Genomic DNA, 57,671 nt, shown 5'->3' on the forward strand with positions numbered 1-57,671 from the left:
CCGCCGTTATCTTTCCTGTGCCCAAAGATATTTTTTTTACCCTGATGCAACCATTATTATGTAAAAACCGTCTATCCTTTCAAAACCAATACCTACCAATAACCAACAAACCATGCACAAATTTATTACCACCCTTTTCCTCTTGTTCGGATTAGCATCTTTTGCGCAGATAAAAGGAAAGATCACTACAACGAATGGCGAGGCGATACCGTTCGTAAGCATCACTATCGAAAACACTTATACGGGTACTACGGCTAATGAAGCCGGACAGTTTGACCTCCCGTTCAAAACCACGGGGAAACACACTATCATTTTCCAGTCGATCGGCTACAAGACAAAGAAGATCCCTGTAAACATTGTCTCTTTCCCGCATATGCTGGATGTCGTGATGGAAGATGAAAGCTACGAGATGAAGGAGCTTACCATATCTAAAGGGGAAGATCCGGCTTACGCCATTATCAGGCAGGCCATTGCACACAAAAAAGAAAATTCGGAAAAGACAGGCCGCTTTGAAGCCGACTTTTATTCGAAAGGTATTTTCCGCGTAAAGAATGTACCGAAGCGTATTATGGGAATGAATGTGCGAGTAGAGGCTAATAATGCCGGAACCATACTCGATTCTACCGGCAGCGGCATTATTTACCTGAGCGAAACCGTATCGCACATCACCTTCGAGCAGCCAAACAACCTTAAGGAAAAAATAATTGCTTCCAAAATAAGCGGCGACAACAACGGTTTTAGCTACAATACGGCAAACGGGACTTTTTACAACTTCTACGAGGATTATGTGGATATGGAAGATGTGAGCATGATATCGCCTATTGCCAAAGGTGCTTTTGGTTACTACCGCTATAAATTTGAAGGCAACTTTTATGACGAGAACAACAACCAGATAAGCAAAATAAAGGTAATACCGCGCCGCGATAAAGAGCCGGTGTTCGAAGGCTACATTTATATTGTGGACGACAGCTGGGCGATCTACGCTATCGACCTCGACATTAAAGGATACCGTATACGCCAGAACATACTGGATGTGCTTACGCTGCAGCAGAACTTCAGCTACAACTCGACCAACGGCATCTGGGCCAAAAACTCACAGACCTTCGATATCAAGGCCGGGATGTTCGGCGTGGGCTTTACAGGAAAGATGACCCATGTGTACAGCAATTATGTATTTCACGACAAATTTGAGAAAGGTACCTTTACGAAAGAGCTGGTGTCGTTCGAGAAGGATTCCAACAAAAAAGATTCGATCTACTGGACGGGCGTTCGCCCCGTACCGCTTACCGGCGAGGAGTATACCGATTACATAAAAAAGGACAGCCTTGCCGAAGTGCGCAAGGTCTCTAAGGATTCGCTAAACAGCAAGCGAAACCGCTTTAAGGTATTCGATGTATTGTCGGGCTACGACTACAATACCGCCGACCATAAAACGCGTTTTAGCTATGACGGTGTACTCCAGATACCGAAATACAATACTGTGCAGGGCTGGAACTTCGATACGAAATTTTCGTTCTACACTTTCGACAATGAAAAGAAACGCAATATATCCCTGTGGACGGAAATGAACTATGGCTTTGCCGAAGACCGTTTCCGGGCACATGGCGGCTTCAGTACCAGGATATGGAAGCTGGGAACTTTCAGTTTCGCAGGGGGTAATACGATAAACCAGTTTAATCCCGCCGAGCCGATATCGCCATTACTGAACAGCATCAGCACACTGTTTTTTAAGGACAACTACATGAAGTTGTACGACAGGACCTATGCGAAAGTATCGCAGAGCCGCTGGATATTCAACGGGCTTACCATGACAGGTACCGTGGAATATGACCGACGCAGGCCGGTTTTCAACAATACTGATTATGTACTGATAAAGAACGATCATAATTATACTTCCAACAACCCATTTGACCCGACAAATAATACCACCGCACCGTTCGTAAAACACGAATTGTATAAGGTAAACATCGGTGGTAACATACGCTTCGGGCAAAAGTACATCAGCCGCCCGGACGGGAAGATACCGGTAACGGAAGTGAACTATCCCGGCATATCGTTCATGTATGAAAAAGCGTTCTCATCGAGCGTGAAAGATTATGAATATGACTTTATTGCCGCAAGGGTATCGTACAGCGAAACATTTGCCAACAAAGGGACATTCGGGTTTAATGTAAAAGGCGGTAAATTCTTCAATGCCGATAATATCGCCTTTATGGATTACAAGCACTTTAACGGCAACCAGACCCATGTAGGGACACAGGAAGCTTACCTGAACGTTTTTAACCTCCTGCCCTACTACAGCCGCAGCACCAATGATTCTTACCTGGAAGCGCACATTGAGCACAACGACAAAGGCTACCTGATGAACAAGATACCGCTTCTTGCCGACCTGCAATGGAACCTGGTTGTGGGCTACCATGGCATCGCTACACCTGATAACAAACCGTACCAGGAGTTTACTGCCGGGTTTGATAACGTGGGCTTCGGGAAGTTCAGGGTGCTGCGTATCGACTATGTACGTGCCTACAACGGCAGCGGCTTTGTTACCGACGGGGTGATATTCGGATTGAAATTCCTTGATATTTTATAAAAAGCTATTGCGTTTTTAAATACTTTTTACAGATTTCATTGTGTTTTCATTTTGATTATTCCCGACTGCGCCCGAACTGACAGACGTAAAATTATTAACGTTTGTAAATCGGCATCCGTTGTCACATCGAGTGCAGTCGGGATGCTTTTCACAGATCAAATCCAGCGTTTCAAAATTGATTAACAGCGTCCAACGAAAAAACTAAATTACTATGAGGAAATTTCTTTTACTACTGTCAGTACTGATAATGCAGGCCGCACTGGCAAATATGCCTGTAACTGAAACCCAAAAACTGGAAGCCACAGCACGCATCTGGGGCTTCCTGAAATATTACCACCCACAGGTAGCCGCAGGAAAATTCAACTGGGACCAGAAGCTCATTGATATCCTGCCCGAAGTGGAAAAGGTACAAACCAAAGAAGCGCTGAGCGAGGTTTACATAAAATGGATCGACGGGCTGGGTGAAGTGCCTGTATGCAAAAAATGCGGGAAGCCATCGAAAGAAGAATTATTCGAAAAGAACTTTAGTATGGCGTGGATGCAGGATACCCATGTTTTTACTGATGCGCTTACCGCAAAACTTAAATATATCGAGGCCAACAGGCATTTGGGTGTAAGCTATTATGCCGGTATGGGCAAAGCCGATAACATTGAAATAAAGAATGAGCCGGTGTACAAGGATTTTGAATATCCTGAAAAGAACTACAGGCTGCTGAGCCTTTTCAGGTATTGGAATATCATAGAGTATTTCTTCCCTTACAAATATGTGACCGACCAGAAATGGGATGACGTACTCACCGAAATGATACCTAAATTTAAAGATGCCCCTGATGCGCAGCACTACCATCTTGCCATGCTGGAGCTCGTAGCAAAGATAAACGACAGCCACGGCTACCTTGTTACGCAGCTTACAAACCAGTATTTCGGATTTTACTGGGCTCCGGTTACCTTCAGCATTATTGACGGAAAGGCAGTTATAACCGGTTTCTACGACGAGGAAAAAGCGAAACAGGACGACCTGAGGATAGGCGATGCCATAACCCATGTGAACGGTGTGGCGATAAATGACATCCTGAAAGAAAAAAGCCGGTACATACCTGCCTCTAATCCCGCAGTACAGAAAAGGGATGCGTACTTTAGCATCTTTAACGGCAGTAGCGATAAAGCGGAGGTGACCTTTGAAAGGGATGGAAAAAGCGCCCGCAAAGAGATAACCCGCTACATGAGGAAAGAGTTTAAAGGGAAGGAAAAAAAGCCTGCAGACAAATACAAGGTGCTGGAGGGTAATATAGGATATGTGAATATGGGCATCATTGAAACATCGGATGTTGCTGCCGCCATAAAAAAGCTGTCAGGCTGTAAAGCTGTGATTTTTGACATACGAAATTACCCACAGGGCACAATGTATGCATTCGGCCAATGGCTGCTTCCCGAATCGAGGAATTTTGTTAGCTTCATTAAGCCCGATGTAAACTATCCCGGCAAATATATATGGGTGAACTCCTATAATGTTGGTCCGAGAGGAAAAAACAAGAGATCTTATAAAGGTAAAGTGATTGTGCTTGTAAACGAGACTACGCAAAGCCACGCGGAATTCACCGCTATGTCGTTACAGGTGGGTGATAATGTGACCACTATCGGCAGCCAGACTGCAGGGGCTGATGGCAATGTAACCCCATTTTCATTTCCTGGCGGTTATGAGACGTGGATGACCGGGCTTGGTGTATTTTATCCTGACCGGACCGAAACGCAGCGCCGCGGGGTAAAAGTAGATGTACAGGTGCTGCCCACTATTGCCGGAATAAAGGCCGGTAAAGATGAAGTGCTGGAGAAAGCTATAGAGCTGGCGAATGAATAAATATAATATGAGGCCCGCGGTTGCGGGCCTTACTATTTCTCCACACTAATAACTTTCCAATCGTTATCAGGCTCTTTTTCTAATTCCATATAAACGTCGATGTTATTGCTTTTCCCTTCAACTGTTATATCGAATGTGGCTTCACCGCGGCCATTCTCGGTTTTGATATTGAAAGACGATACGCTGTAATCGTTTATTCCTCCTGTAGCTGCCTGTATCTCCGGATCGTTGCCCAGATGCTCAACAGCTGCCTTATAGGCATCGGTATTTTTCACAAATGAGGCTATCATAAAAATTCCTGTGACCACTAAAGCAATAACAGCTACAACTATTGGTATAACGATCATCGCCGTTTTCCGCTTCCTGCGCTTGTTGGCTTCTAAAATCTGATCATAAGAGGTTATTTTATTTTCCATCTGAAGATTTTTACTAAAAGTATAAAATATATTTCAGCACCAGGAAAATTATAAATGAAAAAGACCCACAAAACTGCGGGTCCCGATTTTGAGAAATACCGGTTATTTTATAGAATACTTCACGTAATATGAAAACTTGATCTTGATTTTCTTAAAGTCGGTTTCCGTATTGCTTTCCTGCAATCGATAGGTTACATTTGACATCCTATTTTGTGGTAAATAGGAATTATCCGGCTCTTCTGTTATGACCAATGGCTTACCCGGTTGCTCCCCTATCGCCTGCAATAAATAGGTTGCCTTATCTTTTGCGGCTTTTATAGCATCGATACGGACCTCTTTACGAAGTGCATCCATCTGTGTATGGTCAACTTTAGCGATCGATGCTTCTTTAATATCGTTATCGTGCAGGGCTTCAAATACCTTGCGTACTTCTGTAGCTGTACTGACTTTCAATGAATATTCCTGGCGCTCCTCGACTCCTTTATCTTTTCTTTTGTAACTGATTATCTCTGAACTTGCGTCGGCAAGTGAAAGGTTTTTAAGGTCAATACCTAGTGCCTGAAGCGACTTTTTTAATTTCTCCTCCTGTGCTGCTATGGTATAACTGGCTTTATTCACGACTTTTTCCTGCAACGTGATGGAGATATAAATTATATCCGGCACGACTTCTTTTTCGGCTGTTCCTGTAACAGTAATATAAGGAGTAGTATCCTTATCATTTTCGATCGTTTGGGCATTGGCCGACAAACAGATGGCGAATGACAATGCAGCGATGAATTTTTTCATAATAAACTGGTTTGGTTATTGATTTATTGAGTACAGCAATTAACGCAAAAAAGCCCACAAAATTGCGGGCTTTCCTGTATATAAAATCTCTTAGTCTATCCTCTCTATTTTCGCACCGATGGCCCTTAGCCTTTCGTCGATCCTTTCGTAACCGCGGTCTATCTGGTCGCCGTTCTGGATGGTGCTGGTACCTTTGGCAGAAAGCGCCGCGATCAGCATTGATATACCGGCCCTGATATCAGGGGACGACATTACAATACCTTTCAGCTGGAATTTGAAGTCATGTCCTATAACTACAGCCCTGTGCGGGTCGCACAGCATGATCTTCGCACCCATGTCTATCAGCCTGTCCACAAAGAAAAGGCGGCTTTCGAACATCTTCTGGTGTATCAGTACGCTGCCTCTCGCCTGGGTGGCCACTACAAGGACGATACTTAGCAAGTCGGGAGTAAAGCCCGGCCATGGCGCATCGGCCACGGTAAGGATAGAACCGTCGATGTAGTTCTGTATCTCATAGCCATCTTTATGTGCAGGAATATAAATATCATCTCCCCTGCGCTCCAGGGTAATCCCCAGCTTGCGGAACGTTCCCGGTATTACGCCAAGGTTGTCCCAGCTTACGTCTTTTATCGTTATCTCGCTTTGTGTCATGGCGGCAAGCCCTATCCATGAGCCTATCTCGATCATATCGGGCAGGATACGGTGCTCACATCCGCCAAGGCTTTCCACGCCTTCTATCTCAAGCATGTTAGATCCTACGCCTGTTATTTTAGCGCCCATGCTGTTCAGCATTTTGCAAAGCTGCTGCAGGTAAGGCTCACAGGCTGCGTTGTATATTGTTGTTTTGCCTTCGGCAAGAACGGCTGCCATAACGATGTTCGCCGTCCCGGTTACCGATGCTTCGTCAAGCAGCATGTATGTACCTTTCAGCTTTTCGGCTTCAACACCATAAAACGCTTCTTCTTCGTTATACCTGAATTTCGCACCAAGGTTTATAAAGCCCTCAAAGTGTGTATCCAGCCTCCTGCGGCCAATTTTGTCACCGCCGGGTTTTGGGATATACCCTTTTCCGAAACGGGCCAGCAGCGGGCCAACGATCATAATAGATCCCCTGAGCGCCGCGCCTTCTTTTTTAAATGCTTCACTTTCCAGGTAGCTGAGGTTCACCTCATCGGCCTGGAAAGAATAGGTACCATGAGCCAGCTTTTCTACTTTTACGCCAAGGCTTCGCAGCAGGTTGATCAGCTTGTTTACGTCGATAATGTCGGGTATATTGCTAATCGTTACTTTTTCGGGTGTGAGCAATACGGTACACAGTACCTGTAGTGCTTCGTTCTTTGCGCCCTGGGGCGTGATCTCTCCTTTTAGTTGTGCGCCTCCTTCGATTTTAAATGTTCCCATGCAGCGGTCCGGAATTATTGTTTTCTGTTTTTGTTATTATTTTGGTTGCTTTTGCCGTTCATGGCCGGCCTTTGCATTTTTTGTTTCGGGTTCCCAAACTGGGTCTTGTTGCTTAGCTTCTTGTTCACCTTCATCAGGTCGGTCACGTTGGAAAGCTCATCCTCCCCCGGCCTTAGGTTTATTTTTCCGCCTGAAAGCTCATAAAGGTGCTCGAATATTACGGCATCTACTACCGTATCCTTGTTCCAGCTCAGGTATGATTTTTTCATGTGGTTGGCGATCACAATGATGAGCGCATCTTTCATTTCGCCATCATCCCATTTGTTCGCCACATCAATCATGTACTTTATGTTATTACCATAAAAACGGTACTTGGGAAAATTTTGCGGGTACTCCAGCCTCTCGGGCTTTTGCTGCAGCATTTCCCTCGATGGTATTGGGTAGGGCGAATCGACATCCAGCTTAAAATCGGACATGATGAATATCTGGTCCCAAAGCTTGTGCTGGAAATCGGGCACATCGCGCAGGTGCGGATTAAGGGTTCCCATAACCGATATGATATATTTCGCTGCCTTGTTGCGCTCGTCCCTGTCCTCAAGCGCTACTGCCTGCTGTATGAGCTTTTGCAGGTGGCGGCCATATTCGGGGATAATGAGGTGCTCCCTTTCGGAATTGTACTCAAGGTTATTGGTTGCCTCTATAGAATTATATTGCATTTAGCGTAGGGTTTCTTTATAATGAAATAATGCCTTCAATATTTGAAAGCTCAATGTATTTGTCTATCACCTCTTGCGCACCCGCCATTTTTACATTAATGGAAACGCTTGTATATTTTCCGGTTTTAGATTGTGTAGTTTCTATAACTGCGCCCATGTTGTTAAAGGCGTCTTCTATTTCCTGGATCTTATTGGCTTCAGAAGGCACAATAAATTTGAACAGGTATTCGGCAGGCCAGTCGGCAGAGCCAGCAAGCTCTTCTTTCAGCCTTGCATAAAATTCTTCGGTTTTCTTATCCATTCGTAATAAAATAAACGCAAATATACATCATCCGCTTTTAACTTCGCCAAAAAACACCGTATTGCATTATAAAAAATTAAGCCACGAATTACACAAATTATCACAAATTCTATCCTACCTAATCGAAGCAATCTTCCCTAATTTCATAAAATTGCTCTTTACATCGAAAATGACGGCATCTGAAAATACAGTAATTAAATAGTGCATCTATTCAATTGAATTGCCTATTTAAAAATTTGTGATAATCCGTGTAATTCGTGGCAAAAAAATAAACAAAAATAAATGTAAGGCATTACGCAACCTTTTCTTTTTTACGTATCTATAGTATATAGGTTTAGGTTATAAATTTGGTTATTTTTTTAAAACCGCTGTTCTTCATTCAGCGGTTTTTTTATGCTTTTATCCCCACAAACAGCATGATGCCTATAGCGCCCGCGGCCAGCGCAATGTAAGAGTACCTCACCGCTTTGCCGATAATTTCCTTACTCCGGAAAAGCCGTATCACGATAAAGAGCGCAGACCCCGTTACGAGGTTCACAAGTATCCAGAGGGGAAATATACTATTCAATGCAGGGTTGTGTGCATTAAGCGTATTGCTGATGGCCATTGCCAGTAATACGGCAAACACAAAAGCCCAGATAAAATACAATGCAACTAATATATGAAAAACTGTATGTTTGAGATCGAATGGTTTCATTGGTTAGTAATTGCTTTTAAAATTGATATCCTAAATTTAACACACCCCTAACCCCTCTCAAGAGGGGAACACCCGGACGTACTTACTCCCCTAATTAGGAATTATTGTCGGCGAGAGTGAAGCTCTTCACCTCTTGAGAGGGGCCAGGGGTGTGTTCTTAGATAATTTAATTTCTTTTATATTTATTTTCTATAACGCAGGTGTTTTATTTTTATTGAAGATACCACTGGTAGCAAACATAGCAAGTATCGGGTTGAACGCGCAAATTTACCTTTTTAGATTTGTACTGTAATTAAAGGAACAAATTATGGACCATCAGGATAATATCAATTTCCAAAGGATCTCCGAGGCTATCGGCTATCTTAAAAACAACTTCAGAGAACAACCCGACCTCGATGAAATTGCCGAAAAAGTGCACCTGAGCCCGTTTCATTTCCAAAAGCTCTTTACCGACTGGGCCGGAGTAAGCCCTAAAAAATTCGTGCAATATCTCTCTGTAGAACATGCCAAAAAAGTACTGGGCGGCAAAGCTTCCCTTTTTGAAGCGGCGCACGAAACAGGCCTTTCAGGCACCGGGCGGCTGCACGACCTTTTTGTAAACCTCGAAGGCATGACACCCGGCGAATATAAGAATGGCGGCGAAAACCTTGCCATAAATTTCAGCTTTGCCAAAACGCCTTTTGGCACCGTACTTTCTGCAGCTACCCCAAAAGGAATATGCCACCTTGCCTTTGCCGATGACAGGGATGAAGCGATTGGGACATTGATGCGAAAATTCCCGAATGCAGTTTACAACGAAACAACAGATGAAATGCAGCAGCAGGCATTGCAGGCTTTTAGCAACAGCTCATCTTCAAAAGCAATACGGCTGCACCTAAAGGGAACGCCTTTCCAATTAAAAGTATGGGAAGCACTATTGCGCATACCCTCCGGCCAACTGGTTACATACGGCAGCCTGGCTGGGACAATAGGGTCGCCCAAAGCATCTCGGGCGGTAGGATCGGCTGTGGGCGATAATCCTGCAGCGTATATCATACCTTGCCACAGGGTAATACAATCAAGCGGAATTTTGGGCAACTACCACTGGGGCGCCAACCGCAAAGGGGCAATGATTGGCTGGGAAGCCGCAAAAGCACAATTATAATCATGGATTTAGCAGACAGGATATACCAACAGGACTGGGACGAAATTACCCAAAGCCTGAACAACAAAGGCTACGCGATTATACCGCGGCTCATGACTGCACAGGAATGCACGGATATCGCGGGTCTTTACAGTGACCACTCCCTATACCGCAAAACCGTTGTCATGGAGCGGCACCAGTACGGCCTGGGCGAATACCGGTACTTTAATTACCCGTTGCCGGAAATCATAGTTACACTAAGGGAGTCATTATACAAAAAACTTTCGCCGGTGGCCAACCTGTGGATGCAGGCGCTGGGCATGCCCACAGTGTTTCCCCACACTATAGCAGCACTTCACGAGCAATGCCGGGACAACAACCAACTGAAGCCAACCCCACTGATATTAAAGTACGGTAAAGGAGGTTTCAACACCCTGCACCAGGATATTTATGGCGATGTTTATTTCCCGATGCAGGCGGTCATAATGCTAACTGAACCGGATGACGAGTATATAGGCGGGGAATTTGTACTTACAGAGCAGGTGCCGAGGGCGCAGTCGAAAGCTATCGTGCTGAAGCCTAAAAAGGGAGACCTGCTTATCTTTACGACCAGCTTCAGGCGGGCGAAAGGCAGTAAGGGTTACCGGCGCGTAAACATGAGGCACGGTGTAAGTGAAGTGCATGACGGCAAAAGGATGGCGCTTGGCATTATTTTCCATGATGCGATCTCCTAACATGCTACAGCATTTGCACGTAACAGATATCGCGCTACGTGCGATGATACGGAAGAAACAAATTACCTTTGCAGGCAACAGCAAAGCCGGGATCTATGGGAAGCTCAATTGCCGTTCCGGAAAAAAGCTGCTCCGGAAAAACCGGGTTTTCTTTACCGATGAAGCCGAAGCCCTGTACCACAATTACAGGCCCTGCGGACATTGTATGAAGCAGGAATATAGTATCTTTAAAACCGTCTAAAATTATTTAACCACATAGATACATAGACTTTCATAGTATTGAGGCATGCATAAAGTCCACAATAGTATGAAGCTACGCTTCATTCCTATGTTTGACTATATTGAGAACAGTTTTCTAAGCTCAGAAGCAATTTTAAGCTATGTGCCTATGTGGTAAAATGCTTTTAAAAATTAGAACCTTACTAAGAATGGACTTATTTAGCAATAACGACACCCCGAACATCCTGCCCTATGATGGCGAAGCGATATACTATGGCCCCGTGCTCACCGCTGATGCCGCAAGAGCATATTGCGCCCTGTTGCTGGAAACCATTCCGTGGCAGCATGATGAGGCCATTATTTATGGCAAAAGGATCATTACAAAAAGGAAAGTGGCATGGTATGGGGACGAGGATTATGCCTACACTTACTCCAACACCACAAAGCAGGCTTTACCCTGGACGACAGCGTTGCTGGAACTGAAAAAAGAAGTTGAAAAAGTTTCGGAAACAATATTCAATTCCTGCCTAATCAATTTGTACCACGATGGCAATGAAGGGATGTCCTGGCACAGCGATGATGAAAAAGCGCTCGGAAAAAACACCGTGATCGCTTCTTTGAGCCTTGGGGCTGAAAGGAAATTCAGCTTCAAACACAGGCAAACGAAAGAAAAAAGAGACATATTATTACAAAACGGAAGCCTTTTGGTAATGAAAGGGAGCACCCAAACACACTGGATCCACAGCCTGCCAAAGTCAGTAAAAATAAAGCATCCACGCATTAATCTCACCTTCAGGACTATTGTTTATCAATAGGGAATGTGCTGCTTTATAAAAATTTACTGTTAAAACAATGTTAACAATAAATTTTTATATATATTTATATCCATAATTCTTTGCCCCACAAAGTATTGATACCGGCCCCCGGAAATATTTAATAATTAATTACTCTTGCAAAATGAAACTGAAAGACCTAAAAACCTGGCTGGATGCCCTTTCTGATGAAGAATTGGAAAAAGAGCTTTTGTACAATTCAATGGACTACGGCATCTCCGGCCCTATCACCGAGATAAACAGGACAGACGATAACCTTTATTACGTAGGCGACGAGCCCGTGCTGCTACATACAAAAAAAGAGCTTGAGCAAAGAGGCTTCACCGATAAGCAGATATCCGGCTTTGACGTGGAGATACCTCAGGGCTGTTATTACATTGAACTTAGCAATGAATACAGCATCCTGGAAAGGTTCGTGAGCTAAGGACATTTATTTACCGGACACATACACTCCATTTAACACATCATTATTGTGGGAATGCCTTTATATTTGTTATATTAGCTTACAACAAATGTACAGGCATTTACCATGATAAAACACGTCCTTACTATAACGCTCAACCCGACAGTAGATAAAAGCTGTGAGGCCGAAGGCATAAAACCCGAAAAGAAAGTGCGCTGCTCACAGCCAAAATATGAGCCCGGCGGTGGTGGCATCAATGTATCCCGCGGCCTGGCGCGGCTTGGCGTCAGCTCTACAGCACTATTCCCTTCAGGAGGGCGCACGGGGGAACTTTTGGAGAAACTTTTGGAAAAAGAAAAAGTTGCCATACAGCCTGTGCCCGTTTCGGCTGAAACACGTGAAAATTTTATCGTGGTCGATACCGCCAGCAACGACCAGTACCGCTTTGGCATGCCCGGTGAAGCCATTGTTGAAGAAGAAGCTGAAAAAATCCATGCTGCGATTTTAGGGGTCTCCCCTTTCCCTGAGATCGTAGTAATCAGCGGGAGCCTGCCACCAGGCATTGAACCCCAATTTTTGAGCAGGCTGGTGAAAGAGCTGAAGGCAAAAAATGTAAAGGTCGTTGCCGATACTTCGGGCGATGCGCTTACGGAAATCCTTAAAGAAGGCGTTTTCCTGCTGAAGCCTAACCTGGGCGAGCTAAGCAAACTTACAGGAAAAGAAGAACTCGACAACGAAAGCGCCGATGAAGCCGCAAAACAACTGATAGACGAAGGCAAAGCCGAGATCGTTGTGGTTTCGATGGGGCCGCAGGGCGCTTACCTGGTAACCAAAGATGAAAATCTGCATGTACCGGCACCTTCGGTTAAAAAGCTGAGCACCGTTGGCGCAGGCGACAGCATGGTAGCGGGAATGGTTTCTGTCCTGGCAAAGGGCGGCAGCATGAGCGAGATGGCAAAGATGGGTGTGGCATGCGGATCGGCAGCTACGATGAGCAAAGGAACTGGCCTGTTTACAAAGGAGAATGCCGAGCGGCTGTACCAGTGGCTCTCAAGGTGATTTCAGATTTCAGATTGTAGAATTGCCTCGCCAGTTCGGGCTTTGCCCTCGGGTCAGATTGAGCTTCACTCGGATGTAATCTCAGTAACTGTCATTTAAAAAATAATATTTAACCACATAGGCACATAGCTTTTAAAAGGAAATCATAAAACTCAATTAAGTGACACAGAGCATGAAGCTACGCTTAACTATGTGTAAATATGTCCCCATTTAACAACAATTAGCTACTATGAAAACTATGTATCTATGTAGTTAATTAAAATACAGACATTTATTAAGCATCGCAAGGCCAATAAAATAGAAAATAATCAATAAAAAATTTAAAGATGGATTACCAATACGCTAAAGATGCCTTTGAGGAACTGAAAAACTTTGAAGGCAAAGCCGATTTTAAAGGCGCTGATACCGTGATTGATTATTTTGTGCTGCTTCCAAAAAAAGAAGTCGAAGATATTGACATCAATGCCTTCCTTGAAACCCACCAAGCGAGCGGCAGCTTTGAAATTGAAGGCGGCCACGAAGATGAAAAATATACGATCATTGGAATTAATGTAGCTAAAGCGGCCTACTCTAATGACGTGGACTATTTTATGAAGCTATTAGTGTGGTAGTTCTTTAGTTTCGGGTTTTTTGGTCAGGGTTTCGGGGGTTCGCGCTACTAGGTAAGATTGGGATTTGGAATTTGTGATTTGTTTATTGGAATTTACTTTCAATCGTAATAGCTTAAGTATTTTCTTAAAACATTTAATCTTTTATTGGCATTCCGTTACCAAAACTTTAAAGGTTTATGAGCCATCTTTGCAATACTAAACCTTCAAACACTATCACTATGAACAAGAACATCGACTTAGCCACAATCAAGAATTTTATACTTACCAATGCCTTAAGCGAGAATGTAATGCTAATGCTGCATCCTTCCAATTTCGATAAGCTTGTTACTTCCGGAAAGAAAAAAGTAAAATCGCTTTGTGTTTCGGGCATCAACATCATTGCCGATGATAACGATGAAGTGAAAGAAGACGAAATCGACGTACTTGAAGTAAAATTCAATTAGTTCCCGATGCGTTACCCAATAAGCTATGAGACGGTGCATGAATTTGTACTTGATAACAATCTCACAGAAAACGATACCATCCTGCTGCATCCTGAAGATTATAGTGTTGTTGCAGCCGAATACCTGAGTGAAAATAACTTTACGTTGTACAGGCCTGTAGAAGTGCTGGGCATAAAAGTGCTGGAAGACACCGACGGCGAAGTAAAACGAAAACATATTTATGTAATGCCACTGGCAGCTTCATAAAAAATATAGGGTTAATTGATTTTTATGCCATCTTTCGGGATGGCATTTTTTGTGGATTTATTTATTATGCTTCTTCTTTTGTCTTGAAACAAAAGAAGCAATCCCGATAGCTATCGGGACAAAGCGCCAAATATTTCACTTAAAATCTACGTCAGGATTTTTGCATCGCGACCCAAGCCGCGGCCTGCTGCGCGCCGCTCGTGGATCGCTCTCCTTCTCCCAAAGCTGAATCCTTCCTTGATTTTTACGTGAAATATTTGATGCCGAGCTTCACCCGAAACTACTTACTCTTGCATTATTATCAATCTCAGCGTGAGGGACAGGCTCTGCCTGCCGGCAGGCAGGGCAGCATCCCCGGAGTTTGCGGAGGGATATAGCGACCCGAGGCTGCAAGCCGGACTGGCGAAGCAATGGCCCGACGGCAGAGGAATGGCACGCCCAAACACTTTGCATTATGATACTTCTTTTTGAAATTTCTACACTTCGGTGCGCTCCGGTTGGAAATGACAGAACGGGAATGGCATATATAAGAAAACTCCCGAACTTTCGTCCGGGAGCTTTCCAACCAATTTATTTATCTTATAGCAATTGTTTTAGTTTGCGGTAATGGCACCTGAGCTTGTTATGATCGTGCCAGAAAAGACACCGCTCAGGAATTCATCAAGATATTGAAGGTTGCCCTGGGTAATCGGGGTAGGCCTTATTTTCCTGTTATCCATAAAGTATTTCTCCCAGCTGCTCACCATGGTCCGCATTTGTAAGGGACCTATCTTTTCAAGAAATTTCAGGTTGGTCACCCTTACGATATAGTGGTCGCCTTCCAGGGCAACAGCAAAGTCGAAGTTGCAGTTGTTTTTCATAAGGGCTGTACCGCCTTCACCTTCGATCTTCAGTTCTTTTGCAATCCCTGTAATCTGGTTATCTATAGCAATGTCTACTTTAATAGCAGACTGGCTCTCTAAAAGCGCTGCGACATCAGTACTACCTGCAGGAAAAGATTTTTCCCAGATTATAGCTCCATTCTCAGCCCTGAAATTTTGCTGCGCCAGCACCGGGAGAGAAAATAATAGTGTGAGGATAAGTGTTTTCATAGCTCATAAATTTTAAGGTTCAACTTGCATCAAAATCGTTTTCCTATCATTTCTGTTGTAAAATTACCCACTAAAAAAGTCAGAGAAAAACTTATCGGGACATTTACAATTACTTTGTGATTAACCCTTAATGTATGGTTAATAAAGTATGCCTGCATATAATTTTTTAATAAGAAAAATACGAGTCTGTTTTATAAGAACATTAAGAATACTTTATCATATAATTACAAGAGGCATAGCGGTTTAATGACTAATTTTATTAAAAACCTAATTCAAAAAATATAGTCATGGAACCTACAAAAAATCCTGCTGCCACGGGCGCAAAACAGAACTTTTCCAAATACGATCCATCGGGAACCGACCCTAACCGTTATGCTTCGGTTTCCAATACTGCAGAAGCAGACAGCTACCTGCACAAACATAAAAAAAGCATCATCCCGGGGCTTAGGGTTAACGTAAGCACCACAGAGCGAATCCTGATGGTTGCCGCAGGTTCTTACCTGCTATACCGCGCCCTGAAAAAGAAAGACAACAAAAAAGTGATGGAAGGCGTTGCCGGGGGGACAATGCTTTTCAGGGGTATCAGCGGCTATTGCCCTGCTTACGACCTTATTGAAAAAACAGGAAAGCTGCAGGGGAACAATATTTCCATTACTACTTCAATGACCGTAAACAAGCCGGTATCTGAAGTATATAACGCCTGGAGGAAACTGGAAAACCTGCCATTATTCATGAGCCACCTCCACAGTGTTGCCGTGATCGACAACTACAAATCCGAATGGAAAGCCCGCATACCCGGGGGCCTTGGCACCATCAGCTGGAAAGCCGAGATACTTATGGATGAACCCAATCAATTACTGAGCTGGCACTCCATGCCGGGGTCGACTGTAAATAATTCGGGGAAGGTAAGGTTTACTGACAATGGCAGCAGCACCGATGTAGAGGTTACAATATCCTATCATGCGCCGCTGGGGAAAGCCGGGGAGCTGGCTGCCGGGCTGCTGACTCCTGTATTTGAAAGGATGGTGCACAGCGACATTGAGAACTTCAAGAAATATATCGAAGTGGGCACAGCGCCGGAACATTGATATTTTATTTATAGCGAAAAATTTAAACCCCGAAGATTCTTTTGAATCTTTGGGGTTTTATTATTTACCAGGCTATTTGGCCTCACCCCCCGCCCCTCTCCAAAGGAGAGGGGAGCAGCTACACTCATGCCGATTGAGAGCTACATCTATTCATGGCCTTAGATAGGCAAACTATAAGCATTAAACAACTAATGATGTTAATTCCTGCAATTCATAGCGAAACATTTTTTATAATCGGTATTGTTTGAGTAAATTTGCCGCTTATTTAAAAAATAGTGGGCAAGGAAATTGTTGTGATCATAGGCGGGCCGGGCTCTGGCAAGACCACCCTGATAGAGAAGCTGACCGAAAAAGGATACACCTGTTATCCCGAGATCTCGCGCGAGGTGACCCTTGAAGCACGCAAGCAGGGCATCGAGCAGCTTTTTCTTGAAAAACCCCTACTGTTTAGCGAATTGCTGCTGGAAGGCCGCAAGAAACAATACCACAATGCCCTTACTGAAGAATCTGACATTGTATTTATAGACCGCGGGCTGCCCGATGTACTTGCTTATATGCACTATATAGGCGACTCCTACCCTGCTTTTTTTGACCATGCCTGCCGCGAGCACAAATATAGCCGCGTATTCTTTTTGCCTGCATGGGAAGAAATCTATACCGCAGACGATGCCCGCTATGAGAACTACGAACAGGCAAAACTGATATCGGGACATTTGGCAGAAACCTATAAAAATTACGGCTACGACCTGATTGAAGTGCCGAAAGACACCCCTGATAACAGAATTCTTTTTATCTTGGGGCAACTTTCAAAATAATTACTGGTGCAGGCACTCGAGATCCTGAAAAAATACTGGCAGCACGATACCTTCAGGGACCCGCAGGATAAAATCATCCAAACGGTTCTTGAGGGCAGGGATACTTTTGCGCTCATGCCTACGGGCGGTGGCAAGTCGGTGTGCTTCCAGGTGCCTGCCATGATGAAGGATGGCCTATGCCTTGTGATTTCCCCGCTCATCGCATTGATGAAAGACCAGGTGCAAAACCTGGCCAAACGCGGCATCAGGGCAATCGCGCTTACCGGCGGCATTGCTTCGGATGAGCTGAGCGACCTTCTGGATAACTGTAAATTCGGTAATTATAAATTCCTGTACCTTTCACCGGAACGCCTCGAATCGGACTGGGTTATCGAGCGCATAAAACAGCTGCCCATTAATCTTGTGGCGGTAGATGAGGCGCACTGCGTATCGCAATGGGGGCACGATTTCCGTCCTGCGTACCTCAAGATAATCAACCTGCGAAAACAGCTTCCCGACGTTCCTTTTCTTGCCCTTACAGCTTCGGCGACAAAAAGGGTTGAGGAAGATATTATTGTGCAATTAGGGCTGAAACGTCCAGTGGTTTTCAAAAAATCGTTTGTAAGGGAAAATATTGCCTACATGGTTTTTGAAACTGAAGACAAGCTGCACCGCATCCGCCAGATACTGACTAAAAACCCGGAGCCTTCCATAATATACGTGCGTAACCGCAAGGCCTGCCATGATGTTTCGCAGCAATTGCAGTCGCTGGGATTTAAAGCCACTTATTACCATGGCGGCCTGAAAGAAAAAGAGAAAGAGGCTAACATGGAACTTTGGATAAAGGAAAAAGCGCAGGTTATCGTAGCTACCAACGCCTTTGGGATGGGTATCGACAAGCCGAACGTGCGCACCGTTATCCATATACAGCTGCCGGAAAACCTTGAAAATTATTACCAGGAAGCAGGACGTGCGGGACGTGACGGAAAAAAGTCGTTTGCCGTATTGCTTGTCAGCCCCTCGGATATAAAATCGGCGCAAAGCCAGTTTATTGCAGTATTGCCCGACCGGAATTTCCTGAAGGAAACCTACCAAAGGCTGAACAGCTATTTGCAGATAGCCTATGGCGAAGGCATTGACGAAACCTTTGCCTTCAACTTTAATGATTTTTGCAAACGGTACGACCTTCCGGTTACCAAGGCCTACAATGCCTTGCAGTTTTTGGACAGGCAGGGGATACTCACATTGTCCAAGCATTTTTCGGAAAAAATAAGCCTGCAATTCCTAATGCCAAGTAAGGAAGTGATGCGCTACATCAGCATGAATCCTGCCGATGAGGAGTTGCTGCTGGCTATCCTGCGCAACTATCCGGGGATTTTTGATATGGAAACATCCATCAACAGCAGCCTCATTACCAAAAAGGCAAAAGCTACAGAAGATGAATTGCTGAAGATGCTGCAACGGCTTCAACAGAAAGAGATCGTTTCTTACAAAAGCTCGGGGAGCGACAGCAGCATTACCTTTAATGAGATACGCGAGGATGAGCTGACCATCAACCGTGTGGCAAAATTCCTTGAAAAACAGAACGGGATAAAGGTGGAGCAATTTGTATCGGTGATTGATTACATTACCAACACTACAACCTGCAAAAGCCGCCTGATCCTGGAGTATTTCGATGAAAAAGAAACCAAGGATTGCGGCATCTGCTCGTATTGCATTACAAAAGAACGAAAGCCCAAGAGCCCGGTGGATTCGGCGAATGCCATATTAGGGATACTGAAAGCGCAGCCGCTTGGGTCGCGCGATATAGAAAAGCAACTGGAGCTTACACCGGATGAAACCATATTTGCCCTGAAGCTGCTGCTGGACAGCAACCGCATAAAAATGAATACCAATAACCAATATATACTGAAGTAAATGGAACGCTTACGAATTGTTTTTATGGGAACCCCGGAATTTGCCGTAGGCATACTGGATACTATTTACCAGCACAACTATGATATTGCGGGCGTGATTACCGCTGCCGACAAACCTGCCGGACGTGGGCAGAAGGTAAAGTATTCGGCGGTGAAAGAATATGCACTTGAAAAAGGGCTTACGCTGCTGCAGCCAACCAATCTTAAAGACGAAAGTTTCCTTGCGGAACTGAAAGCCCTTGATGCCAACCTGAACGTTGTGGTCGCATTCAGGATGCTGCCGGAAGCGGTATGGAAGATGCCAAAATTCGGCACCTTTAACCTGCACGCTTCCCTCCTGCCGCAATACCGCGGTGCGGCACCTATAAACTGGGCCATAATCAACGGGGAGCGCCGCACCGGGGTAACAACATTTTTCATCGACGAAAAGATTGACACCGGCGCAATGATATTAAAAGAAGAACTGGAAATAGGCGCCGATGAAAATGCCGGCGAGCTCCATGACCGCCTGATGCATTTAGGAAAAGATACCGTCATTAAGACGCTGACCTTAATTGCAAGTGGAAAAGCCGAAACCACGATACAGCCAATGGATAGCGATGTAAAAACCGCTTACAAGCTCAATCGGGAGAACTGCAAAATAGACTGGACAAAACCGGGCGGGGAGATACACAACCTGGTTCGCGGACTGAGCCCCTACCCTGCCGCGTGGTGCACTTTTCTTGATAATGGAAAGGAATGGGACGTTAAGATATATGAAACAGCCTTTATAAAAGGCACCACCACTATGGAAACGGCAACTATCACGGTCTATAAAAAGGAAATTAACGTGGCTGTGAAAGATGGCCATATCCAAATTAAAAGCCTCCAGTTTCCGGGGAAGAAAAAAATGAATGCAAAAGAGTTTTTGAACGGCATGACATTTTCGGCAGAAGCAAGGGCTGAATAGCCAATAAACACTGATAGTTTAGCGATTTTTGATAAAACAAGCCCTCTTGTCAACATTTTGAGAAAAGTTATCAACAATTAAATTGAAATATACCCAAAATACTTGCGTGGTATGGATTTCCTACTAAATTTGTAGAACAGGAGTAAAAACAAATTAATTTTAACCAAACAATTAATAACATTATTATGAACAAATCAGAATTAATTGACGCAATGGCTGCCGATGCAGGAATCTCTAAAGGTGCAGCAAAAAAAGCACTTGAATCATTTGTATCTAATGTAAGCGGCGCTCTTAATAAAGGCGGAAGGGTTTCATTGGTAGGTTTCGGATCTTGGTCAGTATCAAACAGGGCTGCAAGGGAAGGAAGGAATCCTCAAACAGGTAAGTCGATAAGCATTGCTGCTAAAAATGTGGTTAAATTCAAACCGGGTGCAGAGCTTGACGGCCATGTAAACTCTAAATAATTACCATTACGTAAAAAGCATTAAAGCCTTCCAATCGGAAGGCTTTTTCTTTAATTTTTTGTGAATTTGTTTGCCAGTATGCTTTTTTTCGTTAAATTTATTTCAAATTGCAAAAGATGATTTCACACAAACCAAAAAAAGGACACCTGCTGATAGCAGAACCTTCGACCATTGGAGATCTATCTTTCAACAGGTCAGTACTTTTGCTAGCAGACCATAATTCGGAAGGCTCCATAGGCTTTATCCTGAACAAACCCCTGGGTTATACAATCCAGGATCTTATTCCTGAAATAAAGGGAAATTTCAAAATTTATAATGGCGGCCCTGTTGAGCAGGACAATCTTTATTTTATTCATAATATTCCCGAACTGATACCGGGCAGCATTGAAATTTCTAACGGCATTTACTGGGGTGGTGATTTTGAATCGACAAAAGAACTCATTAATAAAGGTATGATCAGGAAAAACAACATACGGTTTTTCCTTGGCTATACCGGATGGGACGCGCAGCAACTGGAAGACGAGCTGGAAGACAACTCGTGGATCGTTACCGAAAACAGTTATGCAAACAAGATCATAGGGAAATCGAGCACCTCCTTCTGGAAGGAAAAAATAATGGAACTGGGCGGCGACTATCTTATTTGGTCTAACGCACCGGAAAACCCATCGCTGAACTAACTCAGGCGCACTTTTGCGTTAAGCCTTTTCACCAGATCTGAAGCCACGGTACTGCCGAATTCTTTCTTGCGGTATTTTGTTACCGGCCTTATCCCCATTATTACATTTGTAATAAACAGCTCATCAGCCTTTTGCAGGTCAAATGGCGACACAGACGCTTCTGCAACCTCAAGCCCTTCTACTTTTTTTGCCAGTTCCAAAACCTGTTTACGCATGATTCCGTTAAGGCAGCCATCGCTTACCGGGGGGGTAACGAGTTTATTACCCGTGAGCATAAACAAATTGCCCTGAAGCGCCTCTGCAACGTTTTTCTCGTCATTAAGAAGCAGGCAGTTGTCCAGCCCGTTTTCGTGCGCGAAAATGCTTCCTGTTATCTGTACCATCTTGTTGGTGGTCTTCAGCGTAGAAAGCAACTGCTTCGAAACGTAATAATCCCGGAACAGGTCGACTTCATACGTCCCTTCAGCAAAAGAATAGACCGATTCCTGAAGCGGGGCGGCAGTTATAATAAACTCCACATTATTATCCACGGGGAGGTATGTTCCTCCCGGTTTCCTGAAAAAGGAAATGCGTGCACGGTGTGCGGGAGCGGCTTCTATCGAAGCGACAAGGCGTAGTACCTGCTCTTCCATATATTCCATAGTAAAAAGCATCGGTATTTCCATGCGTACGATGCGCAGCGAGGCCATAAGCCTGAAATAATGGTCTTCAAGGAAAAGTACTTTCCCATCGAGCACCCTGAGGGTCTCGAAAACAGCATCACCATAAAGAAAGCCCCTGTTTTCGTGTATGGATATATTGGAGTCGGCAACCAGAGCGCCGTTGTAGTTGATCATAAAAAAAGCCCTGAAAAATTCAGGGCAAATATACTTTATATTACATCGAATTCCTAAATGGAACCTAAAACATGCTTAAGATCGGACACCTGGTTCTCCCAAAGCTGCTTGGATTCGGCCACATCTTCTTCTTCGGCAAAATCGACCACCATCAGGGAAACGTCTTTTGTTATCTCATCTACCAGGATACGGAGCTCAAAATAGTACTCGCTGTCGTTATTTTCCTCATCTACCCACCGGAACTTTACTTTTTCACCTGTTTTTTTAGAAGACATCCTGGCTTTCTCTTCGGAATCGTCCCAGATGAATGTAAAGAATTCGCCCCTTGAATTCACATTGTCGGCAAACCACTCAGAAAGGCCCGAAGGCGTAGAGATATATTGGTATAGGAGCTGCGGGGAAGAGGTTATAGGAAACTCGAGCTCGTATTTTATTTTTTCGTCCATTTGTTTAGTAAATTTCGGGAAATATATAATATTTAACATTCATAAAAAAGCCTTTTCGGAAATAATTTTTTTTAGTAAAAATATATTTGGAACGATTAAATAAATTTCTATATTTGCACCCGCATTCAAGGGATGCACAACCGAATAAATGGCGAGGTAGCTCAGTCGGTTAGAGCGCAGGATTCATAACCCTGAGGTCACGGGTTCAACTCCCGTCTTCGCTACGAAAAAAGCAAAAACCTGTAAGTGATACACTTACAGGTTTTTTTTATTTATGCAAGCATTCTCTTGTTGAAATCTATAATCATAACAAAAAGGGGCTACCTCTTCAGATAGCCCCCTGCCCAACTAAATTAACTACACTAAACATTATAAATAGCGAGCCAATCAATCTTTATTTTGTATATACAATAACACATCCCGCATCAGCGGCACTATTGTTTGCTGCGGGATTAATGCCTGTTCCGCTGCCATCTTCGCGGTTGGCGGCAATCACTACAGAATTTCCGGCATTATCCAGAGACACGCTGTGCCCCAAGAAATCGGATATATTAATCCCTACCACAGTTGGCATTTTAAATTTAAAAGAAGTCTGCCATGACGAACCTACATAATTGAAGGAATATGCCGCACCAGCATCTGTCACAGATGCATTATCTGCACCATTTACACAGCCCAGACTACCATCTTCAAACTGTGCACCAACTAATACAGTATTCCCATCGCCGGAAATGGCTACAGAAAAACCGAAACTATCACCGGAGGTTGTGTTAGAAGCTTTCAACATTGCTATTGACGACCATGTGGAACCTGACCTGCTATAAACATACGCCGCGCCGGAGTTGGCGGCACTTGTATTTACACCGGAATTGACACCTGTTCCGTTACTATCCTGTCCGGATGCTCCTACTACCAGCCTGTTACCGGTATTATCAACGTCTACAGATATACCGAAGAGGTCTGATGCCGTTATACCCGTGGTTTTTATATAGGCTTGTTGCGACCATGCAGAGCCGGAGTTGGTAAACACATATACCGCGCCGGCGTTAGTAGCGGAATTGTTAACCAAAGGATTTATGCCTGTATTACTTCCGTCTTCGTATATTGCCCCTACAGCAAGGGTTGTTCCGTCAGAATTAAGGCTTACAGCATTGCCAAACCAGTCGCCCGCATCAGGAACATGCGCTTTCAGACAGGCATTGTAACTCCATGTACTGCCACTTCTCTTATAAACATATACTGCTCCCGAGGCCGACTTCGTTTCTGTCTCAACGGGGTTTATACCGGCATTGCCGCCATCTTCATAAGTAGCGCCAACAGCTACCGTATTTCCATCACCGCTTATTGAAACTGATGCACCAAACTGGTCTGCAGCTTTGGTAACAGCGTTCGCCTTAAGATAAGCCTGTTGTGTCCAAGTTGTTCCCGACCTTACAAATACGTAAGCCGCACCCGAATTTGCAGCCGAATTGTTATGAGCAGGATTTATGCCGGAACCACTGCCATCTTCCAGCATACTTCCAACAACAACTGTGTTTCCGTCAGCGCTTATGTCTACGGCATTACCAAAAACATCGCTGGCTTCAAGCTGTGTTGGTTTTAGCTTGGCCTGGAATGCCCAGGTGGCGGAGGCAGAAGCCCTTGTATAAATATATACCGCGCCGGCGTTTGCGAGGTTGTTGTTGTTTGTGGCATTGATATTTCCTCCTGCAAGGCTGCCGTCCTCATACGGAGCTCCAACTACGAGGGTAAGTCCGTCTTTAGATATTTTCGTACCCTGGGCATAGTACTGGTTTGCATAGTCGTTATAACCTCCAAAATAATCGGAGGCGCCGGCATTATTGGCTTTTATATAAGTAGCAGAATTGCTCAGGGCTGCGCACGTTACGGTATTGAATGCCGGTACTGATGCCGGAGTAGCTATAGTAACGTTAAAAGTACAGTTAGTGAATGCTGTGGCGCTGCTGCTTACAGAAACCGTATAGGCAGAAGTGGTCACATCGGTAGGTGTACCGTTTGCCGTTAACGTAACGTTTAATGCGCCCGCCGCGCTGGCAGTGGCCGAGCCGGAAAAATAAATGCCGCTAACAGTATTTGTCCTCAGGTAAAAAGTTCCCGGGGTAGTAACAGTAAGCGTTACCACTTTGGTGTTTGTACTGCCCATAACGGTACCCAGCTGGTACACCCCGTTGAGTGTCCCGCCACAGTTCACAGCAGATGCGCGGCCGGTGCCGCTCTGCACGGGTACTATAAAGGAGCAGGCAAATCCGTTTACGGAATAGCTGAGCGTAGTATTTTGAGGAATCAGAGGTGTTCCTGTAATTACATAATCTATTGGCTGTCCTGACGATGTAAAGGTGCCATTGGCAGGCGATGATATCTTTATTCCATTATTAGCAGCCGATGTAATACCATATACGCTGCCACCGGTATAAGCAGGTCCTGCTGTATAGGACTTGTATACCGTACCCGCGTCTATGGCTGTATTTGCATAAATATTCCCGGTTAACGCGCCTTCTGTACCACATGCCGAAACCACGGCTACACCATTCTGCACACTGATTACAGTAGAACATAGTGTTGACCCGAAATTAAAAGTTGCAAAGTTCGCACCCGATATTAAGGGAAACCCTGATCCCGCAAGCTTAATGCTTTGTGTTCCGGTGCTGGTGAACGTTCCTGAGTCGGCAAAATACATACCGGCGGAATTAACCATAATTTCGTAGGTACCAACCTCAGTTACATCCACATTAACAGTAATATAATTGGCATCAGGGTCAAGCTCTACGCCTGTATAATAAGTACCTGACACGATGAGAGACGAACAATCGGTCACATACTCGGCGCTTCCGTCTGCAGAATCGCCACATATAGATTTCCATTTCGTCTGCGAGGTATTATAAATATTAATGCAGTTTTCGGTAGTATTATAAATAAGCATACTATTAGTCGGTGTGGCAATAGCATCGCGCTGCGCGGATGTCATGCGGGGAAGTAGCATACCTTTTGCAGTACTCTCCATTTCGAATACTGCGTTATCATCTACATCGGTAACGTTATCTCCCACTTTTACCTGCGCTGAGGCCGTATAGGCCGTCAGGGCAAAAACGGATAATAAAAGAAGTTTTATTTTATTCATGGTGAATGTTTTACGGTTAATTGTTTGGATTGGAATTATTTTATATTGATAAGTTTAGCCCCTGCAACAGAGCCATTGGAGAGTGTTATTTTGGCCATGTACACTGCTTCTTCATGGTTGAAAGCCTTTGTAAGCTCTGTCCCTTCGAGGTGGTGGTACAGCTCTATCAGTCTTCCGGCAAGGTCATATACAGCTACGCTTTGAAGATCAGTATTGGCTTTCACGCTCAGCTGACCGTTCTTTATATAAGCCATGGCAGCGGTACGGCTCAGATCATCATTCCCAAGCGGTTGTTGGTATACCACAAAAAACCTGTCGTTTACGGCAGCATCTGTCACAGAGAATGTGTAAGGCTGAACAGAAAGGTCATGATAAATGCCATACGCGCTGTCATACAGGTAAACTATGATATTGCCTTCATTAAATATCCCCTCCTTCTGGCTTATCGAAATAGTGAATTCTCCCCCGTCTTCGGTTCCTTTAGATACACCAAGAGGCACTACATCGGTAATCTCAAAAGCAGGGCGCGTATTGATAGATAGCTTTTGTGTATCAATAAAGCTGTACAATTGCGATGTGCTTACACTATTACGGCCGGCATCATAAAGCCTGTCATAACCCATCGTAGCTTCCTCAAAATAGCCTATCTGTATCTGGCTGAACACGCCGTTAGCCGCGGTCATGGTAAGTTTGAACCTGTCCCGATCCTGTGCATCTTCAGCGCTCATCCTGAAAAAATTATCATTACCGTTAGTAATACGCATACAGTTGGTATAGGTTACTGTTCCGTTCCCCAGCGCTTTTACCCTAAATCCCTGCGCAGAGGCTATTTTTCCTGTAGGCAGTTGCGAAGACGGAGAGGTAACTACTGTGCCCGCAAGGTTCCACACTGCATAATCTGCCTGTGCATAATTTGCCGAGCCATTGTTGGATGAGGCAGCTGTCCAAAAATAAAGCGTACCGTCCAATGATGTATTGGCGCGAAGAAATTTAGCAGCATCAATAGCGCTTGGGTATGGGTTGGCAAGCAATTCGTAGCTGGTACCCCCGTTTGGCGAAGCAGGGTTGTTGGCAACAGTAACAGTTACATCGCCATTATTCGCCACACCTGTTATCGGAAGGTTAATTTCAGCCTGTGCAACAGCGTCTGTAAAAGGTGCCTGCTGCTTTACGCGGGTAATGAAGCCTTTACCATTTGTTATAGCGGTAAGTGCCTGCCATCCGCCGCCTGCGCCCGTAACATACTTATATTTCTGGTCGAAAGCCCCCGCTGTCGACTGTCCCTGGGCTATAGCATTTGCTAACTGGCTATAAAAATCTTCAGCTATTGGCGTGCCCCAGTACACATAATCGAAACGGCGCTTTGGCCTTGTGGTTTTTGTCAGGGTTATTTTTGGCGCCGTAGCGGTAGTGCTGCGCTGCACGACTGAAGCTTCTCCCGCCATAATAACCTGGCCTGTGCCTGTACATCCGTGTACAATTTCCAGGTACTCCCCGTCTAAAAGCGTAATATTGGCATTCAGTTCAAGTGAATTACAGCTAAGGTTTCCGCTATAAGGCCCATTGATAACTACTGGATCCTGAAGTGTAGGGGCCGAAGGCGACCACGAAGAACCGTCCCATGTTTTAGCAAAACCTATAGAAGCCACAAGCGGCGCGCAGCCATCTTCTATGGCACCGAAGGTAAAATAACGGTACACAGTAAGGTCTACATTGCCGGCCATTGCAGAACCTATAGAGAAAGTACTTACGTTCCCCAAAACAGACATATAATCGGCAAATGAAGACAAAACTTCCCATTTTGAAGTGGTACTGTTAAATCCGGCCACAACAAGATTGTTGAGTTCATTATCGGTAAGGGCAGCTATTGCACTGGCCGTACGCCATGTAAGGGTTACCGAGGCACCGGTGGAGAGGCCTTTCACATCCCAGAATTCGGATGATGACAGTGCTACCAGCTCATCGCTTCGGGATGTACCGATGGTTGCGGGATCAGCATGGTAATAGGCTGCATCTGTAGTCCCTGCGCTTCCGGCTGTAACCTGTACCGGGGCATACATGCCTGCGTCCCCTACCGGAAAGAGGAAATCATCGCTACCATTATATGCGGCATATCCGTCGGTGTAATGGTTATTTGATGCACCGGTAACAAACGCACCTGAAGCAAATAAAAGCTTACCATATGAGCTATTGCTTTTAAATGTAGCCGTTGTTGCGGGATTTGCCCCAAAGTTATAAGCTCCCGATGCAACATACAGCGATGCGTTCTGTGCTATATACAGGTGCCCGTTGTTCTGTACCTGTGCATAATTCGCAGCATTAGCCAGTACTAAAAAGAATACCGAACCTATCCTGCAAATGTCTTTTTTTAAAGTAAGTCTCTTCATGAAATAGTATCTGGTTTAGCTAATGTTCCCTGAAAGAGGCCTCCCCTTTTTAAAAAGTAGTAAGCCAGTAATAATCCGAGTATAACTAAGTACACCTGGTAACCGTCAATAGGAGCAGGAGGTTCGTCGCCTGGGGGCGGCGGGTCCGGGCCCTCATCATCAAATTGGGCATAAGCCAGCCCGGAGAAAGAAATAAGCACCCAGGCAAAAAAGGATTTGATTTTTAAATTCATATTAGTAATTATTAAAGTTTAATGGTAAGGCAATATTCTCCCCGGCGGAATAGCAATTGCTATCTGCCCGGTCATTTTATTTGATTCTGCACTGGCGGTTAACGCGAATTATCGTTGTCGAATCCGGTATGTAAGTGTGTCAGATGAAGGAGTTATAATAATATTCGCCTGCTTCCTTTGCATCTTTAAAGGTCAGCTCAAAAAAATCAGATATTTTCTCCATCAGCCTCCTGTTTATTTTGTAAACAGAGTCAACTACAACACCGAGCTGCCCTGCGATTTCTGATGCCGAAAGGCCTTTATGAGATGCCGAAAGGACAAACTGCTGCTTTTTGGTTAGTTTTATATCAGGGGGATTGATGTACTTTTTTAAATTGCTGGTAAGTACAGGATTATGAATGCCGTTTTCAATTATTGAAAAGGTTATATTGGAATTTATATATTGTTTGACTGGTATGACTATCAGTACAAATTCTGAAAGCTCCCTGTTCCTGAAAACAGGAATTACAGTGATTTTGCAAAGCCAGAATTTATTATCTGAAAACAGTATCGGGACCACGACCGACAAATAAATTCCCTCTGTCAAAATAATGCCGGTTGTCAGCATGGAATGAAAGCCCTTAGCGGCATCTGTAAATTGCGAACGGAAACAAGCCTTTATTTTTTTAAGGAATTGTGAAGGCGTGTAGCAGCATAAAATTGAAAAGCTTCTCGGATTACCTATGAACTTAAAACTGCTGTTTGCAATATTATAAGTCCAGCAGAAATATTCAGGAATGTACTTATTCTCATATTTATTAAATAAATAATTATCAGATAATATTTCGCTTACTTTATCAAATTCTACACGCTGTAAAACTTTTGATTTATTGGTTAATATTGCTCTCATTAGTTGGTGGATGTGTTTGTTTCATTGGTAAATATCTGACAAATTCCAACAAACAGACATCCTAGGTTAGGACATAATTTATATTTTTTTAATAATTATATTCCTGTTAAAAAAATATTTAAAATTTAACAATTGAAAATTAATTTAATTAATAATATAAATATTACGTAGAATAATTATCGTCAATAATATCAAAACTGGTAATATGGAATCACCGCGCCGACAGACATCTTTTTATGTCGATGTTTTATGGATTGACAGCGTATGTTATGGGTTCGGGTAAGGAAGGCCATAATGGCAAAAGACGATACAGAAAACCTTTCAGATAGTAAAAAAATCGACTGCCGGATAGCCGCCCTGTTAATATCCAAAAGGTGATGTAGCGCCGGAATAAAAGTGACGGCAGTAAAATGAATGCATAAAAAAAACCGCCAGACTTGCGTAAGGCGGTTTTAAAATATCTTCGGAAAGATTATTTTTTCATTGTATCTTTCTCTACAGTTGTAGTAGTTTCAACTTTAACTGAATCAGGAGTTTCAGTAGCAGCTTCAGTTTCAGTTTGAGGCTCAGCTACAGTTTCAGTTTCAACTTCTTTAGACTCTTCTTTTTTTCCACAGCTTGTTAGGCTAAGAGTAGCAGCAAATAGAACTGCGCTCAATACGATCACTTTTTTCATAATGTTATTATTTTAGATTTGTAATTAGATACTTAATTATCTGATACAAATGTATATCGTTTATACGTCCCTTTTTTACAGAACGGGTGAAACGCGCTTTTCACTTGGTAAAGCAATTGGAAAACCATGTAAAAATGATTTACTTTACAGTATCAATACTAATAAAATGCGTTTTCCCGCTTCCTTACTACTGTTTTTTGGTGTGCTGCTCTTCCCGGTTGTGGTGCACTCACAGGCTGCCCAGCCCCAAAAACAAGGGACAGCCCCCCCTATAAAAAATGCTGTGTCCAATCTTGAAAAGTCGCTCATTGAAAACGACGATTCAAAGATTGCCCATAACTACGAGCTATTGGCCCAGGAGCTTGTAGATAAAGACGACCCCGCCAAGGCTGAGGAATACCTGCTTAAAGCGCTGGAAATATATACGAATGCAAAAGATGTGACGGGAAGGCCCCGGGTGATACGCAATATTGCCATACTGCAGGAATCCCAAAATAAACTGCGTGCCGCTACACAGAATTTTAAAACAGCAAAAGAAGAATCTGTTGATAAGATCTCTGAAAAACTGAATTCCAATGATTATAACCGCCTGAAAAAACGCGGCAATACGGAGGCTGAAAACAAATACCTGGACGAAAACATCGTCCTTCTTAAAAAACAGGGTAAAAAAAGGGAAGTTGCCAATGCTTACATCCAGCAGGCCCAACTGGACCTTAAGAGCACCGATAGCATAAATGCCCTTGAGAAATACCAACTGGCGCTCCCTTATGCTACAGGTATCCCCGCTAAGGCGATTAAAGTATATGGAGAGATCGCGAAACTACACATTGCTTCAAAACGTTTTGATGAAGCCGTTCCTGTCATAAACCAGCTATTGGCCATAGCCCGAAAGATAAAAGACACCGATACCGAAATTATACAGCTTCGTTACCTTGCCAACGTATATTTTGAAATGGGCGATACCGAAAATGCAGTAACCTCATTAAAAGAATCGTATAAAATAGCGGTTTCGGACGGGAAGACCTTTGAGGCAAAGGAAAGCCTTGCCCAGCTTGCCAATTATTACAAGTCGGCAGGAGAAAATGAAGCCGCCACAGCACTGTATGAAGAGTTCCTGAACAACCTCGACCGCATCATACTGTCTGACAGTTCCCTCACCGATGCCAAAACATTCAGGGTAACCGAAGAAAGGATACGCGGTCTCGAAACGGAAAAGATTTTTAAAGATGAGCTCATTACCCGAAAAAACACTTTTAATTATTTCCTGCTTGGGTCGATGGTATTGCTGCTGCTGCTGTTTGGGCTTATCGTGAAAACCCTGTATTCTATCAAAACAAAGAACAAAGAGATCGCCCTGCAGTCATTACGGCGCGAAATGAACCCGCACTTTTTGTTCAACAGCCTCAACAGCGTCAACCAGTTCATCGCCCAGAACAATGAGCTCCAGGCTAATAAATACCTTACCTCCTATTCCACCCTGATGCGGAATACCATGGAAAATTCCAACAAGGATTTTGTAACTTTGGGCAACGAGATAGAGAACCTCACGCAGTACCTCGAACTGGAGCACCTTCGCTTTAAAGATAAATTCGATTTCCGGATAACCGTGGATGAAAAGCTGGATCCTGAATCGCTGTGGGTGCCCAACATGATCGTACAGCCGCACCTGGAAAACGCCATCTGGCACGGGTTGCGCTATAAGGAAACTAAAGGGCTGCTTAAGCTCAGCTTCCTGCTCGAAGGAAAAAACATGGTGATCCTGGTGGATGATGACGGTATAGGGCCAACCAAAAGCCAGGAACTGAAAACGCATAACCAAAAAGCGCATACCTCCCGGGGGCTGACCAATACAACCGAGCGCATGACACTGATAAATGAATTGTATAAAACAAAAATAGCCTTTTCGATGACTGAGAAAGAGGCTCCCGAAACCGGTACGGTTGTCCGTATCACATTCCCAATAATAAACAGGCTATGAGTTTTTCCAAAATAAGAAGTGTAATTGTAGAAGATGAATCCGGCGCACGCGAAGTGCTGCGCAGTTACCTCACCAAATACTGCCCACAGGTAGAGATTGTTGGCGAAGCGCAGAACAGCCGCGAAGCAGTGCCGCTCCTGCATGAGCTTGAACCGCAACTGGTATTCCTTGATGTGGAAATGCCTTTCGGTAATGCTTTTGACGTACTTGAAGCGTGCAGCGACCTTACGTTCGAAACGATATTTGTAACTGCTTTTTCCGAATATTCGCTAAAAGCACTGAACAGGAGCGCCGCCTATTACCTGCTGAAGCCCATCAGTATCGAGGAACTTATAGTTGCCGTGAACAAGGTACAGCAGGAGGTAATGAATAAAGAGATGTTCAACCGGAATAAGGTGATCGTGGAGAACTTCAGGGAGCCCAAGCCCGAAAAGCAGCAGGTTATACTCCCCACCATGGACGGCTTTGAGATCGTAAAAATGGAAGAGATCGTACGCCTGAAGGGAAACGGCAACTTTACCGACCTCTACCTCACCAACGGCACCAAAAAAATGGCCTGCCGCTTCCTGAAGCACTTCTCAGATATGCTGCCACTACCCTTTTTAAGGGTACATAAATCGCATATGGTCAACCTTAATTTCGTAAAACGCTACAACAAGGGTGGTTATATCACATTGGAAGACGGCGCGGAAGTAGAGATATCACCTACGTATAAGGAGGACTTTTTGAAGAATTTTAAGTGATGATTAATAGATGGGACTTAGCCCATTAAAAATTACATAGATCAACTTGCTGCGTTATTTCTGCCCATCGTGCAGAAATCAGCTTGGCATAGTCGATATAAAACAGGCCATAGCTGCCTATGGAATACCCTTCATTAACTTCAACAACAAGAAACCTACCGTCTGCTGTGCGTCCAAAATCTATCGCGTAGCCAGCCGGGGCATTCTCATAATCCCGAACAGCATCCTCAATGACTATAGGATCATAGTGATGATGCCAATCGCCTTTATAATGCTTTACACCCAGTATTTTCCCATAACGCACAAATACCCTCCATTCGCTGACAAATTCTACAGGCTCAGACACCCAGACATTTATATCCGTACCCTGTTCCCCGCAGCCGATAAGGTCGTAAGTGTTTTTCACATACCTCCCGGTAAACTTTTTCAAGCGTCCTTTCGGTTTCACGAAAACATTCCATAACTGAGGGTCATTTGCTATAGTATTAATGGTGGACTCACTTATTTTCCTTCCGTAATATTTTGACAGTGATTTTGGATAGTCGTTGTGCTCAGGGACTTCAAAGCCCATTTTCTTTATTGCAGATTGTATGAATTCTATACTTCCCAGAAAAACATTACTTTCTAATATTTGCAGGGCATCTAAACTTTCAACTTGAATAACATCAAATCCCATGGAATAAAAGGCTTCATTACCCGCAAAGAAGCTAATATTGCTAAAATCGCCACGCACCAATTTTTCTGTATATAGTATCATCCTTAAAAATATATATGCGAATGTATGGATTTAATTTTGCGGTATGGCATAAAAAAAAGCCACGAGCATAACCCGTAGCTTCATTACTATAAGCCAAAACTTTTTAATTCTTCTCAAATACCAGATAATCCGTACCGCCGTTGCCACCGCTTACATCCCTGAGCTTTATCCTTATGCCGCTGCGTTCCATAATATCCCAGTCGTCTGTCAGGTCGGTAAACATATCAGGGCTTGAAAAAACGATATTAAAATCGATATCGCTGTCGCTGCTGTTGTCGTCATCGCTGCTGTCATCGTTGGTTACAGTCCACAGCCCGTTGAAGGTACTGGTGCCGTTTGTAGCTGTAATTACGTTATTTTCGTCAAAGGTAAAGTTGAAGTTTGTAAAATGGTTCGTTTCATCATTACCGTCATCAATAAAGCTGGTAATCCTCCAGGTCCCCGACTTCATATTATTAATTACCGCTGTAGGGCTGGCATTCACCGAGGCTGCCGCACTATCATCGTCAGAGCATGAAACCGCAATGCCCGAAAATATAATCCCCGCTAAAAGCAAATTCAGTTTTTTCATAATGATTTTATTAAGTGTTAATTGTTTGAGTCCAAAATACTAAGTTACATCCGTTGCGTGAGGACATGAAATTATTTATATTTTCCTTAGCAACTGCGGCAAATATAGAAGCATCCTCATCATTAAAGTCGGCAATTGAGCAGCTAAGGCTTTTGGCTTACTATATGCGGGCAGGCGTTTAGTATCTGCAACAGAGGGCATCCTTAAAATTCTGCAAAGATTTTTTAGGGTAATTGGCTTCCCGCTTGTTTAGATTTTTGTAATTTAACAGCCATTTTACCAACCTAAATGATGCAGGATCGTATGACAGGCATTTGCGAAGAGCTTACTTTTTCCAATTTCTTCAAAAGCCATGCAAAAACATTGCGCAACTACCTTTTCTATAAATTCGGGAATGAAGAACAGGCAGAAGACGTAACCCAGGAGGCTTTTATAAAGCTATGGGAAAATTGTGCCACCGTGCCGCCCGAAAAGGCAAAGTCGTTTCTTTACACCGTGGCCAACAACACCTCGCTAAACCATGTGGCACACCAAAAAGTGGTGCTCGATTTCAATAAAAAAAGCACCGCTCCGGTTACCGACAGCCAAAGCCCCGAATTCCTTATGGAAGAAGAGCAGTTTAAGGTAAAATTGCAAAAAGCCATCGCAGGGCTCTCAGAAGCGCAGCGTAGCGCTTTCCTGCTGCATCGCATCGACGGTAAGAAATACCATGAAATAGCTGAAATACTGGAAATAAGCGTTAAAGCCGTGGAAAAAAGGATTCATGGCGCCCTGCAGCAATTACGTAAAGATATTGACAATATCAGGTAGGGGATTTTGATGATTAACTGTTATATTAGTAATAAACAGGGATACAATGAAAGATGATGTTACATTAGCCAGGTGGCTGAACGATGAGATGGATGAAATGGAATTGAAAGATTTCATGGCATCGCCTGAGTTTGCGACCTACGAAAAGATACGCAAATATTCGGCGGAGCTTACTGCCCCTGAGGCGGATATGGACGCTTTATACGAATCTGTAAGCCGTAATAAAAACAGGCAGGGGGCGCCAAAAGTACGCCAGCTGAACCCGTGGTTCCCAAGAGTAGCCGCAATACTGGTTATCGTGTTTGGAGCGGCGTTCTTCTTTTACACTTCTAAAACCACTACCCAGATAGCCGATCTCGGCAAAAGGACTGAGTTCTTATTGCCTGACAATTCTGAAGTAGTGCTTAACTCAGGTTCAGAAGCAGAATACAAGACATGGAACTGGGATGGCAACCGCAAGATAGAACTTAATGGCGAAGCATATTTTAAAGTAGCCAAAGGCGAAAAATTCGATGTGGTTACCGATATGGGGACTGTTACCGTTGTGGGCACACAATTCAATGTAAAAGCCAGGGGCAGCCGTTTTGATGTAACCTGTTTCGAAGGCAGGGTAAAAGTAGCCAGCGGTAAGGAATCGATACTGCTTACACCGGGGAAAAGCGTGGCGTTCGTGAAAGGTAAAATGATGGCTGTACCGGCAGAGGAAAATGCTCCGGGATGGATCAGCTATGAGACTTCGTTCGCCAATGAGCAGCCGCAAAACATAATTGATGAAATAGGCCGCCAGTACAATGTGAAAATTGAGCTTAAAGCCGCACTTCCTAACGACGGCAAAGGCTTTACGGGAACGATCCCTATGAATGACCTTGATACTGCGCTTGATATAATTAAGACCATATATCATTTAAAGTCTGAAAAGGCAGGCAACAAAATCATATTAACGTCTGAATGAGGTTAAACATCCGGCATTTTTTGCTGTTTAGCTGCTTTTTTTTTTCGCCGCCAATTCTTTTGGGCAGGACGAAAAGAAAAGTATTGAACTCAAAAAAATACTGGATGCTATTGCCCTTCAGCACAATGTAAAATTCAGTTATGACGAAAAGGATGTATTTGGGCACAGCATATTTCCGCCCTCTCCCACCCTTCCGCTCAAGGCCAAGCTGATTTACATTTCCAACCGTACCAACCTTCTTTATAAAGAGACCGGCGATTATATCATTATCTATACCGGCGCCAGAGCCGACTCCAAAAGGCTTTGTGCCTATGTTATTGATGAGTATGGACAGGCCGTTGACAATGCTGTGATACAATATTCGGGAGACAAAAAGATCGTTACCGGGCCCGATGGCTATTTTGAGCTTAAAAAGCCGCTTACAGATAATATCATTGTAGGGCAGATGGGCTTTGAATCCCGCACTTTAAAGCCCCAGGATTTTTCCGACGATGATTGTAAAGAGATAGTCCTTAGCCTCGAAATCCTCGAACTTAAAGAAGTCGTTGCCGAGCGCTACCTTACCACAGGTATCTCTAAAAAGAAAGACGGCACCTTCAGCATCCGGCCCGATAAGTTCGGTATACTCCCCGGGCTGATAGAACCTGACGTACTAATGGCAATGCAGCAATTGCCGGGCATCAACAGCATTGACGAAACCGTATCGAACATCAACGTGCGCGGCGGCACCCACGACCAAAACCTTTTTATGTGGAACGGCATACGCCTTTTCCAAACGGGCCATTTCTTCGGGCTCATTTCGGCCCTCAACCCCAACCTTGCGCACGAGATCAAAATATCCAAGAACGGCACGTCTGCTTTTTATGGCGAAAGTGTGTCGAGCGCAGTAGACATTTCCTCCCGCCCTGCCGATATCGGTAAAGGAACCGCGAGTGTTGGCAGCAACATGATCGGTACTGATTTTTACACGAAGATAAAAGCCAGTGAAAATGCTAATTTTGAGATTTCGGCTCGACGCTCTTTTACCGATGTGATCGACCTGCCTACCTACAGCAAATATTCGAAAAGGATATTCCAGAACACCATTGTTACTGAGCTTAATAACAGTACCGATGTGAATTATAAAAGCGACAAGGAATTTTATTTTTACGATTTTACAGGTCAATACCACCAAAAGATCGGTGATAAAAATGATATTTATGTGGATGTCATTGGCATCAACAACAGGCTGGATTTTACGCAGGGTACCATCACGGCTACCAATGTAGTTACCGAAATAAGTACCTTGAGGCAGCTCACCCTTGGCGGAACGGCAGCCTGGCGGCGGAAATGGAGCGACAGGCACAGCAGCGAGTTTGGCTTTTACGGCTCTTATTATAATGTTGACGGCACCAATGCATCCCTTGAATTCAACCAGGTGACGCAGCAGGAAAACAAGATCCTGGATGCCGGTTTCCATTTAAGCGATTCCTACAGGCTGAACCCGTTGTTCAACCTCAAAACCGGGTACCAGTACAACGAGATAGGGGTTGAGAACAGTGACCGGGTAAATGAGCCAGAGTACAGCCGCAGTATAAAAGAGGTACTCCGAACACATGCCGCAATTGGTGAACTGGAATATGATTCTAAAGACCGGAAACTGTATTCGCGGGCCGGGATAAGGGGCAATTACATCGAGCAGTTTGCCATGGCTTATATCGAGCCAAGGCTGCAGGTGACCTATATGCCCAACACCGCATGGCAGGCAGAATTTCTCGCGGAGCAAAAAAGCCAGACCGCATCGCAAATAGTAGAGCTCCAGGGTGATTTTTTGGGGATAGAAAAACGCCGCTGGATTTTGTCAAACGATAAGGACATACCGGTACAGCGTAGCAGGCAAGCCTCTGTGGGCCTAACTTTTAAAGATAAAGGGTGGCTGGTATCGCTGGAGAATTTTTATAAGAAGGTAAAAGGTATAACTACCTACGGGCAGGCCTTCCAGGACCAGTTGGAACTTGTGCAGGCACAGGGAAGCTATACGGTGGTAGGTACCGAATTCCTGGTACAGAAGCAGTTTAAAGGGTTCTACGCCTGGCTAAGCTATACGTGGAATGACAACAACTACAGCTTCAATGGCATTTCGCCGGATAAATTCCCCAGCAGCTTTGAGATAAAGCACACGGTAAACAGCGCTGCGATTTACGAATGGCATAGGTTTAAAATAGCGATGGGTTCCAAATGGTATACGGGAAAGCCTGTTACCCCCCTTTAAACTCTATTGCGGCAGATATGGCCCCTAATGCTTCCGGAATAGCCTACGCTTCCCCTAATTCTGATAACATAGGTAACTTTTTCCAGGTCAATTTTTCCGCTTCTTACACCTGCACGATAAAGGATAAAGTGCGCCTTCAGCTGGGGGTTTCGGTACTGAATATCTTTAACAGGAGGAACATCATCAACCGCTATTACCGCCTGAACAATACCAATAATGCTATCGAGGTGGTTAATACTTACTCTATAGAAAGGACTCCCAATGCGCTTATAAAGCTGAGTTTTTAGTACCCGTTGAGCTCAACAAAGCTGATCTTAACATCATCCCCGACAGCAGTCACGGTAACATCGGTACAAATGATCTGGTTCGTTGAAGGCCAGGTATAACAAACAGCATACATATCTTTATTTTGATCGTCCTTTTGAATGACAAGTGTTTTCAAGGTTGCCACATCAGAGTCCTGTGCGCTAAGAAAGGGGTCGGAATCAAGCGAGGCATTCTCAATTTTCTGTGCCAGCCCAGCCGTGCAGTATTTTCTGATTACCTGCCATCCTTGCTTTATCTGTTGGCGCGACATCGCCCTGCATAATATATTCCGTATAAAAAGACTTCAGCATCTTTTCGGCAGCTGCATTTGAAGCCTTGTTGCTTTTTACTGAAACATCCTTATGAGAACCACCTGATTTCCCTGTTGTTTTATCAGTGCAGGACATAAGGACTAAGAGCGCCATTATACTGAATAATTGTTTCATAATACCTCTTATAAACAACAAACCCGCCTTGGGAGCGGATTTGCATTTCTATTTAACTTAAATCTATTTTTTGATAATCTTTTTTGTAGCGCTAAGGTTATTTCCGAACTCTACTTTCACCATATAGATGCCGCTTTGCATCTCTGACATATCTATTTTCTCAGTAGTCCCTTCAAATACCGTCTGCCCCAGCGTGTTGACAACCGTAACCGTTTTCACCTGCTGGTCGCCGGTTCCTATCGTTGCAATATCAGTCACAGGGTTAGGGTAAATATTGAAAGCATTGTGCTCAAAGTCCGGCGTACCCAGTGTCTCGCTATAGCCCTGCATGTATACCGACATTGGGAAATAGCCATCGCTGCCATTGCCTGCGCCATTTAAAAACTCAGCCTCCGGTACGTCTATCTTAAACGAATGCTCTCCGGCTGCAAGATCTCCTAACTCGATAACGCGGGTAGGTATCTTATTGCCCGGACACCAGTTATTCCAGGCCCATGCGGCATTGGTATTAGGGCGGTAAGCCCCCGTAGCACAGTTGATGTAAATACAGTTCGGCATCGTGTTGTATACCCTGTAAGGCACGCAGGAAAGTCCGCCTGGGGTGTAGTTTGTAACTTCCACTCCATCAAAATAAACATGGTGTTTGCGCCTTAAAAATTCTTCCTGCTGCCCATGGTTGGAGGTTATAAGGTAGAATTTGGCATTTGGAACAGGCTCATCAAGCGTGAAGGTAATCGTCCGCACGGTTTGCCCGATTTCATCTGTCCCCTCAAGTGTATAATTTTTCAGCTCGTACTTATAGGACAACGGCACAAAGTGATTTTCACCCTGTACCAGGTTAGGGTTGTTATTCGAAACGAGCTCTAAAGACCCCATGTACACATCGTTCCTTCCGGTACAAGTTGCCGGAAGATCGTGTACTGCACCTGCAGACGAGTCCCCCTGGTAACCGTATACTTCCAGTTCAATCCAGAAGTCATAATTGCTGCTTATGCTTGTATCATGCAATATCTTAGTAATATTATTCACCTCGAAAGTATATGGAACCGATGCCGGATTTGTGACATTAAGATTCATGAAAGGTGTGATAAAACGTCCTATTTCTATCCTGGTGATATTGGTATCATTATAACCATAGCTGGTAGCGCCTGCAGGAACCATTACCAGGTTTACATTCCCGATCCTGTCGTAGGTGTCACAAAGCGGGAAAAGCGTTACGTTCAGGGTAAGCATATTCCCGATAGATTCAATCTGCTCTGCAGTAAGCTTGCGGCTGTACGATGAATTTCTTGTTCTTATTAAACCATCCGGCACAGGCTCGCTAACCGGCCCTTCATACATATTGTAATAAATAACCTGGTCGAAAAAGCTAAGGGTATAAGGATCCTGCGCTTGTGCCGTAAAAGACGCAAAAAGTGAAGCGAATAAAGAAAAAATGAGTAAAGTTTTTTTCATGTTGTGTAGTTTAGTGGGCGTAATTTAATGAAAAATTTCATTATCACTCCATTAACCACAGTTTAACACGATTTCGCTTTTAAATGTTATATTTAAAACTGGAAATAGATAAATGGTTGCGGCCCTGCGGATGCTGCGGCATATACCAGCCAGTATACCAACCCTAATAAAACACCTTTTACTACAAGCGGCGACTGGTCAAAACCTTTCTTCATGGCGACCGAAATGCCTTCCGGCATGAAGTGCCATACATAACCTATCAGCATCAGCAGGAATACGTTTTTGTAGCCCATGATGATGATCTGCCATTGTGCCGGGTCGAACGTTACATTGCCAATATTATTGATAAGGTCAAGCGCTATGGTAAAGTCTTTAGCCCGGAAAAATATCCAGCAGAAAGCCACAAAGTGAAACGTGAGCAGTACCGAGATAAATGTCCACAGGCTGCCAAAAGCAGAAGGCTTGCCTTCTTTTTTAGACGGGAAAAATTCGGCAAACAGCTTATGTACTGCCAGTGCAATGCCGTGCAGTGCTCCCCAGATAATAAAGCGAAGGCTCGCGCCATGCCAAAGCCCGCCAAGAAGCATTGTGGTAAGCAGGTTAACATTGGTGTACATCGTTTTCTCCTTATCCTTCCTGGCCAAAAGGAAGGTGAGCGTAAATACCAATAATCCGGCAACGCTGATGATAAGCGGGATATTGCTTGTTGGCGAATAGGTAATACCCCATACTATAAGCCCGAAGAAAAACAGCGCCGGAAACAAAAATCCTGCGAACGAGCCGTGGCGGTTACCCCCTACGGAGATATAAAGGAAATCCTTAAGCCACGTGGACAGCGATATATGCCACCTTCTCCAGAACTCGGTAATAGAAGCCGATTTATAAGGCGTACGGAAGTTGGTCGGCAGCTTAAAGCCAAGCAATAAGGCTACCCCAATCGCCATGTCGCTGTATCCCGAGAAGTCGCAGTATATCTGTATCGTATAGCCATAAGCCGCCATAAGGTTCTCAAAAGCGGTATAGCTGTTGGGTGAATCGAACACACGATCGACAAAGTTGATGGAGATATAATCGGATATCACCGTCTTCTTAATAAGTCCGCCGATGATTAGGAACAGTGCGTAGTTGATATCCTGTTTGGTGACGTTCAGCCTGGCGTAGATCTGTGGGATGAAGTCCTTAGCTCTTACGATAGGCCCTGCCACAAGCTGCGGGAAGAAAGACACGAAAAACAGGTAATCTACATAGTTCTTGGCCGGGATAATTTCCTTACGGTAAATTTCTATGATATAACTGATGGACTGGAACGTATAGAACGATATACCCACCGGCAGCAGCACTTTATGGAAGGTATAATTCCACCCGAAAAGGCTGTTACTGCTTTCTAATATGAAGGTCGTATATTTAAAGTAACCAAGAAAAGTGAGGTTAACAATGACACTAAACCACAGGTAAACCCTGCGCGGTATGGTACGCGTTTCCCGGTACAGGAAGTAGCTGAGCGTATAATCTACCACCGATGAGAGTAGCAATAGCATAAAGTAAGCCCCGCTTGACTTGTAGTAGAAGAACAGCGAGAAGCATATCACATAAACGATCCTTAAATGGAACGTTTTCCTGGTAAGGATATAGATGGCATAAAAAACGGTGAACAGCCCCAGAAAAAGCGGCGTGTTGAACAGCAACGGCGCTTCTCGGTTGTATGTAAACCATCCTTCTACATCACTCCATGTTATATTGGGCAAATATTTTGAAAGCTCTGTCACTCCCTGTTGGTTTTAAAATTATCGTATGCGTTCAGCAATGCTTCGGTAAATAGCATGCCCTGTTTTTCATATCCCGGCTTCGAGTAGTGCACTTTGTCACCTGCCATTAATCCCTGTGCAGCATTCCGGTTCACACTGAACAGGCCGCCCATCTCAGAGAACAAATCCCACGAGGCGTAGTTTTTGGCCGTTTCCTGCATGAGTATGCTCTTGGCATAACCGGCAGCAAAGGTATTGGGGTATTTCCTTTTGAACATTGATGGCGGCGGTGTCATTACCAATACACACACATCGGGGTTTTTAGCTTTAACCTTATCAATAAAAAGGTTCAGCTGCGTAATGTAATCGTTGGGAATCATTTTGTCGAATGACTCATTGGTACCCAGTGATATCACGATAAGGTCGGGCTGTAATGCCGGGAGCTGGTCAAAGAACAGCGGGTACTTGTTATAGTCCGATGCTTTCGCGCCGTTTACGCCAATGCTATGGTAGAGCAGTCCCGGATCATCTTTTTCCAGCACCAGTCCGCTAAGGGTATATTCCTTCCTGTCATTGTTGGGCAGCAGGTATATTTTAGAAAGCGCTTCATCACTGTGGTAATAATTGCTCAGTGAGTCGGCGGTAATGGGCAGCGGTATGAATTCCGACCGCTTCACTTCCTTTTTCTGCATTTCGCTTGTGGGTATCTTCAGGGTTTTCCCTGCCCTTATGTTATCCGACTTCAGGCCGTTTGCTTTTTTCAATTGTGCCACCGTCACATTGTATTTATCGGCAATAGAACCAAGCACCTCGCCCTTCTTTATTTTATGCGTAATTTTTTTCGGCACGGTCGATTCGAGCACAATGGTTTTTGAGCTTGTTGCCACGTCAAATCCCGGCGCATTGCCCGGCGTAATTATTTTCAGGGTATTAAAGTCGTAAGCGGTGTCCCGAACATTCAACTCGACCACAAAGTTCTCCCTCGTCTCGAGGGCGATTCCGCTAAGGCCAACTTCCATCCCGGGCTCGGGCGTATAAATGTTGCGGCGGCTGTTCCAAGAAGCATTCGAATTGAAACGGACATTGTAGCTGCCATTGGTTTTTGCCAGCTGGTACGGAAAAGTAAACCCGCAGCCCGCATTGCCAAAACGCGCCTGCAATGTCTTGCGGATAATGCCTGTCATCAGGTCGGCTTGTATGTGCGAATCCCCAATGTGTACAATATTTACCTTGCCGCCTTTCTGGCTTTCGAGGAAATACAGCTTTTCGAAGAACAGCTTTAGCGAAGAGCTGTTGGTAATGATGTTATCAGCTACTACGATCTCAGTGGTATCGGTAACAATGCTGTCCATGACCACTGCAAGCGAATCTACCTGTGCGGCAGACTTTGCGCCCAAGAGCAGGCAAAATAGCAGGAATACTATTTTACGGCGCATGGGTAGTATCTTTTTTAGGGGTTATCGTGTCTTTCTTAACTATTGGCTTTTTTGCCGGTTGCACCGTTGGAGTTTTTGGCTGTTCTGCTTTAGGCTGCTCTGTTACAGGTGTACCTGTTTGGGGAGCCGGTGCTGGCGGAGTTGGCGTCTTAAAGCCCCTAAGCCTCTTGTACTGCTCATACCCGCCATTGATCTGGTTCCAGATAAGGTCGGATACCTTTTTTGCCCCACGGAAATTGAAGTGGGTATAATCTTTATTAGCCAATGCAGGCGCTTCCTCATCCACCCATTTCACCATAGAGCCGTCACCGCCCATAAGCGTGTAAAGGTTTACATAAGCCGATTCTGTTTGCACGGCATATTTTTTCTGGGCACGGCTAAGCGGTACCACAGCCGAGTCGGTTTTCATCTCCAGCCCGTATTTGGTCGATTTATCGGCAGTAGAAATAATGAGTATATCCACACCCGGGAAACATTCCCTCAGGTGCTCCACAACCCTTGCCATACGCTTTTCGTACCAGGTATAATTGAGTGAGCCGTAATTTAGCACGTTGGTACCGTAATGAAGTACAATAAGGTCGTAACCCAGCTTATCATTGAACGCCCTCATCACATTGGTATTGAAAGAGCCTATCGGAAGGCCTGAGTTACCGCGGTTCGAGAAGTTATCTACATGCACTCCCCTGCCATCGTCAAAATTGAAGCCATAGAACGGAATGGAATCGGAAGCGATAAAATTAGCCTTAAAACCTTTGATGCCGCCATTGGCAACGCTAAGCGTATTCACAAGGTTTACAGGGTTAAGATTTTTGCGAATGGTATCTTTTCCTATAATCACATCAACGGCTGCTTTCCTGTTGCCCGACTTTCCGTAAAACAGCGTTGGGTTGTACAATTCTGTAAGATGCCTTATATTGCTGGCTTTGTAGCGCACCCATGCCGGGTTTACGGTATCCCTTTTGGTAAAGAAAACATGCCCGTTTACACCAAAAGGGCTTCTTGGGCTCTTAACGTTCAGGTAGGACTGCGTTTTCCAGTTGGGTGAGAACTGGTGGGTAAGCGTGCTGCGTGACGGTGCCGATTCGGAAGTGATATTCACAAACCCTACGCCTTCGCCTCCAAAGCGTTCCTGAAGGCTGGCACGGAAATCTTTCACGATAAGGTCGCCATCGGTCATGGAATCCCCAAAATAAGCAATACGCACTTTACCCTGCTTCTTGGTTTCCAATTGCAGCAGTTTTTCGTAAAAATTGACAAGGTGCTGATAGCCCTTATAATCTTCAAAAGTCTCTGCCGGGAATTTGATGCCATTAACTGCCTCAAAAACTATTTTCTTGTTGCTGCTCAGGGTGTCTTTTTCTGTTTCGCCTCCATCAGCCTCCACCGCCTCGAGCATGAGGCTATCAACCACAACATTCTTGGTAATGCCGGTTTCGGTAAATATTTTAGAGGGGAGCACCTGCCTGAACCCAAGCAATGCCGCTATCGAAATAACGATAATGATAAATGACTGGAAAAAATAGGTTTTCCCTTCCTGCGGCCTGTTTTCTGCAGGCGGCGTGCTCTCGTATCCGGGTCTGTTCTCTTTCACAAAAAAATGGCTTTAGGTTACATACGTTCCGGCATGCCGATTCCCAGCAGGCCGAAAGCCGATTTTAATGTTTCTCCCACTTTTTTAGAAAGCTGTACTTTAAACACTTTCAGCGACTCATCTTCTTCTCCCAGTATGGAAACCACCTGGTAGTACGAGCTGAATTCTTTCGCCAGGTCGTACGCATAGCCTGCTATTAAAGCCGGGCTGTACTGGCTCGCTGCATTTTGCACCACCGCCGGGAATGTTTCAAGAAGCTTTATCAGCTCTTTTTCTTTCGGGTGGAGGGCGATATGCGAAACAGTCTCTGTAATATCAAATTCAGCTTTTCTCAGGATCGCGCGTGTCCGCACATATGACATCTGGATGAACGGGCCCGAATCGCCGTTAAAGTCGATGGATTCTTTCGGGTCGAAAAGAATCCGTTTTTTAGGATCGACTTTAAGCATCTGGTATTTCAGCGCCCCGAGGCCTATCGTTTTATAGAGTTCGGCTTTTTCTTCATCCGAGCAGCCTTCGAGCTTGCCCATTTCGTCTGCAATGCTTTTGGCTGTAGCAACCATTTCTTCCATCAGGTCGTCAGCATCCACCACGGTACCTTCACGGCTTTTCATTTTCCCGGAAGGAAGGTCAACCATGCCATACGATAAATGGTACAGGTTTTCTGCCCAGTCAAAACCAAGCTTTTTCAGGATCAGGAACAGCACCTTAAAGTGGTAGTCCTGCTCGTTGCCCACCGTGTACACCATACCGCCTACATCAGGGAAGTCTTTTACCCTTTGTATTGCCGTACCTATATCCTGCGTAATGTATACCGAAGTACCATCGCGGCGCAGCACCAGCTTTTCGTCAAGGCCTTCATCGGTAAGGTCGATCCATACCGAACCATCCTCTTTTTTATAGAAAACACCTTTGTCAAGGCCATCGGCAACAACGTCTTTCCCTAACAGGTAGGTATCACTTTCGTAGTAATTCTTATCAAAGTCGACACCGATATTTTTGAAGGACAACTCAAAGCCCTCGTATACCCAGCCGTTCATTTTTTTCCAGAGGGCAACAACAGCTTCATCGCCTGCTTCCCATTTAAGCAGCATTTGCCGGGCTTCTTTTAATATAGCAGTTAGTTTTTTAGCAATTTCTTTAAGTTCCCCTTCTTTATCGTCGATTTTAGACTCCAGAGTGGTTAGTGGTTTTACCGCATTTTCGAAAGCTACTTTATCTTTATCCGAAATTTCATCATATTCCTCATCACGAAGATCTTTTATCATGGTACGGTAGGAGACATCATTTTTCGATGTATTATAATATCCCTGAATGACAACATTTATTCCTTCCGGAAGTTCGAAGCCTGATTTCTTCTCTTCGTAAATCCCTTTAAGCTTGGTAATTTCCTCTTTCAATGGTGTAACAGCGCTTTCAACTTCAGGGAAACCCGAAAAGTCACCTTCCCAAAATTTTTGCAGGAACGGCTTTACCTCTTTCTGGAGTTCCTTTTCAAACCGTACGTAGTAATTTCCCACCAGCTTGTCACCCTTTACGCCTTCGCTTTCCGGTGTCTCACCGTGGCCGAATTTCTCATACGCGAGCATCGACTTGCAGATATGGATACCCCGATCGTTAATCACCTGGGTCTTGTATATATTTTTGCCGGATGCCTCAATGATATTCGCCACCGAATAGCCCAGCAGCACATTACGTACGTGGCCTAAATGCAATGGCTTGTTGGTGTTTGGGGAAGCATATTCCACCATTACGGCTTTTCCGCCTTCTGCAGGTTGTTGCGAACCAAAATTTTCGTCTTCTTTTATTTCATTAAAGAACGTAATATAGAACGCATCGGATATGACAAGGTTAAGGAAACCGCCCCCGGCCACATTGAATTTTTCTACCACATCGGTGTTGTCCAAAAGGTACTGGCCAATGGCATTCCCCAGTGCGGCGGGATTGCTTTTTACCAGCTTTAAAAGCGGGAAAATAACCATAGTAATATCGCCTTCGAACTCCCTGCGGGTCGCCTGTAATTCTATCTTTTCAACAGAAATACCAAACAAAGCTTCAACCGCTTTTTGTATGTGGGGAACGAGGATTTGTGACAACGCCATTTTACTATGATTTTTAAGCGTGCAAAGATAATTATTTTTAGTCAACGTAATGAATTGAAAATGCTTAAATAAAATGTAAAAATTAGACCGCGGCAGTAGAGACGCATTGCATACGTCTCCCAGTATTTTTCAATCATTACGCGAGACGCATTCAATGCGTCTCTACCCTAAAACTATCACAAATAAAAACTTTTTCCATTTTCGCTGTAACAAAATCCGTGTTTGATTGTCTTATGGGTATCTGCACAAGTTAGTGACATTAAATAAACATTAATTTATGCATAAAAAGGTACTTTGTATTGCATATTAGTTTTCGATGTAGTACATTTGCCCCATCATCAATCATCAATCAAATTACGAACATGCATTTCAAGCTACTAATGGTGCTTCTTTTTGGGAGCATCATGACCATGACTGCTCAAAATTCCGGCAGCATCTCAGGGAAAATTACGGACAAGACTACCAATGAACCTTTACCCTATGTGAGCATCGTTATAAAAGATAATGGCGCGGTTGTTACCGGTGGCATTACCGATGACAATGGCCTTTTTACCATAAAGAACCTGCCGCTTAAAAGCTATACGGTAGAAGTGCAGTTCATGGGCTACAAGACCTTTGTAACCAATGCCAACCTTAACGAGCAGGCAAAAGCAATGAACCTGGGTACCATAGCTATAAACGAAGTAGCCACAACACTGGACACCGTTGAAATCGTTAAGGAAACCTCTACCATCGAGCAGAAGATAGACCGCAAGGTAATTACCGTGGGCCGCGACCTTACCACCGCGGGCGGCACGGCATCGGAAATAATGAACAACATCCCTTCGGTAAATGTGGACCAGGACGGAAAAATTTCCCTTCGCGGCAACCAGAACGTACGGGTTCTTGTAGATGGCAGGCCTACCAATATCGACCCGGCACAGCTCTTAAAGCAGATACCTTCTACCTCCATCAAAAAGATCGAGCTGATTACCAACCCAAGCGCCAAGTATAATCCTGAGGGTATGAGCGGTATCATCAATATCATCCTTCATAAAAATGCGAGCGACGGCTTTAACGGCACTTATAATGGGGGGATGACCTTTGGTAAAACGCCGAAATTCAACAACTCGCTCGATATGAACTTCCGCACGGGAAAGGTGAATTTCTTTGGCAACATCGGTAACAACCTGGGCAAATATGCCAACTGGGGCTTTGTAGAGCGCCATGACGACATAGCCTCCAGGCAGGTGGTGAACGGCATTAGCGACAACAAAGGCGTACTGGGCAAGATCGGGATGGACTACTACATCAATGACAACAACACATTGTCGGTGTACACCAACCAGAATTATTTTTCCGGCACATCGCTTTTCACGATTGATGTACTTTATCCTGAAGGCAGCGCTTCGCCGAATATCCTCCAGTCCAACAATATGGACGGCGATAACTTCAACAACACTTACAACCTTGCTTACAAGCACAAGTTCGCCAAAGAAGGCCACACACTTGACCTTGAAGCCAATTATAACGATTCCCAAAATAAGCAAAGCGTAGATTATGGCGTGGCTATAGCCGATGCTACACAAACATACGGCGACCATCTTGTGGACAACCGCCAGAATACGACCGTGAACCTGGACTATGTAAACCCGCTTAATGAAAAGACTACCCTTGAGGCAGGCGCCGAAGCAAGGATACTGACTACCGATAACGAATACCACTCGACCAACCCGAATATCCCTGCCGACCAGCAAAACGTGAATTATACGTATGACATGAGCATCTATTCGGCATATACCACTTTTGGGCAGAAATTCGAGAAATTCAGCTACCAGCTTGGCGCAAGGTTTGAAAGCTATAAAGTGAAAGCCGACTTCAACAGGGGCCAGCAGGGCTTTAAGAACGATTATGTTACGGTTTATCCGTCAGTTTACCTCGGGTATAACTTTAACGATAAGAACATGATGCAGCTAAGCTACAGCCGCCGTGTAGACAGGCCAAGCATAGAGCAGACCAAGCTGATAAGGGAATTTTCAACCTACCTGCTTACCTCGATAGGAAACCCACAGCTGGTACCACAGTTCACCAATTCGGTAGAAGTGAATTACACCAAGATGTTCGGGCAGGGCTCATCGGTTACAGGCGGTGTGTATTACAGGTTCATCAATGATGAGATCAACCGTATCTTCTACCCTAACGATGCCACACCCGATAATGACCAGGACCAGATCATGACCTTTGGGAACTTCGATAAGAATTCGGCCTTCGGTTTTGAGGTATCGGCCAATTACAAGATCTTCAAGTGGTGGGATATCCAGCCGGCGGTTGATTTTTCGAGCATCTCACAGCAGGGAAGGGTTTCGATACAAACCTCTCCGGATGTATTCGAATTCCAGAACAGGAAGGTAGATGTAAATGCCTTTAATGCAAGGCTGAACAGCAACTTCAGGGTAAACCAGCGCCTCAGCTTCCTGCTTTTCGGTTTCTACAGAGGCCCGGTAAACGGTGTGCAGAACCTGAGCAAGGAAATGTACAAGATCGATTCGGGAGCACGCTATACCCTTCTGGACAATAAAATGTCGCTTAGTGTGCGCTTTAACGATATGTTCCGTACTATGCGCTACGGCTTCAGCGCCAGCAACCCGTTCCCCCAAAGCGGTGAATTCCGCTGGGAAAGCCGTACGGTATATGTAGGACTTAACTATATGTTCGGCGCCGGAAAAAACAGGGCCCTGCAGCGCAAGCAGCGTGACGACAACACCAAGCAGGGCGGCGGCGGAATGTTCTAGCCCATCAAAAATTGAATAATTAATGTTTTCATATAATTAGGTTTAGTAGTTAGTTAACCCCGGATAGTTGCGAATCCGGGGTTATTTTTTGTGCTCGTTTAAAAGTTTTAACTTCTAAGGTAATTGTAAAATATTTGTTAAAATTTCATATATTCGTATCCCAACCTTACCAAAATATGAAACTCGAAAAAATACTTAACAATATCAATTCTTTTGAAAAGAATTCTTTTTTAAAAATCATTGACAATTTAATTTCAGCCAAGCCTAAAAATATAAAGCTTATCGAGAGCATCCTTTCAGATTCAAACAAAGATTTGAAAACCGTAGACAATATTAATATCGTCAATGTATTTCATTTATTAGAAGATGAGTTTACAGAATATATTAAAGATGAATTTTTGAAAACATCATCACAGCTTGATATATTAATCGATATAATATCCAGAGATGGATCGTGTATAATCAGGCAGGATTGGTTTTCAAGGTTATATGAAAAAGAACTGGCAAGTTTAAAGACGAAATTAAAAGCTTTTGAAGAAGATATTGCTAATGACAAATCTGAGATATCCGACGAAAGGAAAAGAGATTATAATATTTATTTATCCTGTGTAAGAACAGCTTACTATAACGATGAAAATAATAATCAGGAAAAGAAAATCACCTCTGATGAACACTCCATACTACTAACACTTTCAAATTGTCTTTCGCTATCCCAGGAAGAAGTTAAACTAATTAATTACCTGATACTCCCTGTCAAGAAACTCGAAATTGAAGCTGTTATAAATGAGTTGAAAGCAATAGGAATTGTATTTTATTCTAAAAAGAATAATACAATATACGTTGCAGATGAAATTGTAAGGATATTACGAAAAATAAGAGGAAAGGAAGTTAGCGATAAATTTTTCAGGCGGGTTCTTTTACAATTTAGAGAACCACAAATAAATCTAATTTGCAGGAAACACAATATTGACCGAAAACTTCCTTTGGAGAATAAAATAGCAGAAATTATAAATGCCGGTATTTCGTTCAAACAAATTCTTATTGATGATATACATAAGGATGGAACTAATCTTACCGAAAAGAAAAAGTTCCTGAACGATTTTTGTGAAAAAAATTTAATGATAAACTCCCTGAAAGGGACTATTATAGAGGAAAAGATTGATAATCTTATAAAGCATTTTGAAGACATTGAAAAGGATGATAAAATCGGGATGTCTCATGATGGTTTTGAAAAAATGCTTATCCAATTGGGAGAATTCGCACCACATATAAATCAGCTACTGAAATCAAAATTTGAGCTTCAGGATGAAAATGTCCTAAGAAGTAATTTTCTACTCGATTATAATATAAAACCGAGGGACATTTTAGAATTAGTTCCCGATAAGGAGCTGGAGGAGTTTTCTAAAACAAAGGAAATAAAAACAAGAGGTGATTTAATTGCTAATATTTTAGATGCTTACAAAGATTCTGAAAATCTGTTTTTAGAAAATTATGAAAATATTGGATTCAGAAATTTATTGGCACTAAAAGAAAGCGGCATCATTGTGAAAGAGGCAGATCTTGGAATTAAATTCGAGGATCTAACAAAAAAAATACTTGCTGAATTAGGATTTAAAATTGATGAAGATTTACGCAAAAAATTAAATACTTCTAAAGATCAAATTGACATTTTAATTAATTTAGACAACAATGACCTGATTATAGTAGAATGCAAAACAATCAAGGAAAGCAATTATAATAAATTTAGTTCTGTTTCAAGGCAATTAAAATCATATGATGCTATTGCAAGGAAGAACGGTTACAAAGTTGTAAAATCATTATTAATAGCGCCTGAGTTTTCAGACGATTTTATTAAAGACTGCGGCCTCGAATATGATTTGAATTTATCATTGATCACAGCGGGTTCATTAATGAAAATACTTATAGGCTTCAGAAACTCCAAGCTAAAAGTATTCCCACATAATTTATTAATGAGGGACGTAGTTATCAAGGAAGACCTTGTTTTGAAAGCTATTGGTAAATAGATGCAATACTTCGTTTCTCATCATAATGCCGTAAAACTGAAAACTGTGACTGTCACTGAAAACTAAGGTAATATCTCAATCACCGCATCCTGCTTTACTGCTTTATAAAGTTCCTCCATCTCTTCATTGGTCACGGCAATGCAGCCTGCGGTCCAGTCTTTCCAGCGGTGGAATTTACCGATATAGCCCCTGTCGTTGCGAAGGCCGTGTATCTTGACATCACCGCCGGGTGACTTCCCCTGCTTTTCGGCGTAGGCCTTATCGGTGGCATTGGGATACGAGATGCCCAGATTTTTGTAATAAGCGCTCTTTGGATTTCGGGCATTGATGGTGTACGTGCCTTCGGGAGTTTTGCAGTCGCCTTCGAACTGCTTGTGTCCAACAGGGTCTTTGCCTAAGGAAATGATATACGTTTTCAGCAGTTCGCTGCCGGACCGGGCTTCCATTTTGTGGGCAGCTTTATGTACGACAAGGCGGTCGATGGTTTTACCTGCCGGAAGCTTTTTTTCGGGAAAGAAATAGTAGGCAGCGATAGCTACAGGAATGATCAGGAATATCCAAAGCATTTTTTTACGTTTCATTTAGGCAGGAATATTTTACCACAAGGCGCGCAAAGTTTTTACACAAAGGACACAAGGCAGTACGGTATTGACTACGAATCAGAGCATGAGCGTAGCTAAACCTGCCTGCCGGCAGGCAGGTCTGAACTCTGAAATCTACAATCTGAAATCCCTTTACCACTTAATAATCGCGCTTCCCCACGTGAACCCGCTGCCGAATGCTGCCAGCACTACCGTATCGCCTTCTTTTATTTTGCCCTGTTCCCACGCTTCAGTTAGTGCGATAGGCACAGAGGCCGCTGTGGTGTTGCCATATTTCATGATGTTATTGTACACCTGGTCGTCACTGAGCCCGAATTTCTGCTGGATGAATTGCGATATGCGCAGGTTGGCCTGGTGCGGTATCAGCATGTCGATGTCGCTTACCTGCAGGTTGTTGGCTTTTAAGCCTTCCATGATCACCTCGCTGAAGCGTACCACAGCGTTCTTGAAAACAAATTGCCCGTTCATGTACGGATAGTAGCTTTCATCATTCGGGTCGGCATCGGCAATTATGTCGGTAACCCAACGCCTGCCCATTCCGGGAGCGATAAGCGAAAGCTCTTCGGCGTGCTGCCCTTCAGAATGCAGGTGCGTAGAGAGGATGCCTTTGGTAAGGTCTTCTTCACGGGAAAGCACTGCCGCCCCTGCCCCATCGCCGAATATTACCGAAACTGCACGCCCACGGGTGGTCATGTCGAGGCCGGTGGAATGCAGTTCGGAGCCTATGATAAGGATGTTTTTATACATTCCGGTCTTTATGAACTGGTCGGCTATCGACAGTGCATAGATAAACCCGGAGCACTGGTTGCGAACATCCAATGCGCCGACTGTCCGCTTCATGCCAAGGTCTCTTTGCACCAATACGCCCGGGCCCGGAAAATAATAATCAGGGCTCAGGGTAGCGAATACAATGAAGTCGATATCTTCTTTGTCCAGCCCGGCACGCTCCATGGCAATTTTGGCAGCCTTAACACCCATGGTTGTCGTGGTATCGCCATCGCCTTTTACCACATGCCTTCTTTCCTTTATGCCTGTCCGTTCCTGGATCCACGCGTCATTGGTTTCCATTATTTTAGAAAGGTCATCGTTGGTCACCACATTGTTGGGGACATAATACCCCAGGCCGGTTATTTTTGAATGATACATAGGATCTTGATCGTTTTAATAAAAAGTATAGTGTAAAAATAAACATTCCTTAAAAAGGAAAAGGCAAAGTTGGGGAAATTTTAGGGAACGGTAAATTTTAATTGTCTTGTTTAAAAAGCGGTTAGCACTGTAACAAACATATCATTATCTTCGACTTATTGAAAAACAAACCATCTCTATGAAACCATTCTGCCATTTATTGCTTTTCCTGCTGACGACACTGACGACCATTGGACAGGAAAACCTTACCTACCAAAAACCACCAAAGGAAATACTCGAGCTTGTCGATGTGCAAAGGGCGCCATCGGTATCGATGGACAGCAGGAATACGAAAATGCTGTTCCTGTACCGCAATGCCTACAAGACCATCGCCGACCTTTCGGAAGACGAACTGAAGCTGGGCGGGCTGCGTATCAATCCCAAAGCTAATATATCGAGCACCGTTACCTACACAAACAACCTGAAATTCAAAAAGCTGAAAGACAGGGAACCAGTACAGGTAATGGGACTGCCGCAAAACCCGAAGCTGGCCAATTTTGCCTGGTCGCCGGATGAAATGAAAGTTGCCTTTACCAATACTACAGCTACAGGTGTGGAGGTCTGGCTACTGGACCTTGCCACATTACAGGCAAAAAAACTGACAGAAGCTATAGCCAATGCGAACATAGGCAACCCGATCAGCTGGTTCAGGGACGGGAACGCCCTGTTGGTACGGATGCTCCCGAAAAGCAGGCAGCCGCTTATCAATACGGCTAACACTATACCTGCCGGGCCTACGGTAACTATGAGCGATGGCACCAAAGCACAGAACCGCACCTATCAGGATCTTTTGAAAAACAAAAATGATGAGGCTAATTTTGAAACGCTTACCACATCGGAGCTGCACAAAGTTTCCCTTGACGGAAAAAGCGCTTTATGGAAAGAGGCCGCCATGTACAGCGGGATAAGCTTTTCGCCCGATGGGAATTATGCATTGATTACCACCATCCACAAACCGTTCTCCTATATTGTTACGCTGGAGCGCTTTCCCACTACGAGCACACTGTATGACGTTTCGGGCAAGATGCTGAAGGTTTTCAATGAAAAGCCGCTGATAGAAGACATGCCGAAAGGCTTCATGGCTACCGAAAAAGGAAAAAGGGGTATCAGCTGGAGGGCAGATAAGCCTGCTACTATTGTGTGGGCCGAAGCGCTCGATGGCGGCGACCCAGCGATTGAAGTGCCATTTCGCGATGAGCTTTTCGAGCTGCCTGCTCCGTTCAGCCAGGCACCTAAGAGCCTGGTAAAAACCGTTAACCGCTTTTCGGGATTAACCTGGGGCACCGATAACCTGGCCCTAATAACCGACAATTGGTGGAACACCCGCAATACCCGTACTTATATCTTCAACCCTTCGGATGCGTCGCAAAAGCCGGAGATCATTTTTGACAGGAATTACCAGGATACCTACAGTGACCCCGGAAGTTTTGACACGAAACGCAACCAGTGGGGCCGCAATGTGCTGAATATCGAGAATGGCAATGCTTACCTTATCGGCGACGGCTTTACAGACAAAGGGCAGTTCCCATTCATCGACCAGTTTAACCTTGCTACCAAAAAGAAAACAAGGCTGTACCAGTCGAAATATACAGACAAAAAGGAATCACTGGTGTCTTTGGTCGATGCCAAAAAAGGCGAAGTGCTGGTACAATTGGAATCGAAGAACCAGTACCCGAATTATTACCTCATTAACTTCAAAAAGAAAAGCGCGCCTCTGGCTGTGAGCTTCTTTGAAAATCCGTTCAAAAAAATAGAGAACGTCAGCAAGGAGCTTATCAAATACAAAAGGGCCGATGGGCTCGAGCTGTCGGGTACGCTATACCTTCCGGCAGGCTACGACAAGAAGAAAAAAGAAAAGCTGCCGCTTATCATGTGGGCCTATCCGGCTGAATTTAAGGATAAGAACAGCGCTTCGCAAAGCACCTCGAACCCGAATGACTTTACCTATCCGAATTATGGGTCGCCGGTATACTGGGTGACGCGCGGCTATGCGGTACTGGACGATGCCTCGTTTCCTATCATCGGAGAAGGAAAGGAAGAACCTAACGATACTTTTATTACCCAGCTTGTTGCCGATGCCAAAGCCGCCATCGATGCTGTGGATGCCCTTGGCTATATAGACAGGAACCGCGTAGCTGTGGGCGGTCACTCGTATGGCGCCTTTATGACAGCCAACCTGCTCACGCATTCCGACCTGTTTGCTGCCGGTATCGCACGAAGCGGGGCATATAACCGCACGCTTACACCTTTTGGTTTCCAGAGTGAGGAACGCAACTACTGGGAAGCGCCGGAGGTGTACAATACGATGTCGCCGTTCATGCATGCCGACAAAATGAAAACGCCATTGCTGCTTATCCATGGTGAAGCCGACAACAACTCGGGCACCTTCCCGATGCAGAGCGAGCGTTATTTCAATGCGCTGAAAGGTTTTGGGGCTCCGGTGCGTTTCGTTCTGCTGCCAAAAGAAAGCCATGGCTATTCGGCTATTGAAAGTATACTGCACCTATTATGGGAACAGGACCAGTGGCTGGAGAAGTATGTGAAGAATAGGGTTGTGAAGTAGATTATTGGATTTTTAGACTTTTAGATAATAGATGAAAGACAGCCCGTACAATTGTGCGGGTTTTGTTTTTTAGTTACTTTCGCCGTAAAATCAAGTTATGAAAAAAATATTCCTGATTGCCTTGTTTAGTATTTGTACAAATGTATTATTTGCACAGGAAGAAAAACAGAAGAGATCCGAAGACACTGTTTATGCTCATGTGCAGTTACAGCCGGAATTTCCAGGTGGAATGAAAGCTTTTTATAAATATATTTCGGATAATTTTAAGCCAAACAAAGGTGGTAAGATGCTGGTAACTTTTGTTGTTGAAGCTGATGGCAGCGTAACAGAAGTAAAAATAGTTAAAGGCATTAATGCAAAGTGGGATAAGAAACTATATAAAATTATTGAAAACAGCCCGAAATGGGAACCCGGTTCCCAGGATGGTAAACCAATAAGGGCGAGTTATAGGCTCCCTCTTACCATAAACCTGAATTGATCTTCCAAACGCATTCCTATACATTGGTTTTTATACTAATTTTGGCTCCTCAAATAACTAATATGAAACAATTATTCTTTGCCGCTATTTTCACTTTTTTTGCTCTAAACTATGTCTCTGCACAAGAAACCAAGCCATTAAAAACTACTGATTATTCTTTAGTGACAAATGACGAGTTACAAACAAAACCTGAATTTCCAGGTGGGGTAAGTGAATTTTATCAATATATCATTGATAATTTCAAGCCTGAAAGTAAACTGAAAGGTGTTCAAAAATTATATGTATATTTTGTAATTGAAAAAGATGGGAGTATAAGTATTGTCAAAATACTAAAAGGACTAGATGAAAAAAACGATGAAAATTTAATAAAAGTCATTCAAAACAGTCCTAAGTGGAGTCCCGGCATACAAAATGGCAAACCAGTACGTGCCAGCTTCAACCTGCCTTTGACTATAAATTTCAAATAATCACCCAAAAGCATTCCTGTCCACCGCCAGTGTTACTTCAGAATTTATTTCGAGTTCCTTATAATGCTCAAAGAAAATAACCTGCCTCCCTAACGCTGCTTTCACAAGGTAGCGATTCCCTTTAAAATAGCATTGCTTTACAATCACTGCCAATGGTCCGCCCTGCATGATCTTTAACTGGTGCGGATAAATAAGTACGGTCTCATCAGGCTTCTGCGTAAGCGTAAGCAGCTCAAGCTTTATCTCATTCACTTCACCAAAAAGCGATGCTGTGTATTTGTCTTTGGGGTGGTAATAAATTTCGCGGGAAGGCGCTTTGTCTAAAATACGCCCGCTTTTAACCACTATCGTTTCATCGGCAAAAGAAAGCGCGTCAGTACTGTCGTGCGTGGCAACAATAACCGTGATTCCTTTTTT

53 protein-coding genes, 1 tRNA gene and 2 pseudogenes (1 of these 56 only partly in view) are annotated in these 57,671 nt (G+C 44.1%); 29 read left to right on the forward strand and 27 right to left on the reverse strand.

Annotation, left to right across the window (positions count from 1 at the left end; all coding sequences use genetic code 11):
- The first annotated feature begins 112 nt into the window (after nucleotides 1-112).
- Nucleotides 113-2,590: a DUF5686 and carboxypeptidase regulatory-like domain-containing protein gene (locus HYN59_RS00435; RefSeq protein WP_108776389.1), complete on the forward strand. Its 2,478-nt coding sequence runs from the start codon at nucleotides 113-115 to the stop codon at nucleotides 2,588-2,590.
- A gap of 211 nt (nucleotides 2,591-2,801) precedes the next feature.
- On the forward strand, nucleotides 2,802-4,448 hold the full coding sequence (locus HYN59_RS00440; protein WP_108776390.1) for a S41 family peptidase: 1,647 nt from the start codon (nucleotides 2,802-2,804) through the stop codon (nucleotides 4,446-4,448).
- A 32-nt stretch (nucleotides 4,449-4,480) separates the two neighbouring features.
- On the opposite strand, the gene HYN59_RS00445 is transcribed toward HYN59_RS00440, so the two are convergent.
- The 6 genes from HYN59_RS00445 to HYN59_RS00470 form a co-directional block, all read right to left on the reverse strand.
- Entirely contained in the window at nucleotides 4,481-4,864 is a 384-nt protein-coding gene (locus HYN59_RS00445; RefSeq protein WP_108776391.1) for a cytochrome c oxidase assembly factor Coa1 family protein, read from the reverse strand.
- A gap of 102 nt (nucleotides 4,865-4,966) precedes the next feature.
- Nucleotides 4,967-5,650, reverse strand: a complete 684-nt coding sequence (locus HYN59_RS00450; protein WP_108776392.1) for an SIMPL domain-containing protein — start codon at nucleotides 5,648-5,650, stop codon at nucleotides 4,967-4,969.
- A 90-nt stretch (nucleotides 5,651-5,740) separates the two neighbouring features.
- A complete protein-coding gene (gene murA, locus HYN59_RS00455; RefSeq protein ID WP_108776393.1) occupies nucleotides 5,741-7,051 on the reverse strand; it encodes a UDP-N-acetylglucosamine 1-carboxyvinyltransferase in 1,311 nt (436 codons plus the stop codon).
- Nucleotides 7,052-7,065: 14 nt separating this feature from the next.
- Nucleotides 7,066-7,767, reverse strand: a complete 702-nt coding sequence (locus HYN59_RS00460; protein ID WP_108776394.1) for a DUF4290 domain-containing protein — start codon at nucleotides 7,765-7,767, stop codon at nucleotides 7,066-7,068.
- Between the two features lie 16 nt (nucleotides 7,768-7,783).
- Nucleotides 7,784-8,068: a DUF493 family protein gene (locus HYN59_RS00465; protein ID WP_108776395.1), complete on the reverse strand. Its 285-nt coding sequence runs from the start codon at nucleotides 8,066-8,068 to the stop codon at nucleotides 7,784-7,786.
- A 391-nt stretch (nucleotides 8,069-8,459) separates the two neighbouring features.
- A complete protein-coding gene (locus HYN59_RS00470) occupies nucleotides 8,460-8,765 on the reverse strand; it encodes a hypothetical protein (RefSeq protein ID WP_108776396.1) in 306 nt (101 codons plus the stop codon).
- A gap of 307 nt (nucleotides 8,766-9,072) precedes the next feature.
- Between HYN59_RS00470 and HYN59_RS00475 the strand changes: the two genes are divergently transcribed.
- The 9 genes from HYN59_RS00475 to HYN59_RS00515 all read left to right on the forward strand — a co-directional run bounded on the left by HYN59_RS00475 (nucleotide 9,073) and on the right by HYN59_RS00515 (nucleotide 14,436).
- A complete protein-coding gene (locus HYN59_RS00475; RefSeq protein ID WP_108776397.1) occupies nucleotides 9,073-9,909 on the forward strand; it encodes a methylated-DNA--[protein]-cysteine S-methyltransferase in 837 nt (278 codons plus the stop codon).
- 2 nt (nucleotides 9,910-9,911) lie between these two features.
- The gene (locus HYN59_RS00480; RefSeq protein WP_108776398.1) at nucleotides 9,912-10,622 is read left to right on the forward strand and encodes a 2OG-Fe(II) oxygenase; all 711 of its coding nucleotides are present in this window, start codon (nucleotides 9,912-9,914) and stop codon (nucleotides 10,620-10,622) included.
- 1 nt (nucleotide 10,623) lies between these two features.
- On the forward strand, nucleotides 10,624-10,863 hold the full coding sequence (locus tag HYN59_RS00485; protein ID WP_108776399.1) for an Ada metal-binding domain-containing protein: 240 nt from the start codon (nucleotides 10,624-10,626) through the stop codon (nucleotides 10,861-10,863).
- Nucleotides 10,864-11,050: 187 nt separating this feature from the next.
- The gene (locus tag HYN59_RS00490; protein WP_108776400.1) at nucleotides 11,051-11,656 is read left to right on the forward strand and encodes an alpha-ketoglutarate-dependent dioxygenase AlkB family protein; all 606 of its coding nucleotides are present in this window, start codon (nucleotides 11,051-11,053) and stop codon (nucleotides 11,654-11,656) included.
- A 142-nt stretch (nucleotides 11,657-11,798) separates the two neighbouring features.
- Nucleotides 11,799-12,098 carry a hypothetical protein gene (locus HYN59_RS00495; protein WP_108776401.1) on the forward strand — a complete coding sequence of 100 codons (300 nt, stop codon included), beginning with the start codon at nucleotides 11,799-11,801 and terminating at the stop codon, nucleotides 12,096-12,098.
- Between the two features lie 105 nt (nucleotides 12,099-12,203).
- Nucleotides 12,204-13,136 carry a 1-phosphofructokinase family hexose kinase gene (locus HYN59_RS00500; protein ID WP_108776402.1) on the forward strand — a complete coding sequence of 311 codons (933 nt, stop codon included), beginning with the start codon at nucleotides 12,204-12,206 and terminating at the stop codon, nucleotides 13,134-13,136.
- A gap of 326 nt (nucleotides 13,137-13,462) precedes the next feature.
- Nucleotides 13,463-13,747: a hypothetical protein gene (locus tag HYN59_RS00505; protein WP_108776403.1), complete on the forward strand. Its 285-nt coding sequence runs from the start codon at nucleotides 13,463-13,465 to the stop codon at nucleotides 13,745-13,747.
- Nucleotides 13,748-13,965: 218 nt separating this feature from the next.
- The gene (locus tag HYN59_RS00510) at nucleotides 13,966-14,190 is read left to right on the forward strand and encodes a hypothetical protein (RefSeq protein ID WP_108776404.1); all 225 of its coding nucleotides are present in this window, start codon (nucleotides 13,966-13,968) and stop codon (nucleotides 14,188-14,190) included.
- 6 nt (nucleotides 14,191-14,196) lie between these two features.
- On the forward strand, nucleotides 14,197-14,436 hold the full coding sequence (locus tag HYN59_RS00515; RefSeq protein ID WP_108776405.1) for a hypothetical protein: 240 nt from the start codon (nucleotides 14,197-14,199) through the stop codon (nucleotides 14,434-14,436).
- A gap of 593 nt (nucleotides 14,437-15,029) precedes the next feature.
- Here the strand turns inward: HYN59_RS00515 and HYN59_RS00520 are convergent.
- Entirely contained in the window at nucleotides 15,030-15,527 is a 498-nt protein-coding gene (locus tag HYN59_RS00520) for a hypothetical protein (protein WP_108776406.1), read from the reverse strand.
- Between the two features lie 287 nt (nucleotides 15,528-15,814).
- Here HYN59_RS00520 and HYN59_RS00525 point away from each other — a divergent pair, with 287 nt between their 5' ends.
- The 6 genes from HYN59_RS00525 to HYN59_RS00550 all read left to right on the forward strand — a co-directional run bounded on the left by HYN59_RS00525 (nucleotide 15,815) and on the right by HYN59_RS00550 (nucleotide 21,415).
- Nucleotides 15,815-16,615: an SRPBCC family protein gene (locus tag HYN59_RS00525; RefSeq protein WP_108776407.1), complete on the forward strand. Its 801-nt coding sequence runs from the start codon at nucleotides 15,815-15,817 to the stop codon at nucleotides 16,613-16,615.
- A gap of 275 nt (nucleotides 16,616-16,890) precedes the next feature.
- Nucleotides 16,891-17,430: an AAA family ATPase gene (locus tag HYN59_RS00530; RefSeq protein ID WP_108776408.1), complete on the forward strand. Its 540-nt coding sequence runs from the start codon at nucleotides 16,891-16,893 to the stop codon at nucleotides 17,428-17,430.
- A gap of 3 nt (nucleotides 17,431-17,433) precedes the next feature.
- Complete coding sequence (locus tag HYN59_RS00535) at nucleotides 17,434-19,326, forward strand: RecQ family ATP-dependent DNA helicase (protein ID WP_108776409.1); 1,893 nt, start codon at nucleotides 17,434-17,436, stop codon at nucleotides 19,324-19,326.
- Nucleotides 19,327-20,274 carry a methionyl-tRNA formyltransferase gene (gene fmt, locus HYN59_RS00540; RefSeq protein ID WP_108776410.1) on the forward strand — a complete coding sequence of 316 codons (948 nt, stop codon included), beginning with the start codon at nucleotides 19,327-19,329 and terminating at the stop codon, nucleotides 20,272-20,274. It abuts the gene before it with no gap.
- A 185-nt stretch (nucleotides 20,275-20,459) separates the two neighbouring features.
- Entirely contained in the window at nucleotides 20,460-20,738 is a 279-nt protein-coding gene (locus HYN59_RS00545) for an HU family DNA-binding protein (protein WP_108776411.1), read from the forward strand.
- Nucleotides 20,739-20,854: 116 nt separating this feature from the next.
- Nucleotides 20,855-21,415, forward strand: a complete 561-nt coding sequence (locus tag HYN59_RS00550) for a YqgE/AlgH family protein (RefSeq protein ID WP_108776412.1) — start codon at nucleotides 20,855-20,857, stop codon at nucleotides 21,413-21,415.
- Here HYN59_RS00550 and HYN59_RS00555 read toward each other — a convergent pair.
- Both HYN59_RS00555 and HYN59_RS00560 read right to left on the reverse strand, forming a co-directional pair.
- A complete protein-coding gene (locus HYN59_RS00555; RefSeq protein ID WP_108776413.1) occupies nucleotides 21,412-22,251 on the reverse strand; it encodes an aminotransferase class IV in 840 nt (279 codons plus the stop codon). The genes HYN59_RS00550 and HYN59_RS00555 overlap by 4 nt on opposite strands.
- A gap of 53 nt (nucleotides 22,252-22,304) precedes the next feature.
- Nucleotides 22,305-22,697 carry an START-like domain-containing protein gene (locus HYN59_RS00560; protein WP_108779598.1) on the reverse strand — a complete coding sequence of 131 codons (393 nt, stop codon included), beginning with the start codon at nucleotides 22,695-22,697 and terminating at the stop codon, nucleotides 22,305-22,307.
- A gap of 150 nt (nucleotides 22,698-22,847) precedes the next feature.
- On the opposite strand from HYN59_RS00560, the gene HYN59_RS00565 reads away from it, so the two are divergent.
- A tRNA-Met gene (locus tag HYN59_RS00565) sits at nucleotides 22,848-22,921 on the forward strand.
- Between the two features lie 170 nt (nucleotides 22,922-23,091).
- Here the strand turns inward: HYN59_RS00565 and HYN59_RS00570 are convergent.
- From HYN59_RS00570 to HYN59_RS00590, 5 genes are all read right to left on the reverse strand, one after another.
- Nucleotides 23,092-25,836: a beta strand repeat-containing protein gene (locus HYN59_RS00570; RefSeq protein WP_108776414.1), complete on the reverse strand. Its 2,745-nt coding sequence runs from the start codon at nucleotides 25,834-25,836 to the stop codon at nucleotides 23,092-23,094.
- Between the two features lie 35 nt (nucleotides 25,837-25,871).
- Nucleotides 25,872-28,223: a hypothetical protein gene (locus HYN59_RS00575; RefSeq protein ID WP_108776415.1), complete on the reverse strand. Its 2,352-nt coding sequence runs from the start codon at nucleotides 28,221-28,223 to the stop codon at nucleotides 25,872-25,874.
- A complete protein-coding gene (locus HYN59_RS00580) occupies nucleotides 28,220-28,456 on the reverse strand; it encodes a hypothetical protein (protein WP_108776416.1) in 237 nt (78 codons plus the stop codon). Before HYN59_RS00580 ends, HYN59_RS00575 begins: the two co-directional genes overlap by 4 nt.
- Nucleotides 28,457-28,595: 139 nt before the next feature.
- Nucleotides 28,596-29,345 (reverse strand): sigma-70 RNA polymerase sigma factor region 4 domain-containing protein, encoded by a 750-nt coding sequence (locus HYN59_RS00585; RefSeq protein ID WP_108776417.1) that lies wholly within the window; start codon nucleotides 29,343-29,345, stop codon nucleotides 28,596-28,598.
- A gap of 472 nt (nucleotides 29,346-29,817) precedes the next feature.
- Nucleotides 29,818-30,021 carry a hypothetical protein gene (locus HYN59_RS00590; RefSeq protein WP_108776418.1) on the reverse strand — a complete coding sequence of 68 codons (204 nt, stop codon included), beginning with the start codon at nucleotides 30,019-30,021 and terminating at the stop codon, nucleotides 29,818-29,820.
- Nucleotides 30,022-30,187: 166 nt separating this feature from the next.
- Between HYN59_RS00590 and HYN59_RS00595 the strand changes: the two genes are divergently transcribed.
- Both HYN59_RS00595 and HYN59_RS00600 read left to right on the forward strand, forming a co-directional pair.
- Entirely contained in the window at nucleotides 30,188-31,999 is a 1,812-nt protein-coding gene (locus HYN59_RS00595; protein ID WP_108779599.1) for a tetratricopeptide repeat-containing sensor histidine kinase, read from the forward strand.
- Nucleotides 31,996-32,742 carry a LytR/AlgR family response regulator transcription factor gene (locus HYN59_RS00600; protein WP_108776419.1) on the forward strand — a complete coding sequence of 249 codons (747 nt, stop codon included), beginning with the start codon at nucleotides 31,996-31,998 and terminating at the stop codon, nucleotides 32,740-32,742. Before HYN59_RS00595 ends, HYN59_RS00600 begins: the two co-directional genes overlap by 4 nt.
- Before the next feature lie 25 nt (nucleotides 32,743-32,767).
- Here the strand turns inward: HYN59_RS00600 and HYN59_RS00605 are convergent, their stop codons facing one another.
- Both HYN59_RS00605 and HYN59_RS00610 read right to left on the reverse strand, forming a co-directional pair.
- A complete protein-coding gene (locus HYN59_RS00605) occupies nucleotides 32,768-33,499 on the reverse strand; it encodes an ATP-grasp domain-containing protein (protein ID WP_108776420.1) in 732 nt (243 codons plus the stop codon).
- A gap of 103 nt (nucleotides 33,500-33,602) precedes the next feature.
- On the reverse strand, nucleotides 33,603-34,070 hold the full coding sequence (locus tag HYN59_RS00610) for a hypothetical protein (protein ID WP_108776421.1): 468 nt from the start codon (nucleotides 34,068-34,070) through the stop codon (nucleotides 33,603-33,605).
- A 288-nt stretch (nucleotides 34,071-34,358) separates the two neighbouring features.
- On the opposite strand from HYN59_RS00610, the gene HYN59_RS00615 reads away from it, so the two are divergent.
- From HYN59_RS00615 to HYN59_RS00635, 4 genes are all read left to right on the forward strand, one after another.
- A complete protein-coding gene (locus HYN59_RS00615) occupies nucleotides 34,359-34,880 on the forward strand; it encodes an RNA polymerase sigma factor (RefSeq protein WP_108776422.1) in 522 nt (173 codons plus the stop codon).
- Between the two features lie 46 nt (nucleotides 34,881-34,926).
- Entirely contained in the window at nucleotides 34,927-35,832 is a 906-nt protein-coding gene (locus HYN59_RS00620) for a FecR family protein (RefSeq protein ID WP_108776423.1), read from the forward strand.
- Between the two features lie 349 nt (nucleotides 35,833-36,181).
- A complete protein-coding gene (locus tag HYN59_RS00630) occupies nucleotides 36,182-38,083 on the forward strand; it encodes a TonB-dependent receptor plug domain-containing protein (RefSeq protein ID WP_108776425.1) in 1,902 nt (633 codons plus the stop codon).
- A 17-nt stretch (nucleotides 38,084-38,100) separates the two neighbouring features.
- On the forward strand, nucleotides 38,101-38,370 hold the full coding sequence (locus tag HYN59_RS00635) for a TonB-dependent receptor (protein WP_181369482.1): 270 nt from the start codon (nucleotides 38,101-38,103) through the stop codon (nucleotides 38,368-38,370).
- Here the strand turns inward: HYN59_RS00635 and HYN59_RS18010 are convergent.
- The 8 genes and pseudogenes from HYN59_RS18010 to argS (HYN59_RS18405) all read right to left on the reverse strand — a co-directional run.
- Entirely contained in the window at nucleotides 38,367-38,525 is a 159-nt protein-coding gene (locus HYN59_RS18010) for a hypothetical protein (protein WP_181369483.1), read from the reverse strand. The genes HYN59_RS00635 and HYN59_RS18010 overlap by 4 nt on opposite strands.
- Before the next feature lie 58 nt (nucleotides 38,526-38,583).
- Complete coding sequence (locus HYN59_RS17930) at nucleotides 38,584-38,835, reverse strand: hypothetical protein (protein WP_146185838.1); 252 nt, start codon at nucleotides 38,833-38,835, stop codon at nucleotides 38,584-38,586.
- 63 nt (nucleotides 38,836-38,898) lie between these two features.
- Nucleotides 38,899-40,290 carry a peptide-N-glycosidase F-related protein gene (locus tag HYN59_RS00645; RefSeq protein WP_108776428.1) on the reverse strand — a complete coding sequence of 464 codons (1,392 nt, stop codon included), beginning with the start codon at nucleotides 40,288-40,290 and terminating at the stop codon, nucleotides 38,899-38,901.
- Nucleotides 40,291-40,382: 92 nt separating this feature from the next.
- On the reverse strand, nucleotides 40,383-42,056 hold the full coding sequence (locus tag HYN59_RS00650) for an MBOAT family O-acyltransferase (protein WP_108776429.1): 1,674 nt from the start codon (nucleotides 42,054-42,056) through the stop codon (nucleotides 40,383-40,385).
- Complete coding sequence (locus HYN59_RS00655) at nucleotides 42,053-43,471, reverse strand: LysM peptidoglycan-binding domain-containing protein (protein WP_108776430.1); 1,419 nt, start codon at nucleotides 43,469-43,471, stop codon at nucleotides 42,053-42,055. Before HYN59_RS00655 ends, HYN59_RS00650 begins: the two co-directional genes overlap by 4 nt.
- Nucleotides 43,461-45,062, reverse strand: a complete 1,602-nt coding sequence (locus HYN59_RS00660; protein ID WP_342748334.1) for an SGNH/GDSL hydrolase family protein — start codon at nucleotides 45,060-45,062, stop codon at nucleotides 43,461-43,463. The genes HYN59_RS00655 and HYN59_RS00660 overlap by 11 nt, the downstream gene beginning before the upstream one ends.
- 17 nt (nucleotides 45,063-45,079) lie before the next feature.
- Nucleotides 45,080-46,312 (reverse strand): annotated as a pseudogene (argS, locus tag HYN59_RS18400) (arginine--tRNA ligase); the annotation flags it as partial.
- Between the two features lie 207 nt (nucleotides 46,313-46,519).
- Nucleotides 46,520-47,164, reverse strand: a pseudogene (gene argS / locus HYN59_RS18405) (arginine--tRNA ligase domain-containing protein); the annotation flags it as partial.
- 362 nt (nucleotides 47,165-47,526) lie between these two features.
- On the opposite strand from argS (HYN59_RS18405), the gene HYN59_RS00670 reads away from it, so the two are divergent.
- Nucleotides 47,527-49,935: a TonB-dependent receptor gene (locus tag HYN59_RS00670; protein ID WP_108776432.1), complete on the forward strand. Its 2,409-nt coding sequence runs from the start codon at nucleotides 47,527-47,529 to the stop codon at nucleotides 49,933-49,935.
- 176 nt (nucleotides 49,936-50,111) lie between these two features.
- Nucleotides 50,112-51,959, forward strand: a complete 1,848-nt coding sequence (locus tag HYN59_RS00675; RefSeq protein ID WP_108776433.1) for a hypothetical protein — start codon at nucleotides 50,112-50,114, stop codon at nucleotides 51,957-51,959.
- Between the two features lie 62 nt (nucleotides 51,960-52,021).
- Here the strand turns inward: HYN59_RS00675 and HYN59_RS00680 are convergent, their stop codons facing one another.
- Nucleotides 52,022-52,540 carry a L,D-transpeptidase family protein gene (locus HYN59_RS00680; protein WP_108776434.1) on the reverse strand — a complete coding sequence of 173 codons (519 nt, stop codon included), beginning with the start codon at nucleotides 52,538-52,540 and terminating at the stop codon, nucleotides 52,022-52,024.
- A gap of 153 nt (nucleotides 52,541-52,693) precedes the next feature.
- Nucleotides 52,694-53,707 carry a 3-oxoacyl-ACP synthase III family protein gene (locus tag HYN59_RS00685; RefSeq protein ID WP_108776435.1) on the reverse strand — a complete coding sequence of 338 codons (1,014 nt, stop codon included), beginning with the start codon at nucleotides 53,705-53,707 and terminating at the stop codon, nucleotides 52,694-52,696.
- 178 nt (nucleotides 53,708-53,885) lie between these two features.
- Between HYN59_RS00685 and HYN59_RS00690 the strand changes: the two genes are divergently transcribed.
- The 3 genes from HYN59_RS00690 to HYN59_RS00700 all read left to right on the forward strand — a co-directional run bounded on the left by HYN59_RS00690 (nucleotide 53,886) and on the right by HYN59_RS00700 (nucleotide 57,254).
- Nucleotides 53,886-56,309, forward strand: a complete 2,424-nt coding sequence (locus HYN59_RS00690) for a S9 family peptidase (protein ID WP_108776436.1) — start codon at nucleotides 53,886-53,888, stop codon at nucleotides 56,307-56,309.
- Between the two features lie 97 nt (nucleotides 56,310-56,406).
- Nucleotides 56,407-56,787 (forward strand): energy transducer TonB, encoded by a 381-nt coding sequence (locus tag HYN59_RS00695; RefSeq protein ID WP_108776437.1) that lies wholly within the window; start codon nucleotides 56,407-56,409, stop codon nucleotides 56,785-56,787.
- 62 nt (nucleotides 56,788-56,849) lie between these two features.
- Nucleotides 56,850-57,254, forward strand: coding sequence for an energy transducer TonB (locus tag HYN59_RS00700; protein WP_108776438.1), 405 nt, complete (start codon nucleotides 56,850-56,852; stop codon nucleotides 57,252-57,254).
- Here the strand turns inward: HYN59_RS00700 and HYN59_RS00705 are convergent, their stop codons facing one another.
- Nucleotides 57,255-57,671, reverse strand: the 3' end of a protein-coding gene (locus HYN59_RS00705) for an ABC transporter ATP-binding protein (RefSeq protein WP_108776439.1). Its footprint extends 543 nt past the window's final position; 417 of the gene's 960 nt are visible here — the last part of the coding sequence; the start codon falls outside the window, past its right edge — the gene reads right to left on this strand; the stop codon is at nucleotides 57,255-57,257.

This window comes from Flavobacterium album (assembly GCF_003096035.1).
In the GTDB taxonomy this organism is placed as follows: Bacteria; Bacteroidota; Bacteroidia; order Flavobacteriales; family Flavobacteriaceae; genus Flavobacterium; species Flavobacterium album.

Excerpts from the sequence above, each read along its gene's own strand:
- HYN59_RS00435 (WP_108776389.1), top strand. The coding sequence starts at position 113 with ATGCACAAATTTATTACCACCCTTTTCCTCTTGTTCGGATTAGCATCT.
- HYN59_RS00670 (WP_108776432.1), top strand. The coding sequence starts at position 47,527 with ATGCATTTCAAGCTACTAATGGTGCTTCTTTTTGGGAGCATCATGACC.
- HYN59_RS00510 (WP_108776404.1), top strand. The coding sequence starts at position 13,966 with ATGAACAAGAACATCGACTTAGCCACAATCAAGAATTTTATACTTACC.
- HYN59_RS00505 (WP_108776403.1), top strand. The coding sequence starts at position 13,463 with ATGGATTACCAATACGCTAAAGATGCCTTTGAGGAACTGAAAAACTTT.
- HYN59_RS00515 (WP_108776405.1), top strand. The coding sequence starts at position 14,197 with ATGCGTTACCCAATAAGCTATGAGACGGTGCATGAATTTGTACTTGAT.
- HYN59_RS00445 (WP_108776391.1), bottom strand. The coding sequence starts at position 4,864 with ATGGAAAATAAAATAACCTCTTATGATCAGATTTTAGAAGCCAACAAG.
- HYN59_RS00460 (WP_108776394.1), bottom strand. The coding sequence starts at position 7,767 with ATGCAATATAATTCTATAGAGGCAACCAATAACCTTGAGTACAATTCC.
- HYN59_RS00520 (WP_108776406.1), bottom strand. The coding sequence starts at position 15,527 with ATGAAAACACTTATCCTCACACTATTATTTTCTCTCCCGGTGCTGGCG.
- HYN59_RS00480 (WP_108776398.1), top strand. The coding sequence starts at position 9,912 with ATGGATTTAGCAGACAGGATATACCAACAGGACTGGGACGAAATTACC.
- HYN59_RS00600 (WP_108776419.1), top strand. The coding sequence starts at position 31,996 with ATGAGTTTTTCCAAAATAAGAAGTGTAATTGTAGAAGATGAATCCGGC.
- fmt (WP_108776410.1), top strand. The coding sequence starts at position 19,327 with ATGGAACGCTTACGAATTGTTTTTATGGGAACCCCGGAATTTGCCGTA.
- HYN59_RS17930 (WP_146185838.1), bottom strand. The coding sequence starts at position 38,835 with ATGAAACAATTATTCAGTATAATGGCGCTCTTAGTCCTTATGTCCTGC.
- HYN59_RS00500 (WP_108776402.1), top strand. The coding sequence starts at position 12,204 with ATGATAAAACACGTCCTTACTATAACGCTCAACCCGACAGTAGATAAA.
- HYN59_RS00645 (WP_108776428.1), bottom strand. The coding sequence starts at position 40,290 with ATGAAAAAAACTTTACTCATTTTTTCTTTATTCGCTTCACTTTTTGCG.
- HYN59_RS00610 (WP_108776421.1), bottom strand. The coding sequence starts at position 34,070 with ATGAAAAAACTGAATTTGCTTTTAGCGGGGATTATATTTTCGGGCATT.
- HYN59_RS00560 (WP_108779598.1), bottom strand. The coding sequence starts at position 22,697 with ATGGACGAAAAAATAAAATACGAGCTCGAGTTTCCTATAACCTCTTCC.
- HYN59_RS00570 (WP_108776414.1), bottom strand. The coding sequence starts at position 25,836 with ATGAATAAAATAAAACTTCTTTTATTATCCGTTTTTGCCCTGACGGCC.
- HYN59_RS00550 (WP_108776412.1), top strand. The coding sequence starts at position 20,855 with ATGATTTCACACAAACCAAAAAAAGGACACCTGCTGATAGCAGAACCT.
- HYN59_RS00525 (WP_108776407.1), top strand. The coding sequence starts at position 15,815 with ATGGAACCTACAAAAAATCCTGCTGCCACGGGCGCAAAACAGAACTTT.
- HYN59_RS00615 (WP_108776422.1), top strand. The coding sequence starts at position 34,359 with ATGATGCAGGATCGTATGACAGGCATTTGCGAAGAGCTTACTTTTTCC.
- HYN59_RS00620 (WP_108776423.1), top strand. The coding sequence starts at position 34,927 with ATGAAAGATGATGTTACATTAGCCAGGTGGCTGAACGATGAGATGGAT.
- HYN59_RS00470 (WP_108776396.1), bottom strand. The coding sequence starts at position 8,765 with ATGAAACCATTCGATCTCAAACATACAGTTTTTCATATATTAGTTGCA.
- murA (WP_108776393.1), bottom strand. The coding sequence starts at position 7,051 with ATGGGAACATTTAAAATCGAAGGAGGCGCACAACTAAAAGGAGAGATC.
- HYN59_RS00680 (WP_108776434.1), bottom strand. The coding sequence starts at position 52,540 with ATGAAACGTAAAAAAATGCTTTGGATATTCCTGATCATTCCTGTAGCT.
- HYN59_RS00605 (WP_108776420.1), bottom strand. The coding sequence starts at position 33,499 with ATGATACTATATACAGAAAAATTGGTGCGTGGCGATTTTAGCAATATT.
- HYN59_RS00485 (WP_108776399.1), top strand. The coding sequence starts at position 10,624 with ATGCTACAGCATTTGCACGTAACAGATATCGCGCTACGTGCGATGATA.
- HYN59_RS00690 (WP_108776436.1), top strand. The coding sequence starts at position 53,886 with ATGAAACCATTCTGCCATTTATTGCTTTTCCTGCTGACGACACTGACG.
- HYN59_RS00585 (WP_108776417.1), bottom strand. The coding sequence starts at position 29,345 with ATGAGAGCAATATTAACCAATAAATCAAAAGTTTTACAGCGTGTAGAA.
- HYN59_RS00580 (WP_108776416.1), bottom strand. The coding sequence starts at position 28,456 with ATGAATTTAAAAATCAAATCCTTTTTTGCCTGGGTGCTTATTTCTTTC.
- HYN59_RS00475 (WP_108776397.1), top strand. The coding sequence starts at position 9,073 with ATGGACCATCAGGATAATATCAATTTCCAAAGGATCTCCGAGGCTATC.
- HYN59_RS00635 (WP_181369482.1), top strand. The coding sequence starts at position 38,101 with ATGGCCCCTAATGCTTCCGGAATAGCCTACGCTTCCCCTAATTCTGAT.
- HYN59_RS00685 (WP_108776435.1), bottom strand. The coding sequence starts at position 53,707 with ATGTATCATTCAAAAATAACCGGCCTGGGGTATTATGTCCCCAACAAT.
- HYN59_RS00595 (WP_108779599.1), top strand. The coding sequence starts at position 30,188 with ATGCGTTTTCCCGCTTCCTTACTACTGTTTTTTGGTGTGCTGCTCTTC.
- HYN59_RS00590 (WP_108776418.1), bottom strand. The coding sequence starts at position 30,021 with ATGAAAAAAGTGATCGTATTGAGCGCAGTTCTATTTGCTGCTACTCTT.
- HYN59_RS00700 (WP_108776438.1), top strand. The coding sequence starts at position 56,850 with ATGAAACAATTATTCTTTGCCGCTATTTTCACTTTTTTTGCTCTAAAC.
- HYN59_RS00440 (WP_108776390.1), top strand. The coding sequence starts at position 2,802 with ATGAGGAAATTTCTTTTACTACTGTCAGTACTGATAATGCAGGCCGCA.
- HYN59_RS00545 (WP_108776411.1), top strand. The coding sequence starts at position 20,460 with ATGAACAAATCAGAATTAATTGACGCAATGGCTGCCGATGCAGGAATC.
- HYN59_RS00675 (WP_108776433.1), top strand. The coding sequence starts at position 50,112 with ATGAAACTCGAAAAAATACTTAACAATATCAATTCTTTTGAAAAGAAT.
- HYN59_RS00495 (WP_108776401.1), top strand. The coding sequence starts at position 11,799 with ATGAAACTGAAAGACCTAAAAACCTGGCTGGATGCCCTTTCTGATGAA.
- HYN59_RS00655 (WP_108776430.1), bottom strand. The coding sequence starts at position 43,471 with ATGCGCCGTAAAATAGTATTCCTGCTATTTTGCCTGCTCTTGGGCGCA.
- HYN59_RS00575 (WP_108776415.1), bottom strand. The coding sequence starts at position 28,223 with ATGAAGAGACTTACTTTAAAAAAAGACATTTGCAGGATAGGTTCGGTA.
- HYN59_RS00450 (WP_108776392.1), bottom strand. The coding sequence starts at position 5,650 with ATGAAAAAATTCATCGCTGCATTGTCATTCGCCATCTGTTTGTCGGCC.
- HYN59_RS00490 (WP_108776400.1), top strand. The coding sequence starts at position 11,051 with ATGGACTTATTTAGCAATAACGACACCCCGAACATCCTGCCCTATGAT.
- HYN59_RS00555 (WP_108776413.1), bottom strand. The coding sequence starts at position 22,251 with ATGATCAACTACAACGGCGCTCTGGTTGCCGACTCCAATATATCCATA.
- HYN59_RS00465 (WP_108776395.1), bottom strand. The coding sequence starts at position 8,068 with ATGGATAAGAAAACCGAAGAATTTTATGCAAGGCTGAAAGAAGAGCTT.
- HYN59_RS00695 (WP_108776437.1), top strand. The coding sequence starts at position 56,407 with ATGAAAAAAATATTCCTGATTGCCTTGTTTAGTATTTGTACAAATGTA.